Genomic DNA, 56,625 nt, shown 5'->3' with positions numbered 1-56,625 from the left:
CGTCCAGGTCGATCACGTCAGTGAGGATGGTGCTGCCGTAGCCGGGAGCCTCGGCCCGGATTCGGCCCTCGGGGTCGATGACCAGGCTGTGCCCGCTGCCCAGGGGGCCGGCGGTGTTCACGCTGACCACGTGCACCTGGTTGACGATGGCGTTGGCGCGGGCCAGGACGACCTCCTGCGCGCGGTCGGCGGTCGTGGTCATCACGGGGTTGACGATGACCTCGGCGCCCTGCCACGCCAGGTGGCGGGCGACCTCCGGGAACCAGGCGTCGTAGCAGATCGCGAAGCCGATCCGCCCCGCTTCCGGGACGTCGAAGATGACGAACCGGTCGCCGGGATCGTAAGGCTCGCTCGGCCGCCAGGGGAACACCTTGCGGTACCAGGCCGCCAGACGCCCCTGCGGGGAGAAGGCCAGGGCGGTGTTGAACAGCTCCCCGGCCGGCCCGCGCTCGCACACCGAGCCCGGCAGCAGCCAGATGCCCAAATCTCCGGCCAGCGCAGCGAGCTCCTTGACCCGAGGGCCGTCCAGAGGCTCGGCGATCTCCCGCAGCTGCTCGTGCGCCTCGGCGCCGAGAGCGTCGACGCCGCACAGGTGCAGCTCGGGGAAGACCGCCATCCGGGTGTGCGGGAAGCGGGCCAAGATGCTCTCCGCCTCAGCCGCGAAACCAGCGAGCGGGGTATGCGCGGGCCGCGGGGGGAGCTGGGCGAGAGCCAGGGGCAGGGGGCGGGACATGAATGCGAAACTAGTTCAAGATGAGCACTTAAACAAGAGTGCTCAAGATGAGCATTTTTCAGTGGTGATCGACGCAGCTGGTTAGAGTGACGCCATGCCCGGCAGCGAACACGCCCCGACCACCGGCCTCACGGCCCCCGAACTCAGTGGCGTGCGCAGGCTGTCCGCACTGGAAGCGGTCAGGGCCCGGATCGCTCTCGCTGTCGATCTGGGTCTACTGGCCCCCGGTGACCGCCTGCCCGGCATCCCGCAGATCGCCCAGGCCCTCGACGTCAGCGAGATCACCACCCGTCGAGCCCTGGTATCTCTGTGTAGCGACGGCGTTCTGGAGCGCCGTCGCGGGCGCGGCGGCGGCACGCTGGTCGCCGCGCACCCCACCCCCGGGACCGTCCTCACCACGGACGCCTACCGCGCGGCCGGCGATGCCGTGCGCCGGCTGATCGACCACCGGCTCGCCCTGGAATGCGGCATCGCCCACCTGGCGGCGGTGCGTGCCTCCGACGAGGACCTGTCCGAGCTGCGGGAACTCGTCGAGGAGATGGACCGCGTGCCCAGCTGGGCCGAGTTCCACGGCTGCGACGAGCGCTTCCACCTCCGGCTCGCCGAGGCGACCGGCAGTTCCTCGATCAACGGCCCCTACGGCGCGGTCCTCCGCGAGCTCTACCGCTACTACCTGCCCTACCCCATGGACGCGCTGCGCGCTTCCAACCGTGAGCACCGCGAACTCCTCGACGCCCTGCGCCGCCACGACACCGCCGCCGCGGGGGAGGCCGCACGGCGCCATGTGGAAACGCTGCACCAGACCATGTTCGTGGGCCTGCTCAGTACGTCCGCCGACACCGGAACCGCCACGACAAGCGACTGAACTCGCCTGACCCGTTCAGGTGCGTCAACGGCGCCTTCATACCGCCGGCCGTGTCGGGAGGCGCGGCAATGTTCGCCGACCAGGAACTGCCCGTGAGGCTTTGTGCCACCTGATCGCCGACGGCACGGCCATCGGCCTGCGGGAGAAGTCCACGCTGATCGGCGGCCGTACGGGCCGGGAGCGGTCGGCACGTCTCGCTCGGGCAACGGTCCGGGCACGACCGGAACATTGGCGACGCCGCTTGATCTCGACGCAGGAAACCAAGAGGATCACCCCAACTCACATTCAAAAAAGAGGAGTTGGAGTGCGCAGTACATCCTCGTCACCCGTCCCGCAGACGGAAACCGCTTCCCGTCAAACGAAGCGCCCCGGCAAGAGGATCCACCACCTCGCGCTCACCAGCGCCCTCGCCGCCGCGGCCCTGGTCATCGCGCTCCCGACCGACGCGAACGCCAACGTTCTCACCCTCCTGCCGCAGAACGCCGACGGCTTGGAGCAGACCTTCTCCCCCGCCTATGACTACGACGGCGACGGCTGCTACGCCACCGCCGCGATCGGCGCGGACGGCACCATCAACCCCGGCCTGCCGCTGGGCGGAGACGTGAACGGCCACTGCCACGATCCCGCCGAACTGGCGAACGCCAACACGTACTCGCGCGAAAAGTGCAACAACGGCTGGTGCGCCGTCATGTACGCCAGCTACTTCGAGAAGGACCAGGCCACGCTGGGGCCGGCGGCCATCGGCCACACCCACGACTGGGAACACGTCATCGTGTGGATCTCCGACAACCGGGTCCAGTACGTCTCTGTGTCGCAGCACTCCTCATACCTGGTGAGTCCGAGCTCCTCGGTCCGCTTCGACGGAACCCACCCGAAGATCGTGTACCACAAGGACGGCGTGTCGACCCACGACTTCCGCTTCGCGAACACCAACGACGAACCACCGGAGAATGCCACCGGCGGCTGGTTCTACCCGCGCCTCGTCGGCTGGGAGGGCTATCCGGCCGGCTACCGCGACAAGCTCATGAACGCCGATTTCGGTGAGGCCACGATCAAGATCAAGGACGGCTCCTTCAATGACAACCTCGCCTACTCCAAGCCCTCCGGAATCCCATTCGACCCCTACGCCTGAGACATCGACGCACTGCTGAGGGGACATCGAAGCCGTCACATCGCGGTCCGTCACGGGCCGAAGCGCGCCAACGGCGGCCACAGCAGCACTGTCGGGCCTGGGCGATATCGACGCAACTGCCCGGCCGGACCGGGCTGCAGAACAACACCGGCGTCCGTGTGGACCTTCACGGCATTCTGCTCGGCCTTGCCGGAGACGAACTCGTCCCTGTCCCTTCTGCCTGCGGCCGGGCGCCACACACGCTCTCCGTGCCGTCGAAAATTCCGGTCCGACCGCCTGCGACCAGGCACTCGATGACCTCGGCGAGAGTGCACGGCGGACGCCCGACGCGACAGTGCAGCCCGATGGCACGCGTGGTGGTGGAGCGGTCCACACCGAAGCGGCGGGCCAGGATGCCTTCTTGAAAAGCGAGCTGCTCGGTACTTCACGAGGCAGCAGGGCACAGACCGCTGTCGGTCCGTGCCCTGCCACCGTCGCGGGTGGCGCGTGCTTACCTGACGATCGCCGATGCCGCGGTGACCTCGCATCACACCCGGGCGGGCGGTGGGGTCGGCGTCACGTCCCAGGCGGCGACCGGGTTACCGAGCCACCGGGTGCCCTGCGGCACCCCTTCGCCACGCCTCACCAGGGAGGAGGGGCCGATCACGGCGCCTTCGCCGAGGGTCGAGCCGGGCAGCACGATGGAGTGCGGGCCGATGGTGGCGCCGCGGCGCAGGCGGATGGGGTCCATCCGCATCAGGCGGTCGTGGAAGAGGTGGGTCTGGACGACCACGCCGCGGTTGACGCTGGTGCCGTCATCCAGGCGGACGAGGTCGGTCTCGGGGAGCCAGTGGGACTCGCACCACACGCCACGCCCGACCCTGGGCCCAGCGTGCGCAGCCACCAGGCGAAGAACGGTGTGCCCAGCAAGGCCTGGCCGAGCCAGGGCATCGCCAGCTCCTCCACGAACACGTCATAGAGCTCATTGCGCCAGACGAAGGAGCTCCACAGCGGGTGCCGGCCGCGGCGGAAGCGGCCCACCAGCAGCCACTTGGCAGCCGTGGTGGTCAGCAGGGCCAGCACGCCGGAGACGAGTACCACCGGTCCGGCGGCGAGCGCGGCCACGGCGAGCCCGGCGCGGTTCAGGACTTCCTGGAGCGCGACCGTGGTGACGTCCCCGAGGCCTGCGACGACCGGCAGCGGCAGAAGGCGGCACAGTTCCACCGCCACACGCGCCCACACCAGGCGGCGCGGCGGTTCGTAGGTGCGGATGGTGTCCGTGGGCTCCACGACGCGGCTGATGGTCAGTCCTGGGCGGCCGATCCAGCTGGAGCCGGGGGCCGCCTCAGCCGGGGTGTCGGAGAGGACGCCGACGAGGGAGTTCTCCGGCAGCCGCCGCCCCGGGCCGACGATCCCGGAATTTCCGACGAGGGCCCGCCGGCCCACGTGTGCCTCGCCAAGCCGCAGCCAGCCGCCGCGCACCTCGAAGGGGGCGACGAGTGTGTCGTCGGCGAGGAAGGCACCGTCATCGAGCGTCATCAGACCCGGCAGGCCGAGGACGGTGGATGCCTCGACGCGGCGCCCGACGCGCGCACCCAGCAGGCGGAGCCACACCGGGGTGAGAAGGGAGGCGTAGATCGGGAAGAGTTGGGTGCGGGCAGCATCCATCAGACGGTACGTCAGCCACGCGGCCCAGGCGGTTTTTCCGCGTCCAGGGTGCAGGCCTGGCGCCAGGACGCATCCGAGCAGGCGGATGGCGGCCCCGAGCAGGCCCGCGTAGCAGGCGTAGGTCAGGGCGGCGGCCGGGACGGACAGGAGCAGCAGCAGCTCGACGGCGCGGCCGTAGCTGGTGGTGTGCCGCAGAAGGACGAACAGGGTGATCCCCGCAGGGGCGGCGGCAAGCAGCGGCAGTGTCTGGAGCGCGGGCAGGGAGAGCAGGTACGCCAGACCCCAGCGGCGGGAGGTGCGGTGCTCCGGTGCAGGCCAGTCCTGCACGGTGCCGGCCGCGTCGCCGTCCGCCGGCCGGGCGGGGGATCCGTGCCAGTACTCGAGCGCCGGGACGGGTCCGGTGACGCAGCAGCCGGGCGCGATCTCCGCCCCGGCGCCGACTTCCGCGCCGGGCATCAGGACGCTGCGCGTTCCGACGCGCGCCTCCGGACCCACCCGCACGCTCCCGACGTGGAGCACGTCCCCGTCCAGCCACCAGCCTGCGACATCCGCCTCCGGTTCGATGCTGGAGCCGGCACCGAACTCCGCCAAGCCGGTCACCGGTGGCAGCGCGTGCAGAGCGACGTGATCGCCCACTGTGCAGCCCAGCCAGCGGGCGTACCGGGGCGCGAGGGGGGTGCCGGCCACTGATGCCACGTTGAAGGCGGCCACCAGCCGTTCCGCCGCCCACAGCCGCAGATGGACCCGGCCGCCGCGCGGATAGCTGCCCGCTCGCATGCCTCGGGTGAGCAGCCGGGCGCCGCCCGCGCCGATCGCGGCCCGGCCCGGTGCGCTGAAGAGCACCAGCCAGCCTGCCGCGATCAGCCACCAGGAAACGGGTGGAGCCCAGCGAACCGGGCGAGCAGGTTGTCGGCCGCCGCCAGGACCGTCAGCCAGCGCAGTCCGGCGACGCCCAGCAGCACGGTGGTCACGAGGAGCTGGACGATCGCGGTGCGGCGAGGCGTGGGACGTACTTCCGTGCACTGCTGGTCCGTGATCCTGACTCGTCCAGGCGTTCGGCGAGTCGGCGCAGGACCGGGAAGTGGTAGACGTCCGCCACGGACGCCTTGGGGTAGCGCTCGCGCAGGAGGGAGACCAGGGAGGCGGCGGTGAGGCTGGTGCCGCCGAGGGCGAAGAAGTCGCTGCCGGTCTTCGGGGTGACGCCGAGGACGGCGCGCCACCGCTCGGAGAGCCAGGCGGCGGTGCCGTCCGACGGCGGTTCCCCGTCCTCGCCATCGCCGTCGTCCGCGAGGGTGGGCAGAGGCCAGGGCAGAGCCTTGCGGTCCACCTTGCCGGAGGTACGGGCCGGCAGGTCGCTGACCACACCGAGCACGGGGACCAGGGCCTGCGGCAGCCGTTCCCGCAGCAGCTTGCGACAACAGGCCGGGGTCGAAGGCGGTGCCGTCCTCCGGAACGAGGTAGCCCACGAGCAGGGGCCCGTCTCGGCCCGCTCGTCCGGGTCGTCGACGTCCACCGGCACATAGGCGGCTCCCGCGCCGAGAACGCCTAGCACTGCCACGTACAGGTCGGCCGTGCCGGAGGGCACCCGCACGCCCACCCGGTCGCCGCGCCCGACGCCGAGCCGGGCCAGGCGGTCGCCGAGGGCGCGCACCCGTTCCGACAGCGTCCGGTAGGTGTGCACCGTGCCGGCTGCGTCGAGGGCCGCGGCGTCGGGATGTGCTCCCACAGTGGTGTCCAGGATGTCCAGCAGCGTCCTGGCCGGTGCGGGATCCCGCACCCGCCAAGTGGCGAGCGCCGCGTGTAAGGATCGTTGATCAGTCGTCCCGATTCTGTTCGCCGTAGGCATGGATCAAGGCTGTGTCAATTCCATGAGGCGCCCCGCAACGTTCTCTGGGATTTGCCTGAGAAACGCTGGTGAAATCGGCGGCGCACATGTGAATACGTTCAGCGTGGACGAGAAGAAATGAAGAGTGAATGCTTCGGCGCACGGTCGCCGCCGTTCACGCCATGGGCCTTGCGAAGGATCCGCCATTGCTTGAGGCGGGCGAAGGCGCGTTCGCCCTGGCGCTCGCGGCCGGGCGTGGTCGCGGTTGAACCAGGTGTACTTGTGGTGCAGGTCGCGGCCGTAGCAGGGGATGCGGACGGTCGCTCCGGCTCCGCGATGGGCCCGGTCGGCGAGGACGAGGAGCTGACGGGACAGACAGGCCCGGATCACACCGTGCGCGCGGGCCGCGGTCACGTCGTGTGTGCGGCCGGGCAACGCCCGTGAGAACCACAGCGGTGTCCCGTCCGGGGCGGCCACGGCCTGCATCGTTCATCCCGTGACAACGGTGCTTCATCGAGGAGTACGGTTCATCCGCCGCGAGGGCGGTGCCGATCAGGCGCCGTCGAGGATGACGAATCCCTCCGGCGCCTCCCGCGGAACCTGGTGCAGGCTCGGAGCAAACGCGGCGAGGAACTGAACGGTCTCGGTGACGTACCGCCCGGCGGTGGCGGTGGAGACACCGAACCCTGCGGCGACCTGGGCATCGTCTCGTTCTTGCGTAGATGGACCAGGGCCGGCGGAGCCTGCGGACGCAGCCCGGGTGGCGCCAGCGGGAGTTGTTCAGGTGGAACAGGGCATGCCGAGGCAGTCAAAGCGCCCCGATGACGGCGAAGCGCAGCAGGTAGGCGGCGATGGCGGGCACCGTGCCCCGGACCGCGTTGGCGACATTCGAGTCGTGCGGACCCACAGGGGCGGTGATCTCGAGTGCGAGCAGAGTGATCGCGATGGCGAACACGGCGTCGCCGAACAGGGCCAGTCGTTCGGAACCCACGACCGACAATGTCGCGGCCGCGGAGGCCAATGGGGCGACGGTTGGTCATGTCGGCGACACCACGGGATGCGTTGGGGACGAGGATGCCACACACCCCGGGCCGCCGTGCACTGAGTGAACCAACATCCAATTCCCTTTCCGTACATCTTACTTCACACCTTGACGGAACTGGTCCGTACCTTTAGTTTCTCCGGGCGACCACACGCCCGTGCGTCACTCGACCGTTCGCAAGGCGAACGCGGCCCGAGCACCCCATCCCCCACGAAAGGCCGCCCCGCCATGGCCATAGCCAGGTACTTCCCCGCATCCGCCCTCCTGTCGGTCTCTGCGTTCACCCTGTCCTCCGCCCTGCTCACCGCTTCCCCCGCCCAGGCCGCCACCGGCGCCATCACCGGGCTCGCCGGCAAGTGCCTCGACGTCGCCGGGGCCAACTCCGCCGACGGCACGCCCGTCCAGCTCTACGACTGCAACGGCACCAACGCCCAGCAGTGGACCGTCGGCAGCGACGGCACCATCCGGGCGCTGGGCAAGTGCCTCGACGTGACCGGCAATCCGACCGCCGACGGCGCCAAGGTACAGCTGTGGAGCTGTACCGGCGGCGCGAACCAGAAGTGGACCGTCACCGCCGCCCACGACATCGTCAACCCGCAGGCCGACAAGTGCCTGGACGTGACCGACAACAACTCCGCCAACGGCACCCGGACCCAGATCTGGACCTGCACCGGCGGCGCCAACCAGAAGTGGACCGCGCCCGCGGCCGGCGGCAGCACCCCGGCCGCGCCGATGGCCGTCGCGCCGTACCTGTACAACGGCTGGGGCAGCCCGCCCAGCCCCACCACCGTCATGAACGCCACCGGCGTCAAGTGGTTCACCCTGGCCTTCGTCCTCAGCAACGGCTACTGCAACCCCCAGTGGGACGGCGGCCGCCCGCTGACCGGCGGCGTCGACCAGCAGACCGTCAACACCGTGCGGGCGAACGGCGGCGACATCATCGCGTCCTTCGGCGGATACAGCGGCAACAAGCTGGAGAGCTCCTGCTCCAGCGCCGGCGAACTGGCGGCCGCATACCAGAAGGTCATCAACGCCTACGGGCTCAAGGCCATCGACATCGACCTGGAGGCCGACGCCTACAGCAACTCCACGGTCCAGCAGCGCACCGTGGACGCCCTCAAGACCGTCAAGGCCAACAACCCGGGCATCAAGGTGTACGTCACCATCGGCACCGGCCAGAGCGGCCCCGACACCAGCCTGATCAACAGGGCCGCCGCCTCCGGACTGACCGTGGACAGCTGGACCATCATGCCGTTCGACTTCGGCGGCGCCGGCCAGAACATGGGCGACCTCACCACGCAGGCCGCCGAGGGCCTGAAGAACGCGCTGAAGAACGCTTACGGCTACAGCGACGACCAGGCCTACCGGGACATGGGCATCTCGTCCATGAACGGGATCACCGACAACAACGAGACCGTCACGGTGAACGACTTCCGGACCATCCTCGCCTATGCCCAGGCCCACCACCTCGCCCGGCTCACCTTCTGGTCCGCCAACCGCGACCGGCCCTGCACCGGCGGCCCCGCCGACAGCTGCTCCGGCGTGAACCAGTCCGACTGGGACTACACGCGCGTCTTCGCCGCCTACACCGGCTGAGACCCCCGGCTGTTTTGGCCTCGGCCGAACCCCCGCTTCCGGCTAGGAGAACCCATGCTTTCGCTACCACGCCGCGGCAGATCCATAGCGGCCGCACTGGTCGCCGTGGCGGCAGCGTCACTGCTCACCGGCACCCCCGCACGGGCCGCGACCACCGCGCTGCCCACCGGCTTCGCCACCGTCATGAACGCCGCGAGCGGCAGATGCCTCGACGCCAAGGCGGCCGCCACCGCCAACGGCACCGTCGTGCAGCAGTACACGTGCAACGGCACCACGGCGCAGCAGTGGAGCTTCACCGCCGCCAGCGACGGATATGTCCGCATCAACAACGCCAACGACACCAGTCAGGTCGTGGACGTCGCCGACCTCTCCACTGCCGACAACGCGCAGGTCCACCTGTGGACGTACGGGGGCGGCAGCAACCAGCAGTGGCTGCCGGTGAACGACGGCGGAGGTGCCTACCACTTCGTCAACAGGAACAGCGGCAAGTGCCTGGACGACCCCGGCGCCTCGCTCGCCGACAGCGTGCAGTTCGTGCAGTACACCTGCAACGGCACCGCTGCCCAGCGCTTCCAGGTGGTCCCCGTGACCCCGTCGGCCACCAACCCCGATCTCGGGCCGAACGTCGTCGTCTTCGACCCGTCGATGTCGTCCTCGGCCATCCAGGGCAAGCTGGACACGATCTTCAAGCAGCAGGAGACCAACCAGTTCGGCTCCCAGCGCTACGCCGTCCTCTTCAAGCCCGGCGCCTACGACGCCGACGTCAACGTCGGCTTCTACACCCAGGTGCTGGGCCTCGGCCTGACCCCCGACGCAGTGACGGTCAACGGCGCGGTGCACGCCGAGGCCGACTGGTTCCAGGGCAACGCCACCCAGAACTTCTGGCGCGGCACGGAGAACCTGTCCGTCAACCCGACCAGTGGCAGCGACCGTTGGGCGGTCTCGCAGGCGGCGCCGTACCGCCGGATGCACCTGCGCGGCAACCTCGCCCTCGACGACGGAGGCTGGTCCTCCGGCGGCTACCTCGCCGACAGCAAGGTCGACGGCCAGGTCAACTCCGGCACCCAGCAGCAGTGGCTGACCCGCAACTCCGAGCTCGGCAGCTGGACCGGGTCCAACTGGAACATGGTCTTCGTCGGCAGCACGGGCGTCCCCGCCACCAGCTTTCCCAGCCCCCCGTACACCACGGTCGCGCAGACCCCGACCAGCCGGGAGAAGCCGTTCCTCTACGTTGACAGCGACGGCACGTACAAGGTGTTCGTGCCGTCCCCGCGAGCCAACTCCACGGGGATCAGTTGGGCGAACGGGGCCTCCGGTACTTCGCTGTCGCTGGACACCTTCTACGTGGTGAAGCCGGGTGCCACCGCCGCGCAGATCAACGCCGCCCTGGCCGCCGGCAAGAACCTGCTGGTCACTCCCGGCGTCTACCACCTCGACCAGACTCTCCAGGTCAACCGCGCGGACACCGTCGTTCTCGGCCTGGGCCTGGCCACCTTCGTCCCCGACAACGGCATCACCGCGATGAAGGTCGCCGACGTCGACGGCGTGAAGATCGCCGGCCTGCTCTTCGACGCCGGCACCACCAACTCGCCCTCCCTGCTGGAGGTCGGGCCGACCGGCTCCTCCGCCTCCCACGCGGCCGACCCGACCTCCCTGCACGACGTCTACTTCCGCGTCGGCGGCGCCGGCGTCGGCAAGGCGGCAACGAGCCTGATCGTCAACAGCGACAACGTCATCGGCGACCACACCTGGATCTGGCGCGCCGACCACGGCAGCGGCGTCGGCTGGACCAGCAACACCGCGGACACCGGACTGATCGTCAACGGCGACAACGTCACCATGTACGGCCTGTTCGTGGAACACTTCCAGAAGTACCAGGTCATCTGGAACGGCAACGGCGGCCGCACCTACTTCTTCCAGAACGAGATGCCGTACGACCCCCCGAACCAGTCCGCCTGGATGAACGGCTCCACCCAGGGCTACGCCGCCTACAAGGTCGCCGACTCCGTCACCAGCCACCAGGCATACGGCCTCGGCAGCTACTGCTACTTCAACGTCAACCCCAGCGTCGTCGCCACGCACGCCATCGAGGCGCCCAACAACTCCAATGTCCGCTTCACCAGCATGGTGACCGTATCCCTCGGCGGTGTCGGCACCATCAGCCATGTCGTCAACAACACCGGTGGCCCGTCCAACTCCAGCACCAACGTGGCCGACCTGACCAGCTATCCGTAGCCCGTCCGGGCAGCGGGGCGGTCAGCACCCCGGCCCGTCCGGGTCGCCGGACGGGCCGGGGTTCTTCACATCCCTGACGGGATCACCTCTGCCACTTGAGCGCGCGCTTCTCGAAGATGCCGATGAGCGCGCTGCCAAGCACCATCAGGACCGCGGTGATCACCAGGGCCGCGAACAGCCCCGTCGGACCGAACTGCTGGGTCGAGGTCATGGAGTGGTAGCCGAGCCCCTCGTCGGCCGGGATGAACTCACCGGCGATGACGCCGATCACCGCGAATGACACACCGGCTTTGAGGCCGCGAACAGCGGCACGGCCCGGACAGCCGTCTGGGGCCCGTCAGGCACGCTCAGCGGTTGGGAGGGCGTCATCGTGTTAGGGATGCCTCAGCGGCCCGGCCTGCTCCTCACCGGCCTCGGTAGCCGGAGCGTCGTCGGACTTCTCGGTGGCCTTCTGCGAAGGGAGAGCGATAGGCACAGCGAGGTGCGAGAGGGTGTGCAGTACACGGCTGGTGAAGTCGCATACCGGGGCCGGGAGACAGCGGCTGCGAGCCCAGCGGGCCATCCCGTCGTAGACCTCGGCCAGGCCCGATCCGGACGGTGTCATCGAGGACGGACCGCTGTACGCGATGTCGTCCGCCGACTTCAAGGAGGAAGCGGCCCTGCCAAGGTCGGACCGCGAGCCGTACCGCCCGTGCAGTCCGGGCAGCGGCGCGAGAGGTGCACGAGGTAGCGGGGGTGGGCGGTGACGAACGTCTGCGCTCCGCCGTTGGGGAGCGACCTCCTGCGGCGGCACTACCTCGGCGATTCCCGGCGCACTCAGTACCTCTATGGTGCCCGGGGTGTCGGTCTCGACGGTGGCCCGACCGCTGCTCAGCGCCTCCAGGAGGGCGAGGCACAGCCCCTCGGCATGGCTCGGTTGGGAGACGATGTCAGCGCACGCGAGGATGCCGGGCATGCAGTCGAAGGTGACATCGCGATCGATCTGTGCCAGCTCGCGCAGTCCGAGACGGTCCAGTTCGGATTCGAGTTGGCCGGCGTACTCTTCCGAGGCCGAGTTGACGCTCCCCACGATCAGCAGCCGCGCCTCGGGAACCTCGCGTACAGTCGGGCGAATGCCCGGATCGTCTCCAGATGGCCCTTGCGCGCTTTGAGCCGACCCGCCGAGACCACGAGCAGCGAATCGTCGGCAATTCCGTAGTGCCGACGGACGGCTCCCGCTGCCCGTCGGGGGTGGGGTCCCGTTCGTGGAAGGACGCCACCCAGGGAATCCCGGCAGCGACCGCCAGGGTCTTACCGAGGACAGCGGTGTCCAGGGTGTTGGTCATCACCATGTCGGGCCGCGCTTCCTGCAGGCAGCCCGCGAGTTCGGTGTGAAGACCATAGGCCATCTGCTCCCAGCGTATCTTGGTCGCGTCTTCAAGATCTGCCTGGAACCGGTGTAGCCGCCGCACCACCACGCCGTCGGGATCGCCGGGGAAGTCAGCGTCGGCTGAGACTCCGCGCGGCAGATCCGTGACCACCCACACCGCGTGGCCCGCGCCCGCGAGACCGCGGGCGAGCTCGAACGCATAGGTCTCAGCTCCTCCGATGACCGGGTGGGAGCTGGAGGTCAGCATCAGGATGCCCATGGGGCCGAAGACTTCTTCCGCGTAGGCCGGGGATGCGTCGGTCACGTCGGTGAGGACGGTGGGGCGGTAGAAGAGGTCCTCGTAGATGCCGTCGGCCGCCAGGCGGGCACCGCCGTCGACGCTCGCGGTTACCAGGCCGTGGATCTTGATCCCGTTGGCCGGAGTCGATGACCGGGCCGCGCACGTGTACCAGGTGGCGTCCGGTGGTCATGCAGACCGGCCCCTGGTGGAAGAAGGCACCCCAGGCGGCGGTGGACACGGCGCGCGGCCGAGGTCCGCGTCCGGGAGGACGATCAGAACCGGAGTTGCCGCCGAGTTAACACGAACGGTCTGCTGCGGCAGTACTTCGCGAACGGCACCGACCGGTCACAGCACAGCCGCGAGCACCTGGACGTCGTTGCGGCCGAGGTCTACAGCCGCCCACGCAAAGCGCTCGGCTGGGAAGCCCCGGCCGAGCGCCTCGCCAAGCTCCTGGCCACAGCCAGTTGATTGCCTGTGTTGCAACGACCCCCGGAATTCGCCGTGTGCGGCGGGGGCACCCTCGTGCTGGGTCGGTCAGGGCTGTGCGGTGAGTGTGAAGCTCTGTGCGGAGGAGCCGTCACAGGTGCGCTGCGTGAGCTGAACGCTGTTCGTCGAGGCGCTCGCCGCGGTCAGGCACTTGCCGCTGTGCCGGGCCGTGAAGTGATAGCGCCCGGTGCTCTCCTTCACCGGCAGCCATTGCTGGTTCCGTCCGCCGGAGTAACTCCACAGCTGAAGGGGGGCGTTGTCGGCCGTCGAGACGCCGGTCACGTCGATGGCCTGCTGTGGATCGGGACGGATGGCTGCCTGCCGGTAGCCGCTGTCGGTCGAGCGGAACTGGAACTGCTGTGCCTGAGTGTCGTTGCAGGCGTACTGCTGGATGGCGGTCCCGTTCGCCGTGGCGGCCGAACGGGCGTCCACACAGGTGCCGTTGCCGGCATTCGTCAGCGAGTACCAGGCGGTCTCCGAGACCGAGTCCGCCGGCGGCGTGGTCGTGTCGGCCCCGCCCAGCCACTTCAGGCCGTCCAGCAGGAACCGGTTCTGTGTCGCGCTGGCGAACGTCGACGACGTACGGGTGTTGGTCGAGTAGTTCATCGCGTTGTGGCCGAAGTTCGCGTACAGCATCTTGTACTGCGTGTTGGTCCACAGGATCGGGTAATAGCCGCTGTACCAGGACTGGTTGGGATCCGTGCCGAGGGGGAAGCTGCTGGGGTCGATCGAGGCGAGGATCTTGATGTCGGGGTTCTGCCGAAGGTCGTTTGACCAGCTGTACCACTCGCTGACCGACGAGGTGAACGTGGTCGGCAGGTTCTTGGTGGACGGGTGCGTACGGTCCTCCACCTTCAGGACCGACGTCGTCGGACCCCAGGTGTTCGTCGCGAAGTTACCGGAGCCGAGGAACGTGTTGTGGTACCAGGGCCAGCCCGCCGCATTGGTCGTGAAGGCGGCGACATGGAAGCCGAACCAGGCACCGCCATTGCGCATGTACGTCTCGAAGCCCTTCCGTTGGGCCGACGTCTGCGGCAAGTCGTCGAGGAACAGCACGACTTGGTAGGAGTTGACGCCGCCGTTGCTGAGGAGGTCCCAGTTGTTGCTGGCCGTGTAGGTGAAGCCGTTGGCCGCGGCCTGCTTGGGGAACCAGTCGTTCGCCTCCTTGACGAAGTCGATGTGCGCGGCGTCGTAGGTCCCGCTGTAGAGAGCCAGCACCTTGAACGGCGTCGCCGAGGAGCTCGCCTGGGCGGCCGGCGGTGAGGCCAGGCCAAGCAGCGTGGCCAGCAGGACGAGGGCCCGCAGGGCGGCGCGCGCCGGACCGGATCTGATGGTGCGCATCGGCTCATCGATCCTTTCTGTGCGGGTTACGGGTAGTTGGTGAGGTAGGCGACGTTGGTGCTGGAGTTGGACGGTCCTCCGGTGTTGTTGATGACATGGCTGATGGTGCCGACACCGCCCAGCGAGACGGTCACCATGTCGTGGAACCTGACCCCTGACACACTTGGCACCTCGAAGGCGCGATCGGCGACCACGCTCGAGTTGGCGCTGAAGTAGCAGTAGCTGCCCAGCCCCCATGCCTCGTGGGAGGTGACGGAGGAGGCGACCTTGTAGGCGGGATAGCCCTTTCCGCTGCCGTTCATCCAGGAGGACTGGTTCGGCGGGTCGTAGGGCATCTCGTTCTGGAAGAAGTACGTTCTGCCGCCGTTGCCGTTCCAGATGACCTGGGTCTTCTGGTAGTGCTCGACGAACAGGCCATATGCGGTCACGTTGTTGCCGTTGACCACCAGGCCGGTGTCCGCGGTGTTGGTGCTCCAGCCGACCGTGCCGCCGTTGCCGTGGTCGGCTCTCCAGATCCAGGTGTGGTCGATGATCGTGTTGGCGCTGTTGATCACCAGCGAATTGGTCGCCTTGCCGACGGTGGCGCCGCCGATCCGGATGAAGACGTCGGACAGCTGGATCGGGTTGGCCGCGTGCGAAGCGGACGAACCGGCCGGACCGATCTGCATCAGTGTCTGGGAGTTGGTGGTGCCCGCGTCGATCAGCAGGCCCGCGATCTCGATGCCGTCCACGTCGGCGGTGGAGACGGCTGTTATCCCGCCGTCCGGCACGAAGGTGGCCAGGCCCATGCCCAGCACGACCGTGTCGGGGCGAGTGATGTTGATCGTCTGGTTGAGGTGGTAGACACCGGGGGTGACCAGCAGGTTCTTGCCGGCCGCGAGAGCGGTGTTCATGTCGGCCGCGGTGGCGCCGGGCTTGACGATGTAGAACTGGTCGATCGGCAGGGACTTGCCCTCCGGGGTCTTCCCGCTCCACGTGGTGCCCACGGCGTTGCTCTGCAGCCCGGGCACGAACACCTGGTAGGCGCCGGCGCTGTTGACGTACAGGAACGGCTTCTCACGGATGGTCGGTGAGCTGGCGACGTTGGTGTACGTCGGGAAGGACTGGGCGGGCGCGCCCTGGTCGCCGACGAAGACCATGTTCCAGTTGGAGCCGGACCAGCTGCCCATCTGCGAGTTCCGGGTGAGGAACTGCTGCTGGGAGCCGGACTGGATCTGCCCGTCGACCTTGGTGTCGGAGATGAAGCCGCCGCTGGACCAGCCGCCGTCGTCGAGCGCGAGGTTGCCGCGCACGTGCATGCGCCGGTACGGGGCGGCCTGGGAGACGGCCCAGCGGTCGCTGCCGTTGGCGGGGTTGACCGACAGGTTCTCGGCGTCGCGCCAGAAGTTCTGGGTGGCGTTGCCCTGGAACCAGTCGGCCTCCGCGTGCACGGAACCGTTGATGGTCACGTCGTCCGGCGAGAAGCCCAGGCCGGCGACCTGGGTGTAGAAGCCGACGTTGGCGTTGGCGGTGTAGGTGCCGGGCTTGAACAGCAGAGCCTGGCGGGCCGAGCCGAACTGGTTGGTCTCCTGCTGGGAGAAGACCGAGTCCAGCTTGGACTGGATGCTGGACGCCGACATCGACGGGTCGAACACCGTCACGTTGGGACCGAAGTCCGGAGTACCCGGCGGGTTCGTCGTGCCTCCGCCACCCAGGATGAAGGACTGCGCGGCGGTGCCGTTGCAGGTGTACTGCACCAGCTGCACGCTGTCCGCGGTGGACGCGCTGGGGACGTCCAGGCACTTCCCGCTGTTGCGGTTGACGAAATGATAGGCGCCGTCCGCCTCGGCGACGGGCATCCACTGCTGGTTGTTGCCGCCGGAGTACGTCCACAGCTGGGCGGTCGCGTTGTCGGCGGTGGAAACGCCGGTGACGTCCCAGGCCTTGGTGGCGTCGAGATTGCTGCTCACTCGGTAGTAGCCGCCGCTGGTGGCCACCAGCTGCCAGTTCTGGGCGGTGCTGCCGTTGCACGAGTACTGCTGGACGGCGGTGCCGTCGGCACTCGCGGCCGAGCGGGCGTCGACGCACTTGCCGCTGCCCTTGTTGACCACGGTGGTATAGCCGGTCGGCAGGGCGGCGGCCGCCGCGGTCTGCGCGTTCGCCGAGTCCTGCGAGGCGTACGCGATGCCGGACGCGGTGCTCGCCACGAGCGCGACCACGGTCAGAACCGTCGGTATCCGGTGGCGGCCGGAAAGTCTCTTCCGTCTGAGCACGAATTTCTCCTGTGGTGATGGGGGTGTAAGGGCGGAGCGCGTCCGTCAGCCGGTGTACTTGGCGAAGATGCTGGTGAACTGCCAGGCGTTCTGGGCCACGCCCGAGCAGGTGTCGTTGTTCGGGTAGGCGCCGGAGCAGGGACGGTCACGGTTGACCGACCAGAACGTCAGCCGCGCCAGGTGGTGCTGCTGTGCGTAGGCCAGGATGGTCTGGAAGTCGGCCGTGGTGACGGTCTCGTTGACGTCCGTGATGCCGTTCATGGACGAGATGCCCATGTCCCGGTACGCCTGGTCGTCGGTGTACTTGTAGGCGTTCTTGAGCGCCGTCTTCAGGCCCTCCGCGGCCCGCTGAGTGAGCGTGCCCATGTTCTGGCCGGCGCCGCCGAAGTCGAACGGCATGATGGTCCAGCTGTCCACGGTCAGTCCGGACGCGGCGGCCCTGTTGATCAGGCTGGTGTCGGGGCCGCTCTGGCCGGTGCCGATGGTGACGTACACCTTGATGCCCGGGTTGTTGGCCTTGACGGTCTTGAGGGCGTCCACGGTGCGCTGCTGGACCGTGGTGTTGCTGTAGGCGTCGGCCTCCAGGTCGATGTCGATGGCCTTGAGCCCGTAGGCGTTGATGACCTTCTGGTACGCGGCCGCCAGTTCGCCGGCGCTGGAGCAGGAGCTCTCCAGCTTGTTGCCGCTGTATCCGCCGAAGGACGGGATGATGTCGCCGCCGTTCGCCCGCACGGTGTTGACGGTCTGCTGGTCGACGCCGCCGGTCAGCGGGCGGCCGCCGTCCCACTGGGGGTTGCAGTAGCCGTTGCTGAGGATGAAGGCCAGGGTGAACCACTTGACGCCGGTGGCGTTCATGACGGTGGTGGGGCTGGGCGGGCTGCCCCAGCCGTTGTAGATGTACGGGGCGACGGCCATCGGCGCGGAGGTGGAGGGCGGCGGGGTCGTGCCCCCGTCGGCGACGGGTGCGGTCCACTTCTGGTTGGCCGCGCCGGTGCAGCTCCAGATTTGTATGGCGGTGCCGTTGGCAGAGGTGTTGCCCGTGACGTCGAGACACTTGTCGGCCTGCGGATTGACGATGTCGCGGGCCGCACTGACCGTCCACTTCTGGTTCGCGCCACCGCCGCAGTCCCACAGCTGGAGCCTGGCGCCGTTGGCGGTCGAGTTGCCGGTGACGTCAAGGCACTTGCCCAGGGCCCGGATGGTCCCGTCGGAGCCGACAGTCCACTGCTGGGCGGCGGTGCCGTTGCAGTCGTAGAGCTGTACGGCCGTGCCGTTCGTGGAACTCGCGCCGGCCACGTCGAGGCACTTGCCCCCGAGACCGGTGATGCTGCCGGTGGCCGCCGCCGCGGGCGACACGGTGATCGCACCGGCGGAGAGAGTCAGTGCTGCAGTCGCGAGGGTGGCGCGCAGCGCGGTGGAGCGCGCGAGGGAACGTCTGACCATCATGGGGGGTCACAGCCCTTCAGAAGTGGCTGACGGTGTGGGGGGTGTTCACATGAATGAACGACGAGCGTGTCCGTGGAAGCTCGGTGATCGGTGAACTTAAAGGTCTGCACCAGACACGTCAAGAGATGAAGACAAGGGAGCGCCGAATTGGGATGTCTTCACAAGGAGTTGAACGCGCCGTCAACCTCCGGCGAGACGACGGGCAGCCGGGAATCCGGCGTGCGGCACCCGGATGTGACACCGATCAGCCGAGGCTCAGGCGGCACAGCCGATCCTGGGACTCCGTCCAACTGCCCTCCGCAGCAGGCGGGTTTCCAGCGTCCACTGTCCACCAACGCCCACTTGTCACGCGCGACGTGCAGGAAGTCGCCGATGAGCTTGACAGAGTCCGCCTCGCTCGGCACCAACCTCGGCTGCCTGCGCACCCCGATAGACACAGCAACTTGCATATCGTTGAGTGCTGTTCCGACAACAACGACGTCGCCCACGCGACTCACAGAGCGAGCCTGTAAGCGGATCCGGAGCGGTGTCACGGCGTCCCCCAGGCCGGGCACCGGGGTTCCGGTCAGCAGATGCGACAACAACACCGCTCCGTCGCGGCGTTCCAGGACGGTCCCCCCTCCTCCGGTGGAGTATGGGCTCGCACCGGTTGGCTCCGGCGATCCGTCCGCTCAGGACATCGCCTGGCAACTGCTGCCCCTAGAGCTGGGGTTCGGCTCCGGACAGGCATGCTGGCGTCGGCTGGGTCGATGGCAGCAGGCTGGAGTCTTCGAGCAGCTGCACCGCATCTTGCGGGCGAAACTGAATGCGGCCGGCGAGCTGGATTGGTCGCGCGCCTGTGTGGACGGCTCTCACGTCCGCGCGAGAAGGGGGAACCCCGACTGGTCCGTCTCCGGTCGACCGGTGGAAGACGGGCAGCAAACACCACTTGATCTGTGACGGCAAGGGCACTCCGCTCCATGTCATCACGACCGCCGCGAACGTCAACGACGTCACCCAGACCCTCGCCCTGGTCGACGGCATTCCGTCGGTAGCCGGACGCCCGGGCCGTCCGCGTAAGCGCCCTGAAGCCGTCCTGGGCGGCAAGGCCTACGACTCGAAGGCGGTACGAGGTGCGGTACGACATCGCCGGATCCTGCCGGTGATCTCCCGCAAGGACGCCCCGAACATCAAGGGCCTGGGCAAGCTGCGCTACGTCGTGGAGCAGACTTTCGCCCTGCTTCACCAGTTCAAACGCCTTGCTGTGCGCTGGGAGAGGCGCCTTGAACTCCACGACACTTGCGTCTCACTGGCCTGCGGCCTCATCTGCTGGAGGCGCCTCAAGAAGGCCGCATCGTGATCCATCCGTGGGGGCCGGAAAGGCCGCGGGCCATGGCTATGCCGAGGCCAGGAAGTCCCGTACCGCGTCCGCGAAGCCGACCGGGTCGTTGGCGTACAAGAAGTGGTCCGTCCTCAGTTCGACGAGACGGGTGCCGGGCCGCCGAGCGGCCATCTGCGCTGCCTGCTCCGCCGACAGCACACCGCCTTCGGCGCCGCGTATCAGCAGTGCCGGGCAGGCGGAGCCGGTCCAGTCCGCCCAGTGGTCACCGTGGACCTGGTCCTCGGATTCGTAGATGTCCTTGGGGTGGAAGTGCAGGCCCCAAGTTCCGTCCGGCCGCACGCGAACGGCGGATTCGAGGAAGGGGGCGAACGGGCCCAGCTGCGCCACGAACGCCTGCCGGCTGGGGCGGGTGCCCTCCGGAAGGTTCAGCACGAACGCCAGCGGGTTGCTGCCGTCCAGGCCGAGCTCGGCACAGCCCTCGCCGTTGACCAGCGCGGTCACGCGCTCGGGATGGCGGGCGGCGAACTGGTAGGCGTTGATCGCGCCGAGCGAGTGGCCGAGGAGGGCCGCGCGGTCCAGTCCCAGGTGGTCCATGAGGGCTTCCAGATCGGCGAGGTAGCCCTCCCGACTGTAGTCGGCCGCCCGGTCGGAGTCCCCGTGGCCGCGTTGGTCGGGCGCTATGACCCGCCAGTCCGGGGCGAGGCGGGCGGCGAGATCGGCGTACGACATGCCCTCGGACATGTGCCCGTGCAGGGCGAGCAGCGGGCGGCCGGGTCCGCCGAAGTCCACGTAGGACAGGGTGCGGCCGTCGATGGTGAGCGCGGAACGCTTGGCGTTGTCGGTGTTCATGGGTTCACGGTAGCCGACATCTATACGCGTGTACAAGACGCTTGTGTAGGACAGCTGTATAAACCTCGGCGCCGTGCGATCGCCTACCCCGACTGGTCGTCGGCGTGAGTGAATGGCCCCCAGGTCGCGCAACAGGGGAGGGCCGTAGCCGGCCTGTCGCGGACAGTGCCCCTTGCGCCCCAGTTGAGGCCACCGCGGAGGTCCCGACACCGCCTCCATGGTGGTGGCACGCACTGTCGCGCCCAGAACTATGGTGTCCCGCCACATACGCCTCTGACCTGCACCTTCCTACGGTGTGGCGACACGCAAGCGTCCCCGTCACACGCCAGGAAGTGGTGCCGATGTCCTCCCCCGCGACCGCTCCACCAGCCCCGTCCAGCCTCCCGAGGATCGTCGCCGCCAGTCTCATCGGCACCACCATCGAGTGGTACGACTTCTTCCTGTACGGCTCGGCCGCCGCGCTGGTGTTCAACAAGTTGTTCTTTCCGGACTCCGACCCGCTCGTCGGGACGCTGCTGTCGTTCCTGACGTACGCCGTGGGGTTCGCGGCGCGGCCGTTGGGGGCGCTCGTGTTCGGGCACTACGGTGACCGGCTGGGGCGGAAGAAGCTGCTGGTGCTGAGTCTCGTGCTGATGGGCGGCGCCACGTTCGCCATCGGGCTGCTGCCCACGCACGCCACCGTCGGTACCGCCGCGCCCGTGCTGCTCACCATGCTGCGGCTGGTGCAGGGCTTCGCACTCGGTGGTGAGTGGGGCGGTGCCGTCCTGCTGGTGTCGGAGCACGGCGACGCGCGGCGGCGCGGCTTCTGGGCCTCGTGGCCGCAGACCGGCGCGCCGGCCGGGCAGTTGCTCGCGACCGGTGTGCTGTCGCTGCTCACCGCCGTACTGTCCGACGACGCCTTCGGCTCGTGGGGGTGGCGGATTCCGTTCCTGCTCTCCGGCGTGCTCGTCATCGTCGGTCTGTGGATACGGCTGTCCGTCGACGAGTCGCCCGTCTTCAAGGAGGCGCTGGAGCGGGCCGAGGCGCGCCGGGCCGACGTGGAGGAGAAGCTGCCGCTCGTCTCCGTGCTGCGGCACCACTGGCGGGACGTGCTCGTGGCGATGGGCGCCCGGATGGCGGAGAACATCAGCTACTACGTGATCACCGCCTTCATCCTCGTCTACGCCACCACCTCGGCCGGCGTCTCCAAGCAGACCGCGCTCAACGCCGTGCTCATCGGCTCCGCCGTGCACTTCGCCGTCATCCCGGCCTGGGGCGCGCTGTCCGACCGGGTCGGTCGGCGGCCCGTGTACCTGCTGGGCGCCGCCGGTGTCGGGCTGTGGATGTTCCCGTTCTTCGCCCTGGTCGACAAGGGGTCGTTCGGGTACCTGATCCTCGCCGTGACCGTCGGCCTGGTGCTGCACGGAGCGATGTACGCGCCCCAGGCCGCGTTCTTCGCCGAGATGTTCGCGACCCGGATGCGGTACTCGGGCGCCTCCATCGGCGCCCAGTTCGCCTCCGTGGCGGCCGGTGCGCCCGCTCCGCTCGTCGCCACCGCGCTGCTCTCGGACTACGGCAACTCCACCCCGATCGCGCTGTACGTGATCGCCGCCGCCGTGCTCACCCTGGTCGCCGTGGGAGTCGCGCGCGAGACGCGGCACCGGGATCTCGCCCGGGTCGAGGAGGACGGCGGCGAGTCCGCTGCGGCGGCTCCGGCCGCCGAGGCGCGGACCGTCTGATCGGCCGCCCTCGACGGCCTCCGTACCGACCGGCCCCGCGCGGGGCCGGTCAGTGCCGTCCAGGCGCCGCCAGCCGGTGGAGTCTCAGGGCCAGTTGGATCTCCAGCGCCCGGGCGGGGGTCTGCCAGTCCGCGCCGAGCAGGCGGCCCACGCGCTCCAGCCGCTGCGCCACCGTGTTCACATGCACGTGCAGCGCGTCCTTGGTGCGCGCCGGGCTCATCCCGCTTTCGAAGTACGCGTCCAGGGTGCGCAGCAGTTCCGTGCCGCGCCGCTCGTCGTACGACACCAACGGGCCGATGGTCCGCTCGACGAAGCCGGCGATGTCCCGTTCGCCGGCGAGGAGCAGGCCGAGGAAGCCGAAGTCCTCGGCCGCCGCGCCGTCCCCGGCCCGGCCCAGCAGGTGCAGCGCGTCCAGGCAGCGGCGGCCCTCGGCATAGGCGGCGGCCACGGTCTCGGGGTTCCCGGCCAGGTCGGTGAGGGGTGCCGAGGCGCCGACGGTGACCGGCTGGTGGACGGCCGTGCCCAGATGACGGGCGGTGCGCCGGGCCACCTCCGTGGCGGTGTCGCCGGCGCCGAGGGGCAGCAGCAGGACGGTGCCGCCGTCGCGGGCCGCGGCCAGTCCGTGCCGGGTGGCCGCGAGGTGGGAGGCGGCGGACCACAGCCGGCGGCGGGCCGCGGCCTCCTCGTCGGCGTCGGCCGCCGGGCCGTCGAGGCGGGCGGCGAGGACGACATGGGTGGCGTCCAGGTCCGCCTGGAGGCGGCTGGCGCGTTCGCGCAGCAGGCGCGGGTCGCGGTCGCGGGCGTCGAGCAGGTCGTCCAGCAGCTCGCCGCGCACCCGCTGTTCGGCCTCGGCGGCGGAGCGGCGGGCGAGCAGCAGCAGGGAGGTGACCATCGCGGCGCGCTCCAGGGTGCGCTGGTCGACGGGGTCGAGACCGGGGTGGCCGCGCAGGACCAGGGCGCCGAGGAGTTCGCCGCCGGCGGCCACCGCGGCGATCCAGTCCGTGCCGTGCCGTACGGCGTGGCCCTCGGCCCGGGACGCCTCCAGTGCCCCGGCCGGTGCCGCCGCGGCCTCGGTGAACTCGACGGTGCCGTCGAGGACCTGGGAGACGGCGGCGGCCACGTCGTGGACCTGGCCGCCGCGCAGGACGAGTTCGGCGAGCCGGTCGTGGACCTCGGAGGCACGCTCGATGACGGCGCTGCGGTCCCGGATGATCTCGTTGGCGCGCTCCAGGCCGGACAGGGCGGCCCGGGTCTCGGCGAGCAGGTTGGCGGTATCGATGGCCGCCGCGGCGAGCGCGGCGAACGAGCCGAGCAGGGCGATCTGCTCGCGCTCGAAGACCCGCGCGCGCCGGTCCGCCGCGAAGAGGACGCCGATCACGTGCGGGCCGAGCATCAGCGGGACCCCGAGGATGGCGACCAGGCCCTCGTCGCGGACCCCGGCGTCGATGGCGTGGGTGTGCTGGAAGCGGCCGTCCTGGAAGTAGTCGTCGGTGACGTACGGCCGCGCGGTCTGGGCGACGAGTCCGCCGAGCCCCTCTCCCATGCCGAGGCGCAGTTGCTGGAAGCGCGCGGAGACGGAGCCCTCCGTGACCCGCATGTAGGTGTCGCCGCGGGCGGGGTCGTTGAGGCTGAGGTAGGCGACGTCCGTGCCGAGCAGGGAGCGGGCGCGCTGCACGATCGCCTGCAGGACGGCGTCCAGGTCGCGCAGTCCCGCGAGGTCGTGGGCGGTCTCGAAGAGCGCCGACAGCTCCGCCTCGCGCCGCCGGCGGCCCTCCAGCTCCGCGCGGACGCGCAGGGCGAGCAGTCTGGCCTCTTCCAGCGCGGCGAGCCGGCCGGCCGGCTCGCCCGCGGCGCGGGCGAGCAGCACGGGCTGCTCGTAGGCCTCCACGGAGGCGTCGCGGGCCAGCAGGTCGAGGTAGGGGGCCTCGGCGCTGCCGCTGGGTGCCGACTGCAGGTGATCGCGGGACATGGTCACAGGATTCCGTATCGGCCGGCCGGCCCGGCAGGCCTGTGGAAAACTCCCGGAGCCGGAGCCGGAGCCGGCGCCGCCGGGCCGGTCAGTGGGCCGTCCACCCGCCGTCCAGGACGAGCGAGGTGCCGGTGACGAAGGACGCCTGCGGGCTGCACAGGTAGGCCACGGCCTCGGCGACCTCCTCGGGTTCGATGAGCCGCCGCACGGCGCTGTCCTTCAGCAGGACCTCGGAGAGCACCCGTTCTTCGGGGATGCCGTGCGCCTGCGCCTGGTCGGCGATCTGCTTCTCGACCAGTGGGGTACGCACATAGGCCGGGTTCACACAGTTCGAGGTCACACCGTGGGCGGCGCCTTCCAGTGCGGCCGTCTTGGACAGGCCTTCGAGGCCGTGTTTGGCGGCCACATAGGCGGACTTGAAGGCGGAGGCGCGCAGACCATGGACGGAGGACACATTCACGATCCGGCCCCAGCCTTGCGCGTACATGTGCGGGAGGGCGCCGCGGATGAGGCGGAAGGGTGCCTCCAGCATCACGGTCAGCACCGTGTGGAACACCTCGGGCGGGAACTCCTCGATGGGCCGCACGAGTTGCAGTCCGGCGTTGTTGACCAGCACATCGGTGCCGGCGGCGGCGCGTTCGGCGGCGTCCAGGTCGGTGAGGTCGACGACCAGCGGCACGACGGTGCCCGCGAGGCCGTCGGTCCGCTCCGCCTGCTGGGCCAGCTCGGCCAGGCCGGCCGCGTCCCGGTCGACGGCGCGCACCTCGGCCCCGGCGGCGGCCAGCCGCAGCGCGCAGGCGCGGCCGATACCGCCGGCGGCACCGGTGACGAGCGCGGTACGGCCGTCGAGATCGAGCGCGAGGGCCTGGGACCGGAGGTCGGGACCGGGCAGGGGGGTGGGCGAGGTCATGTGCCGACCCTAAGCGGAACCCATCGGTCACCACATGTGGTGACCACCCATACTTCAGCTGGCATCCATAGGGTCAAACCATGTGGGTGCCTCCGACATGGCTTGCTTGATCCGGAAGAGCCCGAACTCGTGCAGTTCGGGTAGCGCGTCCACCTCGAACCAGCCGACGTCCAGCGACTCGTCGTCGTTGACCCGGGCCTCCCCGCCCACGGCCCGGCAGCGGATGGTGATGTCCATGTACTGGCAGATGTCGCCGTTGGGGTAGGTCACCGGGTCAAGGGCCTGGACCAGGACGATCCGCTCGGCGGCGCAGTGCACCGCCGTCTCCTCGAAGACCTCCCGCACGGCGCAGGCCGCGGGCTGCTCACCCGGCTCCGGGATACCGCCGATCACCGACCACTTGCGCGTGTCGGACCGCCGGCCGAGCAGCACCCTGCCCTCGTCGTCGAAGACGATCGCGGTGACCCCGGGGAGCCACAGCAACTGTCGGCCGGCGGTGGCCCTGAGCGTGCGGATGAATTCGGGAGTAGCCATGAGCCGACCCTAACGGGCCGCCGCACCACGCCCCGGCCGGTTATGGGGTAGTACGACGGTCATACGGTGGTCGTACGGCTACACGTCACCGGCGCGCCGGGCGCGCAGTCCGGACCCGATCGCCCAGCCGATCCCGCCCGCGGCGACCAGCACCAGGGCGATCTCCGGGAGGATGCCCAGCTCGGTGGCGGGCGTGGTGGACGTGCGCAGCGGCACCTTCTGGACGAGATAGGCGGGCACGAACATGCCGGTCCGCTGGGTGATCCGCCCGTCCGGCATGATGACCGCGCTGACACCGCTGGTCACCGGCACGGTCACGGTACGGCTGTGCTCGACCGCGCGGATCCGGGACATGGCGAGCTGCTGGTACGTCATCTCGCTGCGGTCGAAGGTGGCGTTGTTGCTCGGCACGGAGATTATCTCCGCCCCGTGCGTCACGGTGTCCCGCACGGCCCAGTCGAAGGCGGCCTCGTAGCAGGTGGCCAGGCCGACCTTGGCGCCGTCGATGTCGAACACACCCGGCTTGGTGCCCCGGTCGAAGTCCTGGTGGGCCATGTCGGTCCAGCTCTTGTTGATGGCTCCGACGAGCGAGCGAAGCGGAAGATACTCGCCGAAGGGCTGGATCTGCCGCTTGTCGTAGGTCTGCGTCGGTCCCTTGGCCGGGTCCCAGAGGATCTGCTCGTTGAGCAGCTTGCCGTCCTTCTCCACCACCGTGCCGACGGAGACGGGGACGCCGATGTCCTTGGCCGCCTGCTCGATGACGAGGGAGGCGTCGGCGTACTCGAACGGGTCGATGTCGGAGGAGTTCTCCGGCCACAGGACGTAGTCCGGCTTGGGGACCTTGCCCGCCCTGACATCGGCGGCGAGCTTGTGCGTCTCGCGCGCGTGGTAGTCGAGCACCGCCCGCCGCTGGGCGTTGAACTCCAGTCCGGAACGCGGCACGTTGCCCTGGATGAGCGCCACGGTGGCGGTGCCGTCCTCCGCCTTGTCGCTCACCAGCGCGCGGGCCGCGAGCGCGCCGCCCAGCGGTACGGCCACGCTCAGCAGCGCGGCGGTCGCGGCGGCCGGCCGCACGGTGTGCGTCCGGTGCCGCTCGGCCATCAGCCGCCAGGCCTCGTACAGGCCGAAGCCGCACAGGACGACCGCGAAGCCGAGCACCGGGGTGCCGCCCACCGCGGCGAGCGGCAGGAAGACGCCGTCCGCCTGACCGAACGCGATCTTGCCCCAGGGGAAGCCCCGGAACGGCACGCGCGCGCGTACCGCTTCGCCCGCGATCCACACGGCCGCGGCCCACACCGGCCACGCGGGCAGCCGGGAGACCGCGGCGACGCCGACGCCGACCAGCGCTACGAAGGCCGCCTCGATCGCGACCAGGGCCAGCCAGGGCCCCGGACCGACCTCCACGCCGGTCCACACCAGCAGCGGCAGCAGGAAGCCCAGGCCGAAGAGGTAGGCGAGGCCGAGCGCCGCCTTCCAGCTCCGGCCGCGCAGCACCCAGGCGAAGCCGGCGAAGGCGGGCAGGGCCAGCCACCACAGGGTGCGCGGCGGAAAGCTGACGTAGAGCAGCACTCCGCTCAGCGCGGAGGCGGCGGCCGGGACCAGGCGCAGGATCCGGCCGCCGCGCACGCCGGGGGCGGGGCGCGGTTCGAGCTGGTCCGGCTGGTCCACGGAAGGTGCGGTGACGGTCACCCGGGTGAGTGTACGGCGGTCGCCATCACCGCCGACAGCACGGTCCGGCACCGGAACACCGGCGGTTGTCGCTGGTGGACACGTTGAAGGCGGCCGAGCGCCCTTGCTGGGAGGATCGCCGTTATGTGGCGGAATCACAGCGTTTCCCCGCGCCTCATCCCCAAATCGCCCATGAGCCGTTACGGTGTGCCCAGCTTCGGCGGCGCGGCCGGAACCGGTACGCGGCCGTGGCCTGCCACAGGTCGGGGGACCGGGTACGAGGGGCGAACGGGTGGGGTCGACGGGGACGGGATCCGTGACCGGTGCATACGGTGCGGACGTCTACAGCACGCGAAGAAACGTTTCCGACGGGACGGGCATGATCCTGTTGGGGGCCTGCGCCGGGTGGTCGCTGATCACCGCGGCGGCCCACGACGGACGGCCCGAGGGCATGCTGCTCGCGGTGCTCGCCGTGGCCGCCGGCTATGCCGCGGGCCGGGTCTCCGGTGCGCTGCTGCCGGTGGCCGCGCCCTGCGTCGGCGCGGTGGCGGGACTCGCCCTCGCCCTGGCGCTGCCCGGGCTCTCCCCCGGTCCCTGGTACGCCGCCCCGCTCGGGCACGCCGGCGCGACGGCCGCGCTGCTGGCACTGGCCACCGGCGCCGCGTGCTGTGCCGCCTGGGCGACGGGCGTACCGGCCCTCCGGTTCGGACTGCGGGCGCTGGCCTGCGCCGTCGTGGCCGCCGGCGCCGTGCTCGGATCGGCGGCCGGGTGCGCGGCCAGCGCGGCCGTCCTGCTGTGCTCGCTCGCCGCGGGCGCGGCGCGCGGCCGGGGCGCGTGGCTGGCGGGACCGGCCGTTGCGGCGGGCCTGGTCGCGGCCGCGATCTGGGCGCTCGCCGCGGACGTGCTGCCCGCCGGCCTCACCGGGGCGCTCGATGACCGGTTCACCGCGCACCGGGTAGGGCTGTGGCGGGACGCCCTGGGGGTGGCGGGCCGGCACAGCGGCCTGGGGGTCGGCCCCGGCCGGTTCGGCGAGCTGAGCACAGCCGCGCCGCGGACCCTGCTGTCCGACGGCAGACCGCACTCGGCCCCGCTGCAGCAGGCCGCCGAGCAGGGGCTGGTCGGGGTGTTCCTGCTGGTCGCCGTGTTCTGCTGGGTCCTGTACGCGCTGTGGCGCAGCCCCCGTTCCACACCGGTGGCGCTCACCGCGGGCCCGGCCCTGACCGCGCTGGCCGCCCTCGCCTCGGTGAGCAACGCCCTGAGCTTCACGACGGTGACGGCGGGCGCCGCGCTCCTGGCCGGCTGGGCCACGGCCCGGCCCTGGGCAGGCGTCGGCGCGGCACCGGGACGGTGAGCGGAGAGCCGGGCGGGCCGGCTCAGCCGGCCGTGCCCGGGCTGATCGTCCGCAGGCGGTCCCTGATGATCCTCACCGCCGACTCCGCGTTGTCCACGGTGACGGTGAAGGTGTGGCCGTCCCACAGGCGCAGCACGATGCCCTCGCCACGGCGTACGACGACCGCGGTGCCCTTCTCGGGGCGCCAGCGGTAGCCCCAGCCGCCCCACTGGCGGGGGGTGACCAGGGCGGTGAAGTCGGCGCCGGCCACGTGGGAGAGCGGGATGCGGCGGCGCGGCAGTCCGACGTGCCCACAGCGCACCTCGACACACTCCCTGTCGAGCTTGAGGTCGACGTGCACGAAGGCGAGCGTGCCGAAGAGGACCAGCAGACCGGCCGCGATGCAGCCCACGACGGACATCACCAGCGGGGCCGTGCCGGAGGTCCAGGCCGAGTCGACGGCCAGTTCGATACCGAGTGCCATGCAGGCGGCACCGACCAGGGCCAGCAGCCACTGGACCCGGTTGGTGGCGCGTCCCGTCCAGACGTCCGGGGGCGGAGTGTCGTCGGCGTCGGGGTGGTCCCTCATGTTTACGAGGTTACTCAGGTTTCGCTGCGCGGGGAGCCGCTCGCGGTGGGTGACTGCTCCGTGCGGCCCAGACCGGGGCCCGGGCCGCCGCGGACGGGGGCCGAACCGGTGCGGGTCAGCTGCGGTCGGCGAGCGGGCCGGTGGCCGGCAGCAGCCGTCCCTCGGCGTAGTGCAGCGCGGGCGCGGGCAGCGGGCCCGGCCGGCCGCTCAGCAGGACCGTCAGCGTGCCCTCGGCGGGGGCCTCGGGTGCGGGGAGTTCGCCGAGCCGGCGCAGCGCCTGCGCGGCCACCGCTCCGGCGGAGCCGTGCAGCACGAGCGGGGCGGCGCCGGGGCGCTGGACGGCGGCGCGGATACGTTCCGCCACCAGCTCGTAATGGGTGCAGCCCAGGACGACGGTCGTTACATCGTCGGGCGTGAGTGCGGCCGCCGCGGCGACGGCCGCGTCGATGGCCGCCTCGTCCGCGTGCTCGACGGCCTCGGCCAGACCCCAGCACGGCACCTCGGCCACCCGCACGCCGTCGGCGAACTCCTCGATCAGACCGCGCTGGTAGGCGCTGCCCGTGGTCGCGGGGGTCGCCCAGATGGCGACGGGTCCGCCGCCGGCCGCGGCCGGCTTGATCGCCGGGACCGTGCCGATGACCGGGATGCCGGGTTCCAGGCGGGCGCGCAGCGCGGGCAGGGAGTTCACGGTGGCCGTGTTGCAGCCGATGATCAACGCGTCGGGCTTGTGGGCCGCGGCGGCCTCGGCGACGTCCAGGGCACGCCGGGTGACGTCCTCGGGGGTACGCGGCCCCCAGGGCATGCCGTCCGGGTCCAGGGAGAGCACGAGATCCGCGTCGGGCCGCAGGCGCCGTACCGCGGCGGTGGCCGCCAGCAGGCCGATTCCGGAGTCCATGAGCGCGATCTTCACCCGGCCACGATAGACGATGCCGCCTTGTAAGCCGGTCGGGTGGGGCAGACTGCGGCCGTGAGCGCCTTCCTGTGGATCACCGTCGTATCACTGGCCGCCTGGTGCTGGCTGCTGCTCGGCCAGGGCTTCTTCTGGCGCACCGACGCCCGGCTGCCGCGGCGCCGGGAGCCGGACGAGTGGCCGCCGGTCTGTGTGGTCGTACCGGCCCGGGACGAGGCCGCCGTGCTGCCCGCCAGTCTGCCGTCGCTGCTGGCGCAGGACTATCCGGGGCGGGCGGAGGTCTTGCTGGTGGACGACGGGAGCACGGACGGCACCGGGGAGCTGGCCCGTGAGCTGTCCCGGCGGCACGGCGGGCTGCCGCTCACGGTGGGTTCGCCCGGTGAGCCGCCGGCGGGCTGGACGGGCAAGCTGTGGGCGGTGCGGTACGGCATCGAGTCGGCACGCGCGCGTGACCCCGAATACCTGCTGCTGACGGACGCGGACATCGCGCACGCGCCGGACAGTCTGCGCGAGCTGGTGGCGGCGGCCCGCACCGGGGGCTTCGACGTCGTCTCGCAGATGGCGCGGCTGCGGGTGGCGAGCCTGTGGGAGCGGCTGGTGGTCCCGGCGTTCGTGTACTTCTTCGCGCAGCTGTACCCCTTCCGCCGGATCGGCCGCCAGGGGTCGCGCACGGCCGCGGCGGCGGGCGGCTGCGTCCTGCTGCGCGCGGACATGGCCGAAAAGGCGCGCATCCCGGAGGCGATCCGGCAGGCCGTCATCGACGACGTGGCGCTCGCGCGCGCGGTGAAGGACACCGGCGGCCGCATCTGGCTGGGGCTGGCCGACCGGGTGGACAGCGTCCGCCCCTATCCGCGGCTGCGCGACCTGTGGCGGATGGTCTCCCGCAGCGCCTACGCCCAGCTGCGGCACCACCCGCTGCTGCTCCTCGGTACGGTCGCCGGGCTCGCGCTGGTCTATCTGGTGCCGCCGGCCGCCGTGGCCGTGGGCGCGGCCGGCGGCGGTACGGCGACCGCGCTCGTCGGGGCGTCGGCGTGGGCGGTGATGGCCGGCACGTACCTGCCGATGCTGCGCTACTACCGGCAGCCCCTCTGGCTCGCGCCGCTCCTGCCGTTCACCGCGTTCCTGTACCTGCTGATGACGGTCGACTCCGCCGTGCAGCACTACCGCGGGCGCGGGGCCGCCTGGAAGGGCCGCACCTACGCGCGCCCGGGCGCCGTGCCCGAGGAGGGCTGAGCCCGGCTCACTTGCGGCCGGGCGTCCAGTTCATGCCCCAGCCGTAGGCGCGGTCTATGGTCCGCTGCGGACTCGATCCGCGTTCCGGCACCAGGTACCGCGCCTCGCGCTGGACGAGGAGGTCGCCGCCGGTGTTGGTGATCAGCGCGAGCGCGCACACCGGGGAGGCGACGGTGCACTCGTCCAGCGAGAACTCGATGGCCGCGCCGTGCTCCGGCTGGAGGGTGACGGTGGCGTGCAGGTCGGCGAAGGAGCTGGCGCCCTCGTAGATGGTGACGAAGACGAGGATGCGCTGGAAGTCGTGCTTGTGGTCGAGGTTGATGGTGAGGTTCTCGCCGCTCGACACGGCTCCGGTGCGGTCGTCGCCGTCGAGATGGATGTACGGCGGCCGGTGCAGCGAGCCGAAGGAGTTGCCGAGGGCCTGGACCACACCCTTGCGGCCGTCGGTGAGTTCGTACAGCGCGCACAGGTCGAGGTCGACCTCGCCCCGGCCGGCCCACCGGCTGCCCCAGCCCGGGAACTGCTTGTGCATCTGCCAGTTGAGGTTCACCCGCATGGCACCGGAGGTGCCGCCCTGCTTGGCCAGCGAGACGGACGGGGCCGCCTTGGTGAGGGTGACCTTGGACAGGAGGACCGGCTGGGCGGCTGGTGCGGGTGCGGGTGGTGGCGGGGCCGGAGCCGCGGCGGGACGGGGCGGCGGGGTGGCCCGGGCCGGCGCCGTGGGCGGTGCGGTGTGCTGCGGTTCGTCCACGGTGATACCGAAGTCCGTTGCGAGGCCCTCGAGTCCGCTGCTGTAGCCCTGGCCGACGGCGCGGAATTTCCAGCCGCCCTGGCGGCGGTAGAACTCGCCGAGCACGAAGGCCGTCTCGACGGTCGCGCCGGGGCTGTCGAAGCGGGCGACGACCTGGCCGGTGGCCGCGTCGGTCACCTCGATGTAGAGGTCCGGGACCTGCCCGAACGTCCCGCCGTCCGCGGAGGCGGCCAGCACGATCCGGTCGATGCCGCCCTCCACGCGCGCGAGGTCGGCCAGCACGGTGTCGGTGACGCGTCCACCGGCCGCCCGCTTGCCCTCGTGCCGGACCGCGCCGGAGGTGTGGGCGGGCTGGTTGTAGAAGACGAAGTCCCCGTCGGAACGGACCTTTCCGGCCGCGAGCAGCAGCGCCGAGGCGTCGGCGTCCGGCACCCCCGGGCCGGAGCGCCAGCCCAGTTCGACGCGCAGTGCCGTGGTCGGCACCGGCGTGTTCGATCCTTTCGGCATTGACATGTCCGCCCCCATACGTGTCGGCTCCCGGCTCTCGCGCTTCGGGCCGTGCCCTCTGTGCCCGCGCGTCTCGGTACTGTCATCCCTACCCGCCCAACCTATTCCCGGGCACAGCGCGCGGCCATGAACGGCACAGCAAGATCGCCGGTCAACCGCCGGTAACCCCGAAGGAACTCGGCTTTTACACGATCCAAACGTCGATCTGCGTCCCTTTTTGCCGAGTTCGCTCGGATTGGGGATACCGGGCCACTGGCGACACGGAAAACAACCCTCTTATCGGTCTCCCCAACCAGCACATCGTGGGCTTAACTTATGTCCCATGACCTCCCCCCGCTCCACTTATGGCGGCGGCTACTACTCCGCCTCCTTCCCGGACACCCCGATCTACGACTCGCTCGTCGCCGAGCGTGGCACCCCGCAGATCGCCCCGATCCGGGTCCCCGCCGCCTACGACACGGGCAGCAGCCTGCCCGCCCTCCCGTCGGCCCTCCCCGCCCTCCCGGCGGCTCCGTCGCAACAGCAGCCCCCCGCCTACGGCTACCCGCAGCAGCAGCCCGCGCCGCTGCAGCAGGCGCCCACGGCGTACATCCCGCAGCAGGCGAGCGCCCCGCGCGCCTATCCCGGCCCGCAGGCCCCGCAGCAGCAGCGGCCGATGGCGCCGGGCAACGGGTACGAGGCCATGCGCCCGGCCGCTCCGCGCCCCGCTCCGGCGCCCTACCAGGACCCGTACAACAACCAGCAGTACCGCGGCTACTGACGGCGCGCCCCGGCTGTCGGTGCCGCCTGGCACGATGGACGGCATGGGAAACGCCGAAGTGGAGTCGATCCATGTCCATCCGGTCAAGGCGTTCCGGGGCATCTCGCCCCGGGAGGCCGTGGTGGAGCCCTGGGGCCTGGCCGGGGACCGACGCTGGACGCTGATCGACTACGGGGGAAAGGTCGTCACACAGCGGGAGCAGCCGAGCCTCGCACTGGCCGCCGCCGAGCCTCTGGCCGGCGGCGGCATTCGTCTGTCCGCGCCCGGCGCGGACCCGTTGACGGTCGAGGTGCCGGAACCTGCGGCGACCGTGCCGATGACCGTGTTCGGTACGAAGGTGGAGGGGGTGCCGGCCGACGCGGCCGCGCACGCCTGGTGCAGCGCCTGGCTGGGGGCCGAGGTGCGCCTGGTCCACATGGACGATCCGGCCACCCGCCGTCCCGTCGACCCCGCGTACGCACTGCCCGGCGAGACGGTGAGCTTCGCCGACGGCTACCCCCTGCTGGTCACCACGGTGGCCTCGCTGGAGGCCCTGAACGCCCTGATCGCCGAGGGCCCGAACGCCCACGAGGGACCGCTGCCGATGAACCGGTTCCGGCCCAACGTCGTCGTCGCCGGCACCGAGCCCTGGGCCGAGGACGGCTGGACGCGCATCGCCATCGGTGAGGTGGTCTTCCGGGCCCCGAAGCCCAGCGGACGGTGCGTCGTGACCACCACCGACCAGACCACCGCCGTACGGGGCAGGGAACCGCTGCTCACGCTGGCACGCCACCGCCGGATCGGCGGGAAGCTGCTGTTCGGCCAGAACCTCGTGCCCCTCTCCCCCGGCACGATCAGAGTCGGCGACCCGGTACGGGTGCTGGAGTAGCCACCGGCGGGCGCAGGGCGGTCCGGCGATGATCCGCCGGGCCGGGAACCCGGTGGCGCCCCCCGGTCGTTGAGTGGGTGGGACATTCATGAGAGGCCGCGTGCTTCGGGTACCGCGGCTGACGTGACGTCGCTCTCTCCCGGTCCGGTCCGGGGGTCGGGCGCCGACGCCGGGAGTTGTGACGGACCGGAAGGGGGTGGGGGACATGCGAGCACTCACCGGGCTGTGGCGCTGGCGGCACAACCCGCTGTGCCGTACGACCGATCTGGCCGAGGCGTGGGTGGCCCTCGTGGCACTCCTGCTGATCGCGGTGGCCGCACCCCTGGCCGGCTGTCTGGTCGGGGCCGCCGCCCAGGACTCGCTCCAGCGGTCCGCGCGGCACCAGCAGCACGCGCGCCACCTGGTCACGGCCACCGTGGTCCGGGACCTGGGCGGAGTCATGCCGGAGACCGACCCCGACACCAGCTCCGCGCGGGAGACCCACAGCCGTGTCCTCGCGAGCTGGGCCGGGCCGGACGGCACCGCGCAGCACGGCCCGGTCCTCGCGGACCTCGAGTCCCCGCACCGCGGGGACCGCTTCAGCCTCTGGACCGACCCGCACGGCCGAATAACGACCCGCCCGCTGGACTCCGCCACGGCGACGACGCACGCGGTGCTCGCCGGGGTCGGCACGGCCCTGCTTGCGGCGGGCCTGGTCGAGGGCGGCCGCCGCCTGACCGTGTGGCGCCTGGTCCGCCGGCGGTACGCGCGCTGGGACCAGGCATGGGACCGGGCGGGCCCGGACTGGGGCAAGGCGGGCACCGGCAGCTGACGGCCTTGCGGCTCTGGTCAACCGTGCGTGCACGCACACGCTACGGTGGACCGGCCGAAGCGCTTTCGGCGACAACCCGCGGGTGCACCCCGGGGCGCGCCGGTGACCGGGGGTGCGAACGTGCTCGCACCCCTGGGGCCGAGCACGGTCGCCGACCGGGCACCGGCGGCAGCGCCCCGGCGGGCAGCGAGCCATCAGTACGACGAGGTGGGGGCACAGCAACGCCATGGCACAGGGCACGGTCCAGGTGACGCACACCGGTACTTCGCGGTGGCGGCGCCGCACGGGTGAGTACGCTTCGCTCGCCGCCGCCCTGGAGGCCGCCGCCGACGGCGACGTCCTCACGATCGCCCCCGGCACCTACCGGGAAAACCTCGTCGTCGAGCGGACGGTGACGCTGCGGGGGCCCGAGGGCTCCCCCGGCTCGGTGCGGATCGCGCCCGTGGACGGGGTGCCGCTCACCGTGCGGGCCTCGGCCGTCGTGCAGGACGTGCACGTGGAGGGCCAGGACGCGGCGGCGCCGGCGGTGCTGATCGAGAACGGCACACCCGAACTGATGGATCTGCGGATCGTCACCCGGTCCGCCGCCGGCATCGAGGTGCGCGGCGGCGCCCGCCCCACCGTGCGCCGGTGCACCGTCGACAACCCGGCCGGCATCGGCGTCGCCGTACTCGACGGCGGGAGCGGCGTGTTCGAGGAGTGCGAGGTCGTCGCGGCCGGGCAGGCGGGCGTGGCGGTGCACGGCGGTGCCCATCCGCGGCTGGAGCGCTGCCGGGTGCACCACGCCTCCGGGACCGGGCTGACCGTCACCGGCGAGAACTCCTCGCTGGAGGCGGTGGGGTGCGAGGTCTACGAGGTGCGCGGCTCCGGGGTGCAGGTCACCCAGCGGGCCACCGCGCATCTGACCGACTGCGATGTGCACCGCACCACCGCCGACGGCATCACCCTGGACACCGACGCGGTGCTGACCCTCGCCGACTGCCGCATCCACGACATCCCGGAGAACGCGGTCGACCTGCGCTCCCGATCGGTGCTCACGCTGACCCGGACGACGGTCCGTCAGTTCGGGCGCAACGGCCTGTCGGTGTGGGACCCGGGGACCCGGGTGGATGCCAACCAGTGCGAGATCTTCGACAGCACCGGCGACTATCCGGCGGTGTGGGTGAGCGACGGGGCCACCGCCGTGCTCGACTCCTGCCGGGTGCACGACGTGCCGGACGCGTTGTTCGTGCTGGACCGCGGTTCCCGCGCGGACGTGGTGGACAGCGACCTGTCGCAGGTGCGGAACACGGCCGTGTCGGTGAGCGACGGGGCGACCGCGCAGCTGGACGACTGCCGGATCAGGGAGGCGGCCACCGGCGCCTGGTTCCGCGACCACGGCAGCGGCGGCGCGCTCAACAACTGCACGCTGGACGGCACCCAGACGGGTGTCATCGTCACCAAGGGCGCCGACCCGACCATCGAGCGCTGCACGGTCGACTCCCCCGCCGAGGCCGGTTTCTACGTCTCGGCGGGCGGCCGGGGCAGCTTCCTGGACTGCCGGGTGACCGGCAGCGGCGGGTACGGCTTCCATGTGATCGACGGCTGCCGTACGACGCTGCGCAAGTGCCGTACGGAGCGGTGTGCGCGCGGCGGGTACGAGTTCGCCGAGGGCGGCCCGGACGCGGGGGCCGGCACCGGCCCGGTCGTGGAGGACTGCACCAGCGACGAGAGCGGCGGTCTGCGGCCGCCCGCGGCCCGGGAGGCGACCGCGCAGACTGTGCCGCAGTCCGCCGGCCTGCTGGGCGCGCTCCCCGGGCAGCGGGCGGCGGAGCAGCGGCCGCCGGTGGCCGCCGTGGAGCAGGAGAAGCCGCAGCGCACGTCGAAGGACGTGCTCGGCGAACTCGACACGCTGGTGGGCCTGGAGAGCGTCAAGCGCGAGGTGCGGGCGCTCATCGACATGATCGAGGTGGGCCGGCGCCGGCAGCAGGCGGGGCTGAAGGCGGCCTCCGTCAAACGGCATCTGGTCTTCACCGGCTCCCCCGGCACCGGCAAGACGACGGTCGCCCGGCTCTACGGCGAGATCCTCGCCTCGCTGGACGTGCTGGAGAAGGGCCACCTGGTGGAGGTGTCCCGGGTCGACCTGGTCGGTGAGCACATCGGGTCCACGGCGATCCGCACCCAGGAGGCCTTCGAACGGGCGCGCGGTGGCGTGCTGTTCATCGACGAGGCGTACGCGCTGTCCCCGGAGGACGCCGGGCGGGACTTCGGCAAGGAGGCCATCGACACGTTGGTGAAGCTGATGGAGGACCACCGGGACGCGGTGGTGGTGATCGTCGCCGGGTACACCGCGGAGATGGAGCGCTTCCTGTCCGTCAACCCGGGCGTGGCCTCCCGCTTCTCCCGCACCATCACCTTCGGCGACTACGGCCCCGAGGAGTTGCTGCGGATCGTGGAGCAGCAGGCCGACGAGCACGAGTACCGGCTGGCGCCGGGGGCGTCCGAGGCGCTGCTGAAGTACTTCACGGAGATCCCGAAGGGCCCGGCGTTCGGCAACGGCCGGACGGCCCGGCAGACGTTCGAGGCGATGGTGGAGCGCCACGCGAGCCGGGTCGCCCAGCTGGCCGACCCGACCACCGACGACCTGACCCTGCTGTACGCGGAGGACCTGCCGGAGCTGCCCTGAGCACTTGGTGGCCTCAGCCCCTGGTTCCCGGGCCCGGGCGCTGGCCCGGCAGCTGCGGGCGCAGGCGGGTCAGGAGGCGGGTTCGCTCCCGGGTGAAGGCGGGGTCCGACTGGTAGTCGGAGTGGCCTAGGATCGGTGCCGGGATGGGGTGGTCGGTGCTGCGGCCGTAGGCGAGCGGGTCCCGCAGCGGCTCGTGGTCCACGTCGGGGGCGGTGTCGTCGGGGATCCGGGCGGGGACACGGACGGGGCCGCCGATGGGGTCGGTGCGGCGGTACAGGTTGCGCCAGCAGGCGATGTCGTGGTGCAGGGCGGCGAGCGCGGGCGGGCCGAAGTGGGCCGGGAACCAGCGGCCGTACAGGCGCTCCAGCGGGGAGCCGTAGGTGAGCAGGGCGACCCGGGCCCGTACGGGCGGCGGCAGCTGCCAGGCCGCGGCGGCGGCGAGGACGCTGCCCTGGGAGTGGCCGGACAGGACCAGCCGGCCGCCGGTGCGCCGGGTCCAGGTGGCCATGCGCCAGGTCAGGTCCGGCACGGCGCGTTCGGCGTAGCAGGGCGGGGCGAAGGGGTGGGCGGCGCGGGGCCAGAAGGTGCCGACGTCCCAGAGGATGCCGATGGTGCGCCGCGCCGAGGCGTCCTTGTAGGCGCGCCGGCCCCAGGTCACGAACAGCAGGAAGCCGAGTCCGACCAGCCAGGAGCCCAGCGCCTGCGAGGTCTCGGCCACGGCTTGGACGAGGTGGTGGGCGTGGTGGGCCGCCCCGTCGGGCGTCTCCCTGGTGGCCAGGGCTCCGGTCAGCGCCGCGCTGCCCAGGACGAGGGTGGTGGCGGTGAGCACGGCGACGACGAGGGGCGCCCGGTCGGTCAGGGTGGCCATGGCCCGGGCATGGGCGATGGCGCGGGTGCGCGAGGGGTCCTCCGGTTCGCCGGGGTGCTCGCGGCGCACCCGGTCGCGTTCGGCGCGGGCGAGCCGGGCGGTGCGCGTTGCGAGCGCGGCGGTCAGGAGGAGCAGGACGGCGAGGAGCGGCGGGATGGCGGACGCCTGCCAGGTCAGCAGGACGGGCGGCCCGGCGAGCAGGGCGCGGGTGCCGTCCAGCCAGTCGGCGACCCGCTGCGCGACCCCGCCGGAGATCACTCCGCCGAGCGCGCACGCGAGCAGCGCGACGGCGGGGCCGCCGAGGCCGCGCATCCCGGCGCGCGGGTCGGGGCGGCGCCGGTGCAGGTACCCGGCCACGGCGGCGAGGGTGAGGACGAGCAGACCCTGGGCCAGCATCAGGGCGCCGAAGGCCGGATCGCCGGGCAGCCGGCCCGCGGACTGCCAGCCGGGCCGGGACCAGCCGGCATAGAGCAGGCCTAGCAGCAGCAGCGCTGACGCCGCGAGCGGCAGAGCGCGTACGAGGTGCCGGTCGAGCCGCCGGTCGAGGCGGCGCTCACTGCGGCCCCGTCGGCACACCACGCCCACGACCGCGGCCCCGCAGGCGAGCAGGGCCACCGCCAGCAGCCGGCCGAGCAGCTCCAGCACCACGGGCCCGCCGCCCCGCTGATCGAAACGCACCGCCGGCGTGACGACGGCACCGGCCACGGTGAGCAACCCTGCGGCGGTGTGCGCCGCCCGCAACCGGGCAACCAACCGCCGCCCGTACCAGAACCCGGGCCGAGCGAGCGCGCTGCCGTGGGGGGCGGAGTCGTGCTCGTCCTGCTCGGGGCCGCGAGCACCTGACACGGGGCTGCGGGCCTCCCGCTCGGGACCGGGGGCGTCCGGCACGAGGCCGGGGGCCTCCCGCTCGGGATCGCGGGCGTCCCACACGGAGCCGGGGGCGTCCGGCACGGGATCGGGGACTTCCGGCAGGGGCCCCTGGGCGTCCCGCTCGGGGCCGTGAGCGCCCGCCACGGGGCCATGGGCGTCCCGCTCGGGGTCGCCTGGACTGTCGGCATCCCGCTCGCAAGCCCGGGCGCCCTGCTCAGGTCCACCGGCGCCCGCCACGGGGCTGTCGGCATCCCGCTCGAGGCCGTGAGTGCCCGGCACCGGACCGTTGGCGCCCGGCACGTGAACTTGGACGCCCGACTCAAGGCCGTGGGTGCCTGGCAAGGGGCCCTGAGTGCCCCGCTCGGGACCGTGGGCGCCCGGCATGCGAGCGCCGGCGCCCCGCACGGGACCGCCGGCGCTCGGTAGGGCTCCCTCGGCTCCCGGCAGGGGGGCGGCTGACAGTGGCTGGTGGGACTCGTAGGCACGCCAGGTGCGGTGCGAGAGGTACCAGAGCAGGGCCGTCAGCGCGGTCGGCAGGGCCGCGGCGAGGGCGAGGCGGCGGCCCGGCGCGCTCCACCAGCCGCCGGCTCCGGCCGGCGCTCCGGGGCCCGCGGGTTCCAGGAAGCCCAGCCAGGAGTGGCGGCGGACGCAGGCGTGGGTGCCGGCGCACTGCCAGGCGACCAGGTCGAGAGCCACCTCGCAGGCCGCGGCCACCAGCAGCACGGTCAGGGTGAGGGCGGCCAGGCGCACCAGCAGGCCGTAGAGCCGGACCATGCGGGGCCGGGCGGGCGCGGCAGGCCGCATCCAGTGGGCCAGGTTGACCACCATGAACGGCAGTAGCAACAGCCACAGGGCGCGGCTGCCGTCCCCAGAGGTCAGGTTGCACCAGACGTACGCCTCGCGGACCGGTCCGCCGCGGGGGTGCCGCCCGGCCGGGCCGGTCCCGGTGTCCTCGGCGCGCCGGAAGACGGCGGCGGTGTTGTCGCCGGTGACCCGCACCGTGCGCGGATCACCGAGCATCTTCTCCGGCGTGGTGCCGCCGACCCCGTGCACCAGCAGTTCCAGTTCGGTCTCCGGCTCCGGGGCCCGGTCCGGGCACTCCCCGGAACCGTCCGGATACGGCCCGGCACACTCCTCGCACCGCCCAGCCGACCCCTCCGGATACACGCCGGACCGGCCCTCGCACTGCCCGGTCGGGCCCTCTGCAGGGTGCCCAGCCGGCCGGCCGGCGTGCCCCCCGCACCCCGCCGGACACATTCCGGCATGCCCCTCGTGCTCACCGGCCGGCTGATCCCCGCCGTGCCCAGCGGAGCTGTCCCGTGTGCGTTTCACTGGTCTCGCACTCCCCCGTGACGCCCTGACGTCTGTGTCGTGCGGGCTCCAGGATCTCGTCTCCGGCGGTCGTGTACAGCTCTCGTCACGGAATCTCCCCCAACCAGGTCACGGCGGACGGTCCGGCAGGCGGTGGCGCAACCGGGACCGAGCCGTGAAAAGATGGGACGCCCGCGCACTGCCGGACGGCCGGAACGTCCTGGTCGGAGCCGGTGCACCGGGTGGTCGGACGGATGGCGGCGAAAGGACCGGAGCGTACGTGAGTGAGAATCAGAACCTCCTCGCGGAGCAGCGCCGCGCCCTGATCCTGGACGAGGTCCGGCGCCGGGGCGGGGTGCGGGTCAACGAACTGACCCGCAAGCTCGGCGTCTCGGACATGACCGTGCGCCGTGATCTGGACGCGCTCGCCCGCCAGGGCGTGCTGGAGAAGGTGCACGGCGGTGCGGTGCCCGTCGTCGAGGCGAGCACGCACGAGCCGGGGTTCGAGGCGAAGTCGGGTCTGGAGCTGACCGCCAAGGAGGACATCGCGCGCGCCGCCGCCCGCCTGGTCGGCCCGGGGGCGGCGATCGCCCTGTCCGGCGGTACGACGACGTACGCGCTCGCCCAGCACCTGCTGGAGGTGCCCGAGCTGACCGTGGTGACGAACTCGGTGCGGGTCGCGGACGTCTTCCACGCGGCGCAGCGCACCTCGGGGCAGCGGCAGGGTTCGGCCACGGTGGTGCTGACCGGCGGGGTCCGCACCCCCTCGGACTCGCTGGTGGGGCCGGTGGCCGACCAGGCGATCGCCTCGCTCCACTTCGATCTGCTCTTCCTGGGTGTGCACGGCATATCGGTGGAGGCCGGCCTGTCCACGCCGAACCTCGCGGAGGCCGAGACCAACCGGCGGCTGGTGCACTCGGCACGCCGGGTCGTGGTGGTCGCCGACCACACCAAGTGGGGGGTGGTGGGGCTGAGTTCGTTCGCCGCGCTGGAGCAGGTCGACTTGCTGGTGACCGACGCGGGCCTGCCCGCCGAGGCGCGGTCGGAGATGTCCGAGCACTTGCGCGTGGTGGTGGCGGGCGAGCCCGAGGACGAGGACGCCGCAGACATCTGAGGACCCCTCAGCTAAGGTGACGGTGCCCGGTCAATCACCCTGTGGGAGCGTCACGAGGGGGAATCGTCCATGGCTCGTCGTCTGCGCCCGGTGGATCTCGACTTCATCGGGGTCGCGCCCGTGCGTATGGTCTTCGCGCGGAACATTTCGGCACCCCCCGAGCAGGTCTTCCGCGCGCTCGCCGAGGATGTGCCCGGCTGGGCGGAGTGGTTCTCCGCGGTGACGTTCGCCCGGGCCACCGACGGCGGCGCCGGGCGGGAGATCCGGCTCCGGGGCGGGGGCCGGTTCGCGGAGACCGTACTCGTCGCGAAGGCGCCCGAGGTCTACGCCTACCGGGTGGACGCCACCAACGCGCCGGGCGCGCGTGCCCTGGCCGAGGAGTGGCGCCTGGTTCCGCACGGTACCGGCACGCAGGTGCGGTGGTCCTTCGCCGCCGACGGGACGGCACTGTTCCGGTTCGCCCTCGTGCTGGGCAGGGCCGGACTCAAGCGGGCCTTCCGCGACGCGGTGACGTCCCTGGACCGGCGGCTGTCCACGAGCTGATCAGTCGCGGGTGTGGTGCGCCTCGGTCACCACCGCTGCCATCAGCTCCGCGTCCAGCAGGGAGACGTCCGCCAGGCGGGAGGCGGCGGACAGCGAGTTGAGCAGGGTCTTGGTGACGCGCAGGGCCGCCGGGGGACGGCGGACGACGGGCCTGGCCCAGGCGGCGACGGCCGCGTCCAGCTCGTGCGCCGGGACGACCTTCTGCAGGATGGACAGGGACTGGGCCTCCGCCGCGGTGAAGGCCCGTCCGGTGAGGACCAGTTCACGGACCCGGGCGGCGCCGACCTCGTTGATGAGGCGGGGCAGCAGGCCGCCCCACGCGGTGGGCAGCCCGAGGGCCAGCTCGGGCAGCCGGAAGGTCGCGTCCTCGGCTCCCACCCGCAGATCGCAGGCGAGCGCCAGGGCCATGCCCGCCCCGATGACCTTGCCGTGGACGCGGGCGATGGTGACGGCCGGGTTCCCGGTCAGGGCGTCGCAGACCCGCCGCGCCTTGGTCCCCGACATCCGGATGCCGCTGCCGGTGGGGTCGTCGGCGAGGTGCCGGCTGTACTCGCCGCGGTCCCCGCCGAGGCAGAAGTCGTCCCCGCTCCCGGTGAGCACCAGCACCCGGACGTCCGGGTCCTGGTCCTGGAGGACCGCCAGGAGGTCGTCGAGCAGGGCGTCGGTGACGGTGTTGCCGTGCTCGGGGGTGTTCAGCTCGATGGTGAGGACGGGGCCCTCCCGGTGGGTCCGCAGGGTCTGCTGTGCGGGGCCGGCCGGAAGGGCCTGGAAGGAGAGGGTGGTCATGTGGTCACTTTCAGGGAGGTGACGCGCCGGAAGACCATCCGGGGCGCGTAGGTCGGGGCCGTGGTCGGCCGCAGGGTGGGGAATCGTTCCAGCAGCTGGGTGAGGAGCAGGCGGGCCTCCAGACGGGCCAGGGCGGAGCCGAGGCAGTAGTGGGCGCCGCCGCCGAAGGTGAGGTGGCCGCCCTTGCGGCGGATGTCGAAGACGTGCGGGTTCTCGTTGCGGCGCGGGTCGTGGTTGGCGGCGCCGTAGAGGACGTGGACGGTGGTGTCCTTGGCGATGGGTACGCCGGCGAGCACGGTGTCCTCGGCCGCGTAACGGGAGTTGAGGTGGATGGGCGGGTGGTAGCGCAGCGTCTCGTCGATCGCGTCGTCGATGTCTTCGGGGTGCCGGCGCAGCCAGTCGGCCCGGGCGGGGTCCCGGGTCAGGAACCAGACGGCGTTGGCGAGCAGGGTGGCGGTGGTCTCCAGGGAGGCGATGGTGATGAACATCGTCAGGTCGTAGAGCATCTGGTCCGCCGCCGCGCGGTCGTCGGGGTAGTAGGCGTCCCAGTGGCGGATCCAGCCGGAGAGGACATCGTTGCCAGGGTGCGCGCGCCGGTCGGCGACGAGGCGGGTGAAGAAGTCCCTCATCTCGGCGGTGGCCTGGGCGGAGATCGCCAGTTCGCTCTTGGTGGGGAGCAGTTCCTGGGCGTGGACCTGCCGGTGGGTGAAGTCCAGGATGTGCGGGTAGTGCTCGGCCGGGACGGCGAGCCAGTGGCCGACGGTGTGGATCGGGAGCTGGTCGGCGACCAGGGGGACGAAGTCGGCCGTGCCGTCGGTGCGCAGCTGTGACGCGAGGCGGTCGAGGAGCCGGGTGACGTGGGCGGTGATCCGGGGCCGCAGGGTCTCGAGGGTGCCGCGGTCGAAGAGGTTGCCCAGAGCGCGGCGCTGGAAGGTGTGCACGGGCGGGTTGAGGCGGGAGAGGGTCCGGGTCATCTCCCGGGTCGCCGGTTCCTGCCAGCGCGCGGTGTCGGCCTGGCGCTCCTGCCAGTCGAAGTCGGGGACGAGCCAGTTCCTGCCGCGCAGGACCTGGCTGCACGCCTCGAACCCGGTCACGAAGTAGCCGCCCCAGGGAGCCGGCACCACGTCGCCCAGTGCGCGCATCTCGTCCCAGACGGGGACGGGGTCGGCCTGTCCCGCGTCGGACCGCAGGCGACGAAGGAGGGGGATGACGGCTCGGCGGTCGGTGGTGGTACCGCTCATGACGCCAACGGCGGTCACGCGGAGCTACTTTGTGGCTGGGCGCTACCGTTACCGCCGGAACCTACCCTTCCCCTCTCCTTCGTCATGCGCCTGACAGTGTTGCTCCCGTCACATGCCGCACATCAGACCCGGAAGATGTCCAGGAAGCTGCTCCAGAAGCCCTTCTTCCTGGCCGGCTCCTGCCGTGCGGCGGCGACCGGAGCCGTGGGCAGCGGCTGCTCCGGCGCGGCGACGGTACGGTTCTGCAGCGCGGAGACCATGCGGGTGGCCGGGGTCGGGCTGAAGGCCACGGGCAGCGCGACGAGGGCCCGGTGGAACGGCCCGGGCCGCCATTCCAGCTCCTTCTCGTGGACCGCCAGCGTCAGGTCCGGCAGCGCGTTGAGGATCTTCTCGATCGCGGTGACGGCGATGACCTGCGCCGGGTCCTTGGCGGGGCAGGCGTGCGGACCGGCTCCCCAGGCCAGATGGGCGCCCTTGCTGTGCATCCGGCGGGCCTCGGCCAGCGCGGGGTCGCTGTTGGCCGCGGCGAAGCTGATGACGACCGGCGTGTTGGCCTGCGCCACCACTCCCCCGAGGTCGACGTCCTGGACCGGGTAGTGGGTGGCGTAGTTGGCGATCGGCGTCTGGTTCCACAGCACGTGATCGATCGCCTCCTCGATCAGCAGGCCGGAGTCGCGCCCGCTCGTGTCGGGCGACAGGAGCAGGAGCAGGGCGTTGCCGATGAGGTTGCGCTCGGGCTCCACGCCGGCGCCCATCAGCATGACCAGCTGGTCCTTGAGTTCCTCGTCGGTGAGTCCCGCGGGGTGCTGGATCAGCCAGGAGGTGACGTCGTCACCGGGCCGGCGGCGCTTGAGCGCGATCAGCTCCATGAGGCAGGCGGTGAGCTCCTCGTTGGCACGCAGGGCGTCCTGGCCGTCGAAGATCGCCGATATGGCGCTGGTGAGGGTGTCGCCGATGTCCGCCGGGCAGCCGAAGAGCTTGTTGAACAGCAGCAACGGCAGCAGCTTGGCGTAGTCGTTGAGGAGGTCGGCCCGGCCCCGCTCGCTGAACTGGTCGATGAGGTAGTCGGCGAGGGGCTCGACGTCCCGGCGGATCCGGGTGATGTTGAGCCGGGCCAGGCTGTCCGTGACGGCCTTGCGCAGCCGCAGGTGCACGGCACCGTCGGTGAACAGGCAGTTCGGCCGGTATGCCATCATCGGCAGCACCGGGTTGTCCAGCGGGATGTGCCCTTCGTTCAGGGCCTTCCAGCGGCGGGCGTCCCGGGCGAAGAGCGTGGAGTTCTGCAGCACGCGCAGGGCCGTCTCGTGGCCGACGACCAGGGTGGCGTCGACACCCGGTGCGAGTTCGACCGGCCCGGCGGGACCGTGGGCGCGCAGCCGGTCGTAGACCTGGTGGGGGTCGGCGGCGAACGCGGCGTCGTGCATGGGGCATCTGCCGCCGGCGGGGGCGGGGGCTGATTGGCGGTCCATGAAGTTCCTTCTGCTGGCTCCGGGCCGGTGGTCCGGGGGGATGGGGGTGTCAGGCGGCTCGGGTGAGCAGGTGACGCACGAGCGCGATCAGCGCGTGGGCGGAGGACTGCCGGTCGCGGGCGTCGCAGTAGACGACGGGCGTGTCCGGGAGCAGGTCGAGGGCCTCGCGCACCTCCGCCTCCTCGTAGGCCCTGCCCGGCTGGAAGCTGTTGACGGCGATGGCGTACTCGAGGCCGTACCGCTCGACGAGGTCGATGACGGGGAAGGTCTCCTCCAGCCGGGCGGGGTCGACCAGGAGCAGCGCGCCCAGCGCGCCGCGCGCCATGTCCTCCCACAGCTGCATGAACCGCTGCTGGCCCGGGGTGCCGAACAGGTACAGCACGAGGTCGTCGCTGAGCGTCAGCCGGCCGAAGTCCAGCGCCACGGTGGTGGTGGTCTTGTCCGTCACGCCCCTGAGGTCGTCCACGTGGAGCGACGCCTGCGTCATCTTCTCCTCGGTGCGCAGCGGGGTGATCTCCGACAGCGAGCCGATGAAGGTCGTCTTGCCCACGGCGAAGTGCCCGACGACCAGGATCTTCGCAGCGTTGGTCACCGCACTGGAGACGTATATGGATCCGGGGGCCGTCTCAGCCGATGAGGGATTGGAGTCCATTCAGAACCTTTTCCAGGGTCGCTCTGTCAACGTTCTGAGCCCGGGGCGGCTCGGCGCGGCGCAGCAGGTGGCCCTGCTCGGATAAGTCGGTCAGCAGCAGCCGGGCCACCCCCACCGAGTCCCAGGTGGCCGGCCACCTCGGCGACCGACAGGTAGCCGCCCGCGCACAGCTTCCAGATCGCCGTCACCTCGGGGCCGGCTCCCAGCGGGGGTGTCCGGTCGGGAGCCAGGGTGACCAGGGTGTGCAGCGCCAGGTCGTCAGCAGCCGGCAGGGTCCGGCCGCCGGTGATGACGTAGGAGCGGACGAAGTCGCTGGTGACGGAGGCTTCCTCGCCGGGGCTCGTCATGCGCCCACGCCGTTGTCCGAGCGCGGCGCCACACTCATCGCCTTGCTCAGGGCGGACACCGTCTTCTGCATGCGGAAGGACATCGCCTCCATGTCGACGTCCAGCGCGGCCGAGACGGCGAGGTAGGAGCCCTGGCCGGCCGCGATCAGGAAGATCCAGCCGCCGTCGTACTCCAGCAGCGTCTGCTTCCAGATCCCGTGTCCCGCTCCCACGAACCCGGCGACGGCCCGGCTGAGCGACTGCATGGAGCTCATCGCGGCGGCGTTGGTCTCGGCATCGTCCCGTGCGATGTCGTCCGAGCGCTGCAGCAGCAGGCCGTCGCCCGAGACGAGGATCGCGTGCCGGGCTCCGCGTACCTCGAGTACGTCGTTCAGCACCCAGGACAGGTCGATGTTCACTTGTTGTCAGGTCCTTCCGTGGTGTTCGTGGTGCGCCCGAGCTGAGTTCCGCGCGCGAACGCCCCGAGCCGCGACGCCGTCACCTCGCTGACCGGCTCGGACGGCGCCTGCCGGCCGCCGGCGTCGAGGGACGGGACCACCGTGACGGGGCCACCGCGCCGCCGGCGCTTGGGCAGGCCTCCCGAGGTCGTCCCCACCACGTGCGAGGGGCCCACGACCGGGACCGGCGCCAGCCGCTGGGGGGCCGCCTCCCGGCCCTCGTCGTCCTGGACGTCGGCCGCGGGGGACGGCGCGTCGGCCGCGAGGAGACTTTCGGGCACACGAATCACTGCACGCACTCCGCCGTAGGGGGACACGGAGCCGACGGAGACGGCGAAGCCGTAGCGGGCGGCGAGCATGCCGCACACGGCGAAGCCGAACCGCGGCGGGTCGCCGAGACCGGTGATGTCGACGGGACCGTCGACCGACAGCAGCGCCGCCGCCCGGTCCTTGGTCTCCTGGTCCATGCCGAGCCCGGCGTCGTCCACGATGAAGCACACCCCGGTCGGTACGGACTGGATGTTGACCTCGACGGGGGTGCCGGGCGCGCTGTAGTTCGTCGCGTTGTCCAGCAGCTCGGCCAGGACGACGGCCACCGGCTCGACCGCCTTGCCGACGAGGGAGACGTTGACCTGGGAGTGGACGCTGACCCGGTCGAAGTCCTTGATCCTGCCCTGGGCGCTGCGCGCGACGTCGTACACCGTGGCGGCGCGCTCGCGGCGGCCCAGCCAGCCGCCGCACAGCACGGAGATGCCCTTGGCGCGGCGGCTGAACTGGCTGCCGGTGTGGTCGACCGTCATCAGGTCGGCCAGCACCTCGGTGGTGTCGCCGTACTTCTTCAGCAGGCTGTCCAGGAGCACCTGCTGTTCCTCGGCGAGCGACTGGAGCGTTCCCATCGCGGACTTCAGCACCGCCTTGGTCGCGGCCTCCGCGTCGGCGCGCACGTCCGCGAGGTCACGCTGGTGCTGCGCGGTCAGCGTGGCGATGTGCGCGTGGAGCTGACCGACATCGCCGCGGGCCTCCCCCAGCCCGGTCTCCAGATCCTTCCTCGTTCTTCGGAGCGCCATGTTGGTTCTCCGGGCCCGCATCACTGCGACGACCGCAGCGACGAGCACCACAATCAAGATCCACAGCAGTGGATCCTGGGTCAATGACGTCATGAGACTCTCTTCAAGTCGCATCGCGCCAGGAGCTGAGCAGCGCGACGGTGCCTTTGAGACTGTCCCCCAGACGCGTTCATGACACGCCGTCAGTCCACTGAAAAGTGGGATGATCTTATCAGTCACACAGGAGCAACCGGCTTGCCCAGAGCCTCAATTGAGACGACACCAAACCCACACAGCCCCGCAACCCGCCCGTCGTACGACGGCTGCCAGGAAGTGGCTCAGGCCGGCCACGCACCCGTGGTCAGGAACGAGTCGAGCACAGCCGCGTACGGCGCGATGTCCAGGCCCTGCTCCGCGAGCCACGCGTCCGAGTAGTACTTGTCCAGGTACCGGTCGCCCGGGTCGCACAGCAGGGTGACGACACTGCCGGTACGCCCCTCGGCCACCATCTCGGCGACGATCTTCAGCGCGCTCCACAGACCGGTGCCCGTGGAGCCGCCCGCCTTGCGGCCGATGGCCCCCTCCAGCGCCCGTACGGCGGCGACGCTGGCCGCGTCCGGGACCTTCATCATCCGGTCGATCGCACCGGGCACGAAGCTGGGCTCCATGCGCGGCCGGCCGATGCCCTCGATCCGGGAGCCGCAGTCGCACGTGACATCCGGATCACCGCTGGTCCAGCCCTCGAAGAAACAGGAGTTCTCGGGGTCGGCGACACAGATCCGGGTGTCGTACTGCATGTAGTGGACGTAACGCGCGAGGGTCGCCGAGGTGCCGCCGGTGCCCGCCGTGGCGACGATCCACGCCGGCTCCGGGAACCGCTCCAACTGCAACTGCCGGAAGATCGACTCGGCGATGTTGTTGTTGCCGCGCCAGTCCGTTGCCCGTTCGGCGTAGGTGAACTGGTCCATGTAGTGGCCGCCGGTCTCCACCGCGAGGCGGGCGGACTCCTCGTACATCTTCCGGGAGTCGTCCACGAAGTGGCACTGTCCGCCGTGGAACTCGATCAGGCGGATCTTCTCGGCACTCGTCGTGCGCGGCATGACCGCGATGAAGGGCACGCCGATCAGTTTCGCGAAGTAGGCCTCGGAGACGGCCGTCGAGCCGCTGGACGCCTCGATCACCGGGCGGTCCGGGCGGATCCAGCCATTGCAGAGGCCGTACAGGAACAGGGAACGGGCGAGCCGGTGCTTGAGGCTCCCGGTGGGGTGGGTGGACTCGTCCTTCAGGTAGAGGTCGATGCCCCACCGCTCGGGCAGCGGGAAGCGCAGCAGGTGCGTGTCGGCCGACCGGTTGGCGTCCGCCTGGACCTTGCGGACGGCCTCTTTCAGCCAGACTCGGTAGGCGGCGACGCTGCGGTCGACGTCTAGGGTGGCGCCGGTGGTGGTCGGGGGGGTGGTGCTCACGGCGGGGCTCCTTACGCTGATCGCCGACGGCGCCTCACGCGGGCCGGCAGATCGAGCATAGGCACCTTTCAGACCGCTTCCCACCTGCATAAACGCATCTTTGGGCCGCCCAAAGACGCCCTGGGGCACACGCGTGCGAGGCCCTGGGGAGCGCACGGGCGCACGCGTTACGGGCCGCTGTCGCATGCGCCCCGTGCGTACTGGTGCTCCACGCCGTACCGGGGCAGACTGCACGCGACGGGACCACCGTCCCGAACGGGGGCGCACAGGGAACCGCACGGGAACACCGTAAGGGGGCGGCGAGACATGGCGGAGCCGGAGTTCACGGCCACCGGCGTGCGCATCGGCAAACGCCTGCGTTCGCTCACCCGGGCCGGACAGGTCCGGATCAGCGACGGCAGGCTGCAGTTGCTCACCAGCTACGGCAGCGAGATAGACAGCGCGCCGGTGCAGGCGGTGCGCGCGTCCAAGCCGTGGTTCGTGCCGGACGACCGGGCGCTGGCCGACGTCAACGGCACGCGGTATCTGCTGACGCTGGGCGAGCACGACCCCGCGCCCGGGCAGTCCGGGCCGCCGGCCGCCCGGCGGTTCGTCGAGGCGGTGCGCCGGGCGGCGGGGCGCGGCGGCTGAGGAGTCGTACACCGCCTACGGTGCGCAGCGGTCGGTCGCGGCGAGTTGCGGGAGTGCATCCGCTGCGCCACGCTGGTCTCACGTCACTCTGGGTTTACCGGCGATAACGCTGCGAACCAGCCCGCCGGCCACGACAGCAGGCGGACGTTTGGACGCAAGCACCCTGCTGGATCCGTTGTTCTCCGTGTTCTTCCGGTTCCTCCGGACCTCACATCGGGGAGTCGCAGCCGTGACCAGTCATCCAAGCAGGCACTGCACGGTGGAGCTCCAAGCCCTGCCGTCGCGGATCGGCCAGGTCCGCAGAATCGTATCTGCGCAGTTGCGCTACTGGCATCTGGACCCGTTGATAGACCGGGCCGCGCTCGGTGTGACGGAGCTGCTGAGCAACGTCCACCGGCACGCCAGGCCCGACAAGTCGTGCACCGTCGAGCTGGAGCTGCTGCCGGACCGGCTCACCGTCTCGGTGCGCGACCACGATCCGCGCCTTCCGGTGCCGGCCGACGCCCCCGACTCGGCGGACGCCACCCCGCTGGCCACCTGCGGGCGGGGCCTGGCGATGGTGGCCGCGGTCAGCGAGAGCTGGGGCGCGCGGCCGGACGGCGAGAACGGCAAGGTGGTGTGGTTCACCCTGCCGGCCACGGGAGAGCTGCGCAGCCATCCACCCCGGCCGCCACGGGGCACGACACGACCGGCACCGTCGGCTGCGGGAGCGGGGGTCGGAGCGGGGGCATCCGTGCCGGCGGCTGGGGCGCGGGGTTTGGTTTCGGCTGGGACCGGGGCTTCCGTTTCCGCTGGGTCCAAGGCTTCGGCTCCCGGCGGCTCCAGGGCTACGGTGCCGGCTGGCGCAGGGAGTTCGGTTCCGGCCGGGGCGGCGGCTTCGGTTTCGACCGAGGGCAGGAATGCAGTTCCGGCCGGGGCGGGGGCTTCGCTTCCGGCTGGTGCGGGGGCGTCGCTTCCGGCCGGGGCCGGGAGTTCGAGTTCGGCTACGGCAGGGGCTTCGGTTCCGGCTGGGGCCGGGGCTTCGGTTCCGACTGGGGCGGCGGCTTCGCTTCCGGCTGGGGCGGCGGCTTCGCTTCCGGCTGGGGCCGGGGCTTCGGTTCCGGCTGGGGCGGCGGCTTCGCTTCCGGCTGGGGCCGGGAGTTCGAGTTCGGCTGCGGCCGGGAGTTCGGTCTCGGCCGGGACAGGGGCTTCTCTTCCGGCCGGGGCGGCAGCTTCGGTTTCGACTGGCGCCGGGAATGCGGTTCCGGCTGGGGCGGCGGCTTCGCTTCCGGCTGGGGCCGGGAGTTCGAGTTCGGCTACGGCCGGGACTTCGGTCTCGGCCGGGACGGCAGCTCCGGTTCAGGCCGGGACGGCAGCTCCGGTTCAGGCCGGGACGGCAGCTTCGGTTTCGGCCGAGGGCAGGAATGCAGTTCCGGCTGGGGCCGGGGCTACGGTTCCGGTGGCGGTCGGCGTGGCGAACGGTGCCGCGCGGGCCGCGGTCGGGGCCGGTGCTGTGCAGGACGGTGGGGCTGTCGGCGAGGCCGGCGGCGCGGTGTCCGTCAGAGGTACGGCCCCGGTCGGTCGTACGGCACCCGTGCCCGGCCATGGCGCGACGGCGGCCCGAACGACGGTGCCGACGGGAAGCACCGCCTCCGCACCCGCTGGACGTACAACGCCAACGCCCGCCGGAAGCACGGTACCCGTCACCGCCACGCCTCCGGCACCGAGTCCGGCCCCTGCCCCCGCGGCGCGACCGGCGTCCCCCAGCACCGGGACACCGCCTCCCGCCAGGCCGGCGGTTCGCAGCTGACCGAGCGGCAACGTGCAGCACTGCGGCGGCAGATGACGCCCTGGACCCCAGGCAAGGGGCCGGGGCGTTCTCGCTGCGCCACGTCGGCCCGGGGTACGTCCGACCGGGCCGGTCGGAGCCCTGCGAGGATGCCGGCCAGGGCGGCGAGGGCGAGGCGGGAGGGACGGCGAACCCGGTGACGTTCGTGCCGCCGGACGCCTTCGACAGCACCCGGCCCAGGAAGGCGCCGCCGCCGGCCGTGCCCGACGCAGCGGCCAGGACCGCCTCCCAGCCGACAATGGGTCGCAAGGGGGCCCGCCTCCGGCCGACAGCGCGGAGCAGACCGAGTTCCGTTCGCCCCCGGCCGGGAAATGCACCCCCCGCCAGTACTCGTCCCCGTCGATCTCGCCGGAGGCGGAGCGGCGGCCGAGGACGGCGAGTGGTGCGTCACCCGCCGGGCGCCCCGTGTCCACCGGCCGTCAGGGGCCGCCGCGCCCGTGCCGGACGGTGCGGCGCCGATCACGGCGGTCGCGCAGACCGGCGGAGGAACTCCACATCTCGGCTCGTCTCCTCGGTCGGGGCCTTCGGCTGCTCTTCCGAGGCTTCCTGGCTGGTCTTCTGTAACTACTAGTATGTACAGTGAGCCCATGAGCACCTCGGAACGACTCATCGAGTCCACCCGCGAGCTGCTGTGGGAGCGCGGATACGTGGGCACCAGCCCCAAGGCGATCCTGGAACGCGCGGGGGCCGGTCAGGGCAGCATGTACCACCACTTCAAGGGCAAGCCGGATCTCGCCCTGGCGGCGATCCGGCGCACCGCGGACGAACTGCGGGCCACCGCCGAGGCGGTGCTCGACGGGCCGGGCACGCCGTACGAGCGCATCGAGGCGTACCTGCTCCGCGAGCGTGATGTGCTGCGGGGCTGCCCGGTCGGCCGGCTGACCATGGACCCGGACGTGATCGCGAGCGAGGAGCTGCGCGCGCCGGTCGACGAGACGATCGGCGCCATCCGCGACCGGATCTCCGAGATCGTCGAAGAGGGCAAGCGGCAGGGGCAGTTCGCGCCCGGCCTGGACGGCGCGGAGATCGCCGCCGCCGTCCTCGCGACCGTGCAGGGCGGCTACGTCCTCGCCCGCGCGTCCGGATCGCCCGCCGCCTTCGACGCCGGTGTGCGCGGTCTGCTCTCCCTGCTCGCCCCGCCGTCCCCCGACCAGGAGAACTGACTCACGTGCACATCACCCGACAGCGCCCCGACACCCGGCAGGGCCCGCCGGAGCACTTCACCGGCACGGTCTGGCTGGACGAGATAGCGGCTCCCCCGGCCCCCTCCCGGCTGCGGATGTTCAACGTCCACTTCGCCCCGGGCGCGCACACGGCCTGGCACCGGCACCCCCACGGGCAGGTGCTGCACGTCCTGGAGGGCGAGGGGCTGGTGCAGCGCAGGGGCGGTGCGGTCGAGGAGATCCGCGCGGGCGACACGGTGTGGATCGAGCCGGACGAATGGCACTGGCACGGTGCCGGGCCCCGCACCTTCATGACGCACCTGGCGGTCGTGGAGGCCGCAGCGGACGGCACGACGATCGAGTGGCACGCGCACGTGACCGACTACCCGGTCTGAGAAGGGAATTGTGACATGCACGCCATGCAGTACGAGTTCACCCTGCCCGCCGACTACGACATGGGGGTCATCCGCTCGCGCGTCGCCCGCGTCGGGCACCTGCTGGACGACTGGGACGGTCTCGGCATCAAGGCGTACGTGATGCGCGAGCGCGGGGTGAACGGCTCGCCGGTGAACCAGTACGGGCCGTTCTACCTCTGGGACACCATGGAAGGCATGAACAGCTTCCTGTGGGGCGGGGCCTTCCAGGGGCCGGTCAACGACTTCGGACGGCCCGGGGTCCGGCAGTGGACCGGTCTGGCGTTCGAGGAGGGCACGGCGACCGCCTCCGCGCCGGCGTTCGCCGTCCGGCGGCGCCAACCCGTGCCGGAGGGCGTGGAGTTGGCGTCCTTCATGGCTGACGCGGTGGCCGAGACCGGGAGACTGGCGGCGCAGGACGGTGCGGTGCTCGCGGCGGCCGCCGTGGACACGCGCGCCTGGGAGCTGGTGCACTTCTCCCTCTGGGAGAACGACACTCCGAGGGCCGACGGGGACGTCTTCGAGGTGCTGCACCTGTCCGCGCCCGGCCGGAAGCGGCTCCCGCGCGGCCGGCAGTGGTGAGCCGCGTCCGTACGGTCCTCGGAGACGTACGGCCCGGGGAGTTGGGCGTGTGCGACGCGCACGACCATCTCTTCCTGCGCAGCCCGCGGTTGCCGGGGCAGGAGCTGGACGACGTGTCCGCCGCGGGGGCCGAGCTGGCGGCGTTCCGCGCCGCGGGCGGAGCGGCCGTCGTGCAGTGGACGCCGTACGGGATGGGCCGGCGGGCAGCGGACCTGCCGGCGCTGTCGCGGACGACCGGGGTGGGGATCGTCTGCGCCACCGGGCTGCACCAAGCGGCGCACTATGACACCGAGTTGCTCGCCCGGCTGCGGGGCGGGCGGCTCGCCGCACTGTTCGTCTCGGAACTCACCGAGGGCATCGGTACGACCGGGGTCCGGGCCGGTCTGATCAAGGTGGCCGGCGGTTTCCACGGGCTCGACGCGCACGCCCGCTGGACGATGACGGCGGCGGCCGAGGCGCACCACGCCACCGGCGCGCCCGTCGCCGTGCACCTGGAGCTGGGCACCGGTGGACTGGACGTACTCGACCTGCTGTGCGACGAGTTGGGGGTGCCCGGCGAGCGGGTGATCCTGGGGCACCTGAACCGCTTCCCCGACCCGGTGCTGCACCGGCAGGCCGCCGCGTCGGGCTGCTGGCTGGCCTTCGACGGACCGTCCCACGCCCACCACGCCACCGACTGGCGGATGCCGGAGGCGGTACGGGCCCTGGCGGAGGCGGGGTTCGGGGACCGCCTCCTGCTCGGCGGGGACACGGTGGTCGCCGGCGCCCGCTCGGTCGACGGCGGGCCCGGGATGCCGTACCTGCTGCGCCGGGTGCGGCAGCGACTGACGGACGCGGTCGGCGCCGAGCTGGTGGAGCGCATCCTCGCCGAGCATCCGGGTCGGGCGTTCGGGGCCGACTGGAGGTGACCGGCCGTGGCCCGATCCGGTGGCTCTCTGTCCCTCCGGGCGGTGGCGCCGCAGGCCGTGGCCCGGAGGATGGGAGCCGACGACCACCGAACGCTGTCCGAAGGGACGGGAGAACATGGCTTTGGAAATGCGCGAGCGGTGCGAGCGCTGCGAGACCGCCGCACTGCCGCCGGACGCCCCGGCCCGCATCTGCTCGTACGAGTGCACGTTCTGCGAGGCGTGCGCAGCGGCCCTGGGGCAGGTCTGCCCCAACTGCGGGGGCGAACTGGTGCCGAGACCGCGCCGCACACCCGCGGCGGGAGGCGCCGGGAACACCGGGGTGAGCGAACCGGCCGGGCGGCCCGCCCCGTCGCGCTAGGCAGCCCCGGCCAGCGCCCCCAGTGGGTCGTCCAGTACCGGTTGCCAGGCCAGTTCGGCCGCGCCGACCAGGCTGTTGTGGTCCAGGGTGCACGGCAGGATGGGGACGCCGCCGCTCTGGCCCCACAGGCTGCGGTCGGCGACCACCGCGCGCAGCCGGGCCGGGTCCGCGTCCAGCAGGGTGCGGTGCAGGCCGCCGAGGATGATGCGGTCGGGGTTGAGGATGTTGACGAGGCCGGCCAGACCGAGGCCGAGGCGGTCGATGAGGGCTTCGGCGGCCATGCGGACGGCCGGGTCGTCGTACTGGGTGCGCAGCAGGTCGTTGGCCTGCTGGAGCAGCGACACCTCGGGGCCGGGCTCGCGGCCCGCCTCCACGAGCAGCGCCAGCGGGTCGGCCTCGACGTCCAGGCAGCCGCGGCTGCCGCAGTGGCAGGGGCGGCCCTCCGGGTTGACGGTGAGGTGGCCGACCTCCAGCGCGAGTCCCGAGCTGCCGGTGTGCAGGCGGCCGTCGAGGACGAGCGCGCCACCGACCCCCCGGTGCCCGGTGGCCACGCACAGCAGGTCGCGCGCGCCCCGCCCGGCGCCGTGCCGGTGTTCGGCGAGCGCGGCGAGGTTGACGTCGTTGCCCGCGAACGCGGGTCCGTCGATGCCGGCGGCGCGCACGCACTCCGCGAAGATCTCGCGGACGGGGGCGCCGACGGGCCAGGCCAGGTGCAGCGGGTTGAGGGCCAGGCCGGCGGGTTCGGCGACGGCGGACGGCACGGCGAGTCCGGCGCCGACACAGCGCCGGCCGGTGGTGCGCAGCAGCTCGGCGCCCGCCTCGACCACGGAGCCGAGCACCTTCGCCGGGTCGGCCTCGACGGTCTCGCAGCCGGGCGCGGTCGCCACGATGCGCCCGCCCAGGCCGACCAGCGCGGCCCGGAAGCCGTCGGCGTGGATCTGCGCCGCGAGGGCG

Annotated in this window: 46 protein-coding genes and 6 pseudogenes (2 of these 52 cut by a window edge); 22 read left to right on the top strand and 30 right to left on the bottom strand. The window is 71.6% G+C overall.

Features of this window, described 5'->3' with window-relative positions; translation table 11 throughout:
- Window positions 1-733, bottom strand: the 5' portion of a protein-coding gene (locus tag ACIP4Y_RS12740; protein WP_401391587.1) for a carbon-nitrogen hydrolase family protein. 137 nt of this gene lie to the left of the window's left edge; the window shows 733 of its 870 coding nt (coding positions 1-733); the start codon lies at window positions 731-733; the stop codon falls past the left edge of the window.
- A gap of 94 nt (window positions 734-827) precedes the next feature.
- On the opposite strand from ACIP4Y_RS12740, the gene ACIP4Y_RS12735 reads away from it, so the two are divergent.
- Both ACIP4Y_RS12735 and ACIP4Y_RS12730 read left to right on the top strand, forming a co-directional pair.
- Entirely contained in the window at window positions 828-1,598 is a 771-nt protein-coding gene (locus ACIP4Y_RS12735; RefSeq protein WP_401391584.1) for a FadR/GntR family transcriptional regulator, read from the top strand.
- Between the two features lie 379 nt (window positions 1,599-1,977).
- Window positions 1,978-2,730 (top strand): NPP1 family protein, encoded by a 753-nt coding sequence (locus ACIP4Y_RS12730; RefSeq protein ID WP_401392511.1) that lies wholly within the window; start codon window positions 1,978-1,980, stop codon window positions 2,728-2,730.
- A gap of 526 nt (window positions 2,731-3,256) precedes the next feature.
- On the opposite strand, the gene ACIP4Y_RS12725 is transcribed toward ACIP4Y_RS12730, so the two are convergent.
- The 5 genes and pseudogenes from ACIP4Y_RS12725 to ACIP4Y_RS12705 form a co-directional block, all read right to left on the bottom strand.
- Window positions 3,257-3,502 carry a hypothetical protein gene (locus ACIP4Y_RS12725; RefSeq protein WP_401391581.1) on the bottom strand — a complete coding sequence of 82 codons (246 nt, stop codon included), beginning with the start codon at window positions 3,500-3,502 and terminating at the stop codon, window positions 3,257-3,259.
- A complete protein-coding gene (locus tag ACIP4Y_RS12720; RefSeq protein WP_401391578.1) occupies window positions 3,466-5,220 on the bottom strand; it encodes a Pls/PosA family non-ribosomal peptide synthetase in 1,755 nt (584 codons plus the stop codon). The genes ACIP4Y_RS12725 and ACIP4Y_RS12720 overlap by 37 nt, the downstream gene beginning before the upstream one ends.
- Window positions 5,221-5,344: 124 nt before the next feature.
- Entirely contained in the window at window positions 5,345-6,154 is an 810-nt protein-coding gene (locus ACIP4Y_RS12715) for an AMP-binding protein (protein WP_401391575.1), read from the bottom strand.
- Window positions 6,155-6,387: 233 nt separating this feature from the next.
- Window positions 6,388-6,980, bottom strand: a pseudogene (locus ACIP4Y_RS12710) (transposase family protein); the annotation flags it as partial.
- A 30-nt stretch (window positions 6,981-7,010) separates the two neighbouring features.
- Window positions 7,011-7,193 carry a TMEM175 family protein gene (locus tag ACIP4Y_RS12705; protein WP_401391573.1) on the bottom strand — a complete coding sequence of 61 codons (183 nt, stop codon included), beginning with the start codon at window positions 7,191-7,193 and terminating at the stop codon, window positions 7,011-7,013.
- Window positions 7,194-7,472: 279 nt separating this feature from the next.
- On the opposite strand from ACIP4Y_RS12705, the gene ACIP4Y_RS12700 reads away from it, so the two are divergent.
- Window positions 7,473-8,840: a lectin gene (locus tag ACIP4Y_RS12700; RefSeq protein ID WP_401391570.1), complete on the top strand. Its 1,368-nt coding sequence runs from the start codon at window positions 7,473-7,475 to the stop codon at window positions 8,838-8,840.
- Between the two features lie 54 nt (window positions 8,841-8,894).
- Window positions 8,895-11,075, top strand: coding sequence for an RICIN domain-containing protein (locus ACIP4Y_RS12695; RefSeq protein WP_401391567.1), 2,181 nt, complete (start codon window positions 8,895-8,897; stop codon window positions 11,073-11,075).
- 82 nt (window positions 11,076-11,157) lie between these two features.
- Here ACIP4Y_RS12695 and ACIP4Y_RS12690 read toward each other — a convergent pair whose 3' ends face one another.
- From ACIP4Y_RS12690 to ACIP4Y_RS12680, 3 genes and pseudogenes are all read right to left on the bottom strand, one after another.
- A complete protein-coding gene (locus ACIP4Y_RS12690) occupies window positions 11,158-11,358 on the bottom strand; it encodes a hypothetical protein (RefSeq protein WP_401391564.1) in 201 nt (66 codons plus the stop codon).
- A gap of 513 nt (window positions 11,359-11,871) precedes the next feature.
- Window positions 11,872-12,189, bottom strand: a pseudogene (locus ACIP4Y_RS12685) (glycosyltransferase); the annotation flags it as partial.
- Between the two features lies 1 nt (window position 12,190).
- Window positions 12,191-12,838: pseudogene (locus ACIP4Y_RS12680) on the bottom strand (aldehyde dehydrogenase family protein); the annotation flags it as partial.
- A 183-nt stretch (window positions 12,839-13,021) separates the two neighbouring features.
- Between ACIP4Y_RS12680 and ACIP4Y_RS12675 the strand changes: the two are divergent.
- Window positions 13,022-13,192 (top strand): annotated as a pseudogene (locus ACIP4Y_RS12675) (IS30 family transposase); the annotation flags it as partial.
- 66 nt (window positions 13,193-13,258) lie between these two features.
- On the opposite strand, the gene ACIP4Y_RS12670 reads toward ACIP4Y_RS12675, so the two are convergent.
- From ACIP4Y_RS12670 to ACIP4Y_RS12660, 3 genes are read right to left on the bottom strand one after another with little or no spacing between them, the layout of a single operon-like run.
- Complete coding sequence (locus tag ACIP4Y_RS12670) at window positions 13,259-14,551, bottom strand: ThuA domain-containing protein (protein ID WP_401391561.1); 1,293 nt, start codon at window positions 14,549-14,551, stop codon at window positions 13,259-13,261.
- 26 nt (window positions 14,552-14,577) lie between these two features.
- Window positions 14,578-16,803: an RICIN domain-containing protein gene (locus tag ACIP4Y_RS12665; RefSeq protein WP_401391558.1), complete on the bottom strand. Its 2,226-nt coding sequence runs from the start codon at window positions 16,801-16,803 to the stop codon at window positions 14,578-14,580.
- A 45-nt stretch (window positions 16,804-16,848) separates the two neighbouring features.
- The gene (locus ACIP4Y_RS12660) at window positions 16,849-18,249 is read right to left on the bottom strand and encodes a lectin (protein ID WP_401391555.1); all 1,401 of its coding nucleotides are present in this window, start codon (window positions 18,247-18,249) and stop codon (window positions 16,849-16,851) included.
- An 805-nt stretch (window positions 18,250-19,054) separates the two neighbouring features.
- Between ACIP4Y_RS12660 and ACIP4Y_RS12655 the strand changes: the two genes are divergently transcribed.
- Window positions 19,055-19,588: an IS5 family transposase gene (locus ACIP4Y_RS12655; RefSeq protein ID WP_401391552.1), complete on the top strand. Its 534-nt coding sequence runs from the start codon at window positions 19,055-19,057 to the stop codon at window positions 19,586-19,588.
- 36 nt (window positions 19,589-19,624) lie between these two features.
- On the opposite strand, the gene ACIP4Y_RS12650 is transcribed toward ACIP4Y_RS12655, so the two are convergent.
- On the bottom strand, window positions 19,625-20,419 hold the full coding sequence (locus ACIP4Y_RS12650; protein ID WP_401391549.1) for an alpha/beta fold hydrolase: 795 nt from the start codon (window positions 20,417-20,419) through the stop codon (window positions 19,625-19,627).
- Window positions 20,420-20,760: 341 nt separating this feature from the next.
- Here ACIP4Y_RS12650 and ACIP4Y_RS12645 point away from each other — a divergent pair, with 341 nt between their 5' ends.
- The gene (locus ACIP4Y_RS12645) at window positions 20,761-22,137 is read left to right on the top strand and encodes an MFS transporter (RefSeq protein ID WP_401391546.1); all 1,377 of its coding nucleotides are present in this window, start codon (window positions 20,761-20,763) and stop codon (window positions 22,135-22,137) included.
- A gap of 49 nt (window positions 22,138-22,186) precedes the next feature.
- On the opposite strand, the gene ACIP4Y_RS12640 is transcribed toward ACIP4Y_RS12645, so the two are convergent.
- The 4 genes from ACIP4Y_RS12640 to lnt all read right to left on the bottom strand — a co-directional run bounded on the left by ACIP4Y_RS12640 (window position 22,187) and on the right by lnt (window position 27,239).
- A complete protein-coding gene (locus ACIP4Y_RS12640) occupies window positions 22,187-24,106 on the bottom strand; it encodes a helix-turn-helix domain-containing protein (protein WP_401391543.1) in 1,920 nt (639 codons plus the stop codon).
- A gap of 88 nt (window positions 24,107-24,194) precedes the next feature.
- Entirely contained in the window at window positions 24,195-25,016 is an 822-nt protein-coding gene (locus ACIP4Y_RS12635) for a 3-hydroxybutyrate dehydrogenase (RefSeq protein WP_401391540.1), read from the bottom strand.
- A gap of 54 nt (window positions 25,017-25,070) precedes the next feature.
- Window positions 25,071-25,550, bottom strand: a complete 480-nt coding sequence (locus tag ACIP4Y_RS12630) for an NUDIX hydrolase (protein ID WP_401391537.1) — start codon at window positions 25,548-25,550, stop codon at window positions 25,071-25,073.
- Window positions 25,551-25,628: 78 nt separating this feature from the next.
- Entirely contained in the window at window positions 25,629-27,239 is a 1,611-nt protein-coding gene (gene lnt / locus ACIP4Y_RS12625) for an apolipoprotein N-acyltransferase (protein ID WP_401391534.1), read from the bottom strand.
- Window positions 27,240-27,597: 358 nt separating this feature from the next.
- Between lnt and ACIP4Y_RS12620 the strand changes: the two genes are divergently transcribed.
- Window positions 27,598-28,569, top strand: coding sequence for an O-antigen ligase family protein (locus tag ACIP4Y_RS12620; protein ID WP_401392508.1), 972 nt, complete (start codon window positions 27,598-27,600; stop codon window positions 28,567-28,569).
- Window positions 28,570-28,591: 22 nt separating this feature from the next.
- Here the strand turns inward: ACIP4Y_RS12620 and ACIP4Y_RS12615 are convergent, their stop codons facing one another.
- Together ACIP4Y_RS12615 and ACIP4Y_RS12610 are read right to left on the bottom strand one after the other, a co-directional pair.
- Window positions 28,592-29,137, bottom strand: coding sequence for a hypothetical protein (locus ACIP4Y_RS12615; protein ID WP_358645773.1), 546 nt, complete (start codon window positions 29,135-29,137; stop codon window positions 28,592-28,594).
- Window positions 29,138-29,252: 115 nt separating this feature from the next.
- A complete protein-coding gene (locus ACIP4Y_RS12610) occupies window positions 29,253-30,047 on the bottom strand; it encodes an aspartate/glutamate racemase family protein (protein WP_358645775.1) in 795 nt (264 codons plus the stop codon).
- A gap of 39 nt (window positions 30,048-30,086) precedes the next feature.
- On the opposite strand from ACIP4Y_RS12610, the gene ACIP4Y_RS12605 reads away from it, so the two are divergent.
- Entirely contained in the window at window positions 30,087-31,280 is a 1,194-nt protein-coding gene (locus ACIP4Y_RS12605) for a glycosyltransferase (protein ID WP_401391530.1), read from the top strand.
- Between the two features lie 7 nt (window positions 31,281-31,287).
- Here the strand turns inward: ACIP4Y_RS12605 and ACIP4Y_RS12600 are convergent, their stop codons facing one another.
- The gene (locus tag ACIP4Y_RS12600) at window positions 31,288-32,556 is read right to left on the bottom strand and encodes a TerD family protein (RefSeq protein ID WP_401391527.1); all 1,269 of its coding nucleotides are present in this window, start codon (window positions 32,554-32,556) and stop codon (window positions 31,288-31,290) included.
- Between the two features lie 304 nt (window positions 32,557-32,860).
- Here ACIP4Y_RS12600 and ACIP4Y_RS12595 point away from each other — a divergent pair, with 304 nt between their 5' ends.
- From ACIP4Y_RS12595 to ACIP4Y_RS12580, 4 genes are all read left to right on the top strand, one after another.
- Window positions 32,861-33,298: a DUF6643 family protein gene (locus ACIP4Y_RS12595; protein WP_358645781.1), complete on the top strand. Its 438-nt coding sequence runs from the start codon at window positions 32,861-32,863 to the stop codon at window positions 33,296-33,298.
- A gap of 43 nt (window positions 33,299-33,341) precedes the next feature.
- Window positions 33,342-34,166 carry an MOSC domain-containing protein gene (locus tag ACIP4Y_RS12590; RefSeq protein WP_401391524.1) on the top strand — a complete coding sequence of 275 codons (825 nt, stop codon included), beginning with the start codon at window positions 33,342-33,344 and terminating at the stop codon, window positions 34,164-34,166.
- A 205-nt stretch (window positions 34,167-34,371) separates the two neighbouring features.
- On the top strand, window positions 34,372-34,977 hold the full coding sequence (locus ACIP4Y_RS12585) for a hypothetical protein (protein ID WP_401391521.1): 606 nt from the start codon (window positions 34,372-34,374) through the stop codon (window positions 34,975-34,977).
- Window positions 34,978-35,203: 226 nt separating this feature from the next.
- Window positions 35,204-37,642, top strand: coding sequence for a right-handed parallel beta-helix repeat-containing protein (locus ACIP4Y_RS12580; RefSeq protein ID WP_401391518.1), 2,439 nt, complete (start codon window positions 35,204-35,206; stop codon window positions 37,640-37,642).
- A 13-nt stretch (window positions 37,643-37,655) separates the two neighbouring features.
- Here the strand turns inward: ACIP4Y_RS12580 and ACIP4Y_RS12575 are convergent, their stop codons facing one another.
- Window positions 37,656-40,547, bottom strand: coding sequence for a hypothetical protein (locus tag ACIP4Y_RS12575; RefSeq protein WP_401391515.1), 2,892 nt, complete (start codon window positions 40,545-40,547; stop codon window positions 37,656-37,658).
- A gap of 424 nt (window positions 40,548-40,971) precedes the next feature.
- Between ACIP4Y_RS12575 and ACIP4Y_RS12570 the strand changes: the two genes are divergently transcribed.
- The gene (locus ACIP4Y_RS12570) at window positions 40,972-41,805 is read left to right on the top strand and encodes a DeoR/GlpR family DNA-binding transcription regulator (RefSeq protein WP_401391512.1); all 834 of its coding nucleotides are present in this window, start codon (window positions 40,972-40,974) and stop codon (window positions 41,803-41,805) included.
- Window positions 41,806-41,874: 69 nt separating this feature from the next.
- Window positions 41,875-42,348, top strand: a complete 474-nt coding sequence (locus tag ACIP4Y_RS12565) for an SRPBCC family protein (protein WP_358645791.1) — start codon at window positions 41,875-41,877, stop codon at window positions 42,346-42,348.
- Here ACIP4Y_RS12565 and ACIP4Y_RS12560 read toward each other — a convergent pair whose 3' ends face one another.
- From ACIP4Y_RS12560 to ACIP4Y_RS12525, 8 genes and pseudogenes are all read right to left on the bottom strand, one after another.
- Window positions 42,349-43,134: an enoyl-CoA hydratase/isomerase family protein gene (locus ACIP4Y_RS12560; protein ID WP_401391509.1), complete on the bottom strand. Its 786-nt coding sequence runs from the start codon at window positions 43,132-43,134 to the stop codon at window positions 42,349-42,351.
- Entirely contained in the window at window positions 43,131-44,393 is a 1,263-nt protein-coding gene (locus ACIP4Y_RS12555) for a cytochrome P450 (protein WP_401391506.1), read from the bottom strand. Before ACIP4Y_RS12555 ends, ACIP4Y_RS12560 begins: the two co-directional genes overlap by 4 nt.
- Before the next feature lie 104 nt (window positions 44,394-44,497).
- Window positions 44,498-45,799, bottom strand: coding sequence for a cytochrome P450 (locus tag ACIP4Y_RS12550; RefSeq protein ID WP_401392505.1), 1,302 nt, complete (start codon window positions 45,797-45,799; stop codon window positions 44,498-44,500).
- A 94-nt stretch (window positions 45,800-45,893) separates the two neighbouring features.
- On the bottom strand, window positions 45,894-46,496 hold the full coding sequence (locus tag ACIP4Y_RS12545; protein WP_358645797.1) for an ATP/GTP-binding protein: 603 nt from the start codon (window positions 46,494-46,496) through the stop codon (window positions 45,894-45,896).
- Window positions 46,471-46,843 (bottom strand): annotated as a pseudogene (locus tag ACIP4Y_RS12540) (DUF742 domain-containing protein). Before ACIP4Y_RS12540 ends, ACIP4Y_RS12545 begins: the two are co-directional and overlap by 26 nt.
- Window positions 46,840-47,241 (bottom strand): roadblock/LC7 domain-containing protein, encoded by a 402-nt coding sequence (locus tag ACIP4Y_RS12535; RefSeq protein WP_401391503.1) that lies wholly within the window; start codon window positions 47,239-47,241, stop codon window positions 46,840-46,842. Before ACIP4Y_RS12535 ends, ACIP4Y_RS12540 begins: the two are co-directional and overlap by 4 nt.
- Window positions 47,238-48,440, bottom strand: a complete 1,203-nt coding sequence (locus ACIP4Y_RS12530) for an ATP-binding protein (RefSeq protein ID WP_358645803.1) — start codon at window positions 48,438-48,440, stop codon at window positions 47,238-47,240. The genes ACIP4Y_RS12535 and ACIP4Y_RS12530 overlap by 4 nt, the downstream gene beginning before the upstream one ends.
- Before the next feature lie 224 nt (window positions 48,441-48,664).
- Entirely contained in the window at window positions 48,665-49,789 is a 1,125-nt protein-coding gene (locus ACIP4Y_RS12525) for a PLP-dependent cysteine synthase family protein (RefSeq protein ID WP_401391500.1), read from the bottom strand.
- Between the two features lie 306 nt (window positions 49,790-50,095).
- Here ACIP4Y_RS12525 and ACIP4Y_RS12520 point away from each other — a divergent pair, with 306 nt between their 5' ends.
- From ACIP4Y_RS12520 to ACIP4Y_RS12490, 7 genes and pseudogenes are all read left to right on the top strand, one after another.
- Window positions 50,096-50,419, top strand: a complete 324-nt coding sequence (locus tag ACIP4Y_RS12520; RefSeq protein ID WP_401391497.1) for a hypothetical protein — start codon at window positions 50,096-50,098, stop codon at window positions 50,417-50,419.
- Between the two features lie 229 nt (window positions 50,420-50,648).
- A pseudogene (locus ACIP4Y_RS12515) lies at window positions 50,649-51,063 on the top strand (ATP-binding protein); the annotation flags it as partial.
- Between the two features lie 1,771 nt (window positions 51,064-52,834).
- Window positions 52,835-53,410 (top strand): TetR/AcrR family transcriptional regulator, encoded by a 576-nt coding sequence (locus ACIP4Y_RS12510; protein ID WP_401391494.1) that lies wholly within the window; start codon window positions 52,835-52,837, stop codon window positions 53,408-53,410.
- Window positions 53,411-53,415: 5 nt separating this feature from the next.
- Window positions 53,416-53,805: a cupin domain-containing protein gene (locus ACIP4Y_RS12505; RefSeq protein WP_401391491.1), complete on the top strand. Its 390-nt coding sequence runs from the start codon at window positions 53,416-53,418 to the stop codon at window positions 53,803-53,805.
- Between the two features lie 15 nt (window positions 53,806-53,820).
- Window positions 53,821-54,405, top strand: a complete 585-nt coding sequence (locus ACIP4Y_RS12500; RefSeq protein ID WP_401391488.1) for a DUF4865 family protein — start codon at window positions 53,821-53,823, stop codon at window positions 54,403-54,405.
- On the top strand, window positions 54,402-55,313 hold the full coding sequence (locus tag ACIP4Y_RS12495; protein ID WP_401391485.1) for a phosphotriesterase: 912 nt from the start codon (window positions 54,402-54,404) through the stop codon (window positions 55,311-55,313). Before ACIP4Y_RS12500 ends, ACIP4Y_RS12495 begins: the two co-directional genes overlap by 4 nt.
- Window positions 55,314-55,428: 115 nt before the next feature.
- Window positions 55,429-55,671, top strand: coding sequence for a DUF1272 domain-containing protein (locus ACIP4Y_RS12490; protein ID WP_401391482.1), 243 nt, complete (start codon window positions 55,429-55,431; stop codon window positions 55,669-55,671).
- On the opposite strand, the gene ACIP4Y_RS12485 is transcribed toward ACIP4Y_RS12490, so the two are convergent.
- Window positions 55,668-56,625: the 3' portion of an ROK family protein gene (locus tag ACIP4Y_RS12485; RefSeq protein WP_401391479.1), read on the bottom strand. Its footprint extends 290 nt past the window's final position; 958 of the gene's 1,248 nt are visible here — the last part of the coding sequence; its start codon lies beyond the right edge, outside the window; it ends in the stop codon at window positions 55,668-55,670. The genes ACIP4Y_RS12490 and ACIP4Y_RS12485 overlap by 4 nt on opposite strands.

This window comes from Streptomyces sp. NPDC088810, from assembly GCF_044750305.1.
Taxonomy (GTDB): Bacteria; Actinomycetota; Actinomycetes; order Streptomycetales; family Streptomycetaceae; genus Streptomyces.
Note: the sequence above shows the minus strand (reverse complement) of the source record. Positions and strands in the feature narration are given on the sequence as shown.

Bases quoted from the DNA above. Each gene is read 5' to 3' on its own strand.
- ACIP4Y_RS12560 (WP_401391509.1), bottom strand. From the start codon at position 43,134: ATGACCACCCTCTCCTTCCAGGCCCTTCCGGCCGGCCCCGCACAGCAG.
- ACIP4Y_RS12510 (WP_401391494.1), top strand. From the start codon at position 52,835: ATGAGCACCTCGGAACGACTCATCGAGTCCACCCGCGAGCTGCTGTGG.
- ACIP4Y_RS12670 (WP_401391561.1), bottom strand. From the start codon at position 14,551: ATGCGCACCATCAGATCCGGTCCGGCGCGCGCCGCCCTGCGGGCCCTC.
- ACIP4Y_RS12655 (WP_401391552.1), top strand. From the start codon at position 19,055: ATGCGGCCGGCGAGCTGGATTGGTCGCGCGCCTGTGTGGACGGCTCTC.
- ACIP4Y_RS12580 (WP_401391518.1), top strand. From the start codon at position 35,204: ATGGCACAGGGCACGGTCCAGGTGACGCACACCGGTACTTCGCGGTGG.
- ACIP4Y_RS12630 (WP_401391537.1), bottom strand. From the start codon at position 25,550: ATGGCTACTCCCGAATTCATCCGCACGCTCAGGGCCACCGCCGGCCGA.
- ACIP4Y_RS12600 (WP_401391527.1), bottom strand. From the start codon at position 32,556: ATGGGGGCGGACATGTCAATGCCGAAAGGATCGAACACGCCGGTGCCG.
- ACIP4Y_RS12645 (WP_401391546.1), top strand. From the start codon at position 20,761: ATGTCCTCCCCCGCGACCGCTCCACCAGCCCCGTCCAGCCTCCCGAGG.
- ACIP4Y_RS12550 (WP_401392505.1), bottom strand. From the start codon at position 45,799: ATGCACGACGCCGCGTTCGCCGCCGACCCCCACCAGGTCTACGACCGG.
- ACIP4Y_RS12490 (WP_401391482.1), top strand. From the start codon at position 55,429: ATGGCTTTGGAAATGCGCGAGCGGTGCGAGCGCTGCGAGACCGCCGCA.
- ACIP4Y_RS12590 (WP_401391524.1), top strand. From the start codon at position 33,342: ATGGGAAACGCCGAAGTGGAGTCGATCCATGTCCATCCGGTCAAGGCG.
- ACIP4Y_RS12635 (WP_401391540.1), bottom strand. From the start codon at position 25,016: ATGACCTCGCCCACCCCCCTGCCCGGTCCCGACCTCCGGTCCCAGGCC.
- ACIP4Y_RS12500 (WP_401391488.1), top strand. From the start codon at position 53,821: ATGCACGCCATGCAGTACGAGTTCACCCTGCCCGCCGACTACGACATG.
- ACIP4Y_RS12660 (WP_401391555.1), bottom strand. From the start codon at position 18,249: ATGATGGTCAGACGTTCCCTCGCGCGCTCCACCGCGCTGCGCGCCACC.
- ACIP4Y_RS12695 (WP_401391567.1), top strand. From the start codon at position 8,895: ATGCTTTCGCTACCACGCCGCGGCAGATCCATAGCGGCCGCACTGGTC.
- ACIP4Y_RS12585 (WP_401391521.1), top strand. From the start codon at position 34,372: ATGCGAGCACTCACCGGGCTGTGGCGCTGGCGGCACAACCCGCTGTGC.
- ACIP4Y_RS12595 (WP_358645781.1), top strand. From the start codon at position 32,861: ATGACCTCCCCCCGCTCCACTTATGGCGGCGGCTACTACTCCGCCTCC.
- ACIP4Y_RS12700 (WP_401391570.1), top strand. From the start codon at position 7,473: ATGGCCATAGCCAGGTACTTCCCCGCATCCGCCCTCCTGTCGGTCTCT.
- ACIP4Y_RS12545 (WP_358645797.1), bottom strand. From the start codon at position 46,496: ATGGACTCCAATCCCTCATCGGCTGAGACGGCCCCCGGATCCATATAC.
- ACIP4Y_RS12650 (WP_401391549.1), bottom strand. From the start codon at position 20,419: ATGAACACCGACAACGCCAAGCGTTCCGCGCTCACCATCGACGGCCGC.
- ACIP4Y_RS12565 (WP_358645791.1), top strand. From the start codon at position 41,875: ATGGCTCGTCGTCTGCGCCCGGTGGATCTCGACTTCATCGGGGTCGCG.
- ACIP4Y_RS12530 (WP_358645803.1), bottom strand. From the start codon at position 48,440: ATGACGTCATTGACCCAGGATCCACTGCTGTGGATCTTGATTGTGGTG.
- ACIP4Y_RS12520 (WP_401391497.1), top strand. From the start codon at position 50,096: ATGGCGGAGCCGGAGTTCACGGCCACCGGCGTGCGCATCGGCAAACGC.
- ACIP4Y_RS12615 (WP_358645773.1), bottom strand. From the start codon at position 29,137: ATGAGGGACCACCCCGACGCCGACGACACTCCGCCCCCGGACGTCTGG.
- ACIP4Y_RS12620 (WP_401392508.1), top strand. From the start codon at position 27,598: ATGATCCTGTTGGGGGCCTGCGCCGGGTGGTCGCTGATCACCGCGGCG.
- ACIP4Y_RS12735 (WP_401391584.1), top strand. From the start codon at position 828: ATGCCCGGCAGCGAACACGCCCCGACCACCGGCCTCACGGCCCCCGAA.
- ACIP4Y_RS12640 (WP_401391543.1), bottom strand. From the start codon at position 24,106: ATGTCCCGCGATCACCTGCAGTCGGCACCCAGCGGCAGCGCCGAGGCC.